Source organism: Streptomyces sp. NPDC055140 (assembly GCF_053607285.1).
Genome location: NZ_JBSGTG010000036.1, coordinates 1 through 57,671 on the forward strand (window position 1 = coordinate 1; position 57,671 = coordinate 57,671).

Consider the following 57,671-nt stretch of genomic DNA (forward strand, 5'->3'; position numbering starts at 1 on the left):
GCCGTGCCGCCCGCCCGGTCGAGCCCCCGCCACGGGGGGCCACCGGCCGTCGGCCGTGCCCCACGGCCCTGGCGCATGCCCCGCCCTGGAGCCCCGCCCCCGGCAAGACTCCCGCCCCCGCCGCTGACCGCCCACGGACGACTCGAGTTGCGGCCGTTGGACCGTGCACGGCCACAGTCCGCCGACCGGCCCCCGGGGCGGTGACCACCGCCCCGGCCGCCACACACGGCCGACGGCCGCGCCCCGCCCCCGCCCCGGCCAACCCCAGGGCGCGGGGCGCACCGTCCCGCCAAGACGCGAACCCCACGCGCCCCACCCACTACCAGCGACAGCACACCGCACACCGGAGGACCCGTTGAGCACTCCCACTCCCATCCCGACCGTGACCGGCATCAAGAACGCGGACGAACTGCTCACCCTGGCGCGCGCCTACGACCTGAACGTCACGGTCGAGACCACGTCCGACACTCAGACCACCCACACCATCCGGATCTCCATCAAGGTCCCCACCCTGTACGCCGGTACCGACCAGGGCCGCACCATCGAGAGCACCTTCCTCACCATGCGGTGGGTCAAGCCCTCCAGGAAGACCGCCCGCGGCAGCCTCGAACTCGCCACCTTCCGCACGGGCAAACACCGCCGCGTAGTGCAATCCCTGCGCGGAGTCCGCGACGACATCGAACAGCTTGGCGAGGACGCCAAGCAGTACGCCCTCGAGACCGCGCCCCTACCCGACGATGCCGTCGACGCCCCGCACACCGTCCACGACAGCCACAACGACCGGCACAACGAAGACGGCGCCATCACCACCGCCCCAATCCGCTTCCTACCGCAGCCAGCCCCGGCCGAGGACCCGTACAAGGCGCTCCTTGAAGCCCTATACGCGGCCGACATGAGCAACGCCATCTACGACGTCACCGCCTCGCAGGACGACGCCACCCGACAGTGCCCGGCACAGGCAGGCAAGCCGCTGAGGCTCGCCGTAGGGATCAAGCACGGCGACGGCGCCCGCGTGGAAGGAAACGCCGAACGGTTCACCGTGGACTGGCGCGGAGTCAAGGGCGGCCCCGGAGACATCGTGTTCACCTACCAGCGCCGCGCCGACAGCGTGAAGGCCATGGCGGAGGGCGCCACGCTCACCGCCGAGGACGGGCACAGCCTCCGCATCCTGCCGCCGGAGCAGCCGGAGCCCACGTCGTCAAAGACCGCCGTCCCTGCCGCGGCACCAGCGGTCGGTGCTGACGAGCTCACCCTCGCCGAGGCCGCGAAGCGGTTCCCGAACGACTGAGCGCCCAGCAAGGCCGGGGCACGGCACACGCTGCGCCCCAGCCGTACGTCGGACACATCAGGCGCGGCACAACCGGCCGTACGTCGGTGGCCGGCACGGTTGCGAGTCTTGCCTGCCCGCTCGAGAACCTCCACACCACTGAGGCGTACCCCTCCGGCCCCGGCCGGGCCTCTGCGCCTCCGCCCCCGCTCCTCCCTCCCGGCCCCGCACCGGCCACCCCAACCTGAAAGCAGGAGAAGCACCATGTCCAACCCCTTCTGGACCGCGATTGCCGCACAGCACAAGGAACTGGAGTCCGCCCGCTCCGCCGACGATGTCCTGCGCATCCTCAGCCACGACCGCAACCCGCACGGCCCCGACTGGGACGGCGCCTCGGAAGACGGCTACTTCGCTGGATCCGGGGGAGACAAGACCGTCGGCGAGGCCCTGCACACAGCAGGCTGGACCGCGATCTGGGCGGAGTCGCCGGTCTACTACACGATGCGCGCCCCGGACGGATCTGTGATCACCTACATCGAGGGCGACATCCGCCGAGGCGACCGCAGCGGCAAGAGTCCCGAGCCCACCGGCGAACCCGCCAACTGACCTCCCGCGCACCACGCTTACGCGCACAAGGCCCACCCCGGCCGACGGGGTGGGCCTTCGCGTTCGGTGCACCCGGAATCAGCACGCCCCGCGCCGCGTCGTGCCGCGCCCCGGCCTGCAACGCCCCCGCCCGCGCCGCGCCGCGCCGCGCGCCGCCCCGCCACCCGGCCGTCCCGCCTGCCCCGGTCCCTGCTGTCGGTTGAGTCCCGCCCCGCCGCCCCGCATGGTTGCGGCCCTTGCCCCACGCCCGGCCACGGTACGAAAAACCGGCCCGGGGGAGCGGTGACCCCGGTCCCGCCCCGTGATCTGCCCCGGCCCCCGTTTGCCCGCCTGACCGTCACCGCCCACCCAGAAGAGGGAGACCAGACCCATGGGCCAGCTCACCTACCCCCGTACCGCCGAGACGATTGCCGCCCGCGCACGCATGGCCCTGGCCGCCTACCGCGCCGTCCCCGGCCCAGAGGCCACTCACCACCTCGAACGCTCCCTCCACGACATGTGGCAGTACGGCTACTTCGCCCTCCGCAACGACGACAAATCCCCGTGGACCCGCACCAGCCAGCAACTCTTCAACGCCCTACAACTGCTCAAGCCAGCCACCTCCGAGCACACCGTCCAGCCCGCCGACGCCGCCCGCGACGCCGCCCGCGCCGCCGCCGACGCGACCCACCGCTTCGAACAGGCCGCCGCCGTCACCCCCGGCCCCGCACCGGAGCCCCTCTACACCCGTGCCGAAGCCGAGCGCGCCGCCGACGCCGCCTTCGACTGCCTCAGCGAATACATCCGGCTCGACCACTGGAACGACCGCCGGTTCGTCACCCGGGCCTTCCTGGCCTTCCTCGACAACCCCGACAGCCCCTACCCCTACAAGAGCCACGACACCGCCGACGACTCGGACGACGAGGACGACGACGGCGACCAGGAGCCGGAGCCGGAGTTGAGCCCCGAGGAGACCGGGGAACGCGAAAACGCGCTGCTGTACTGGCTCGGCCCCCGCACCGACACGCCCCCCACCAACCCCTGAACAACACCCCGCAGCACACGGCCCCGCACCCCGGACACCCCACGCCCCGGGAGCGGGGCCGCACCCATACCCCGCCCCGCTCCCGCCCCCGTGCTCTGCCGCGTCTTGCCGGGTCTTGCCCGGCTAACCGCCCGCGACTTCACGGTGCATCCCGTCAACCAGCCGTGCCCCCGATGGGAGTTCCACTGTGACCACCGCCGTGACCCGCCCCCACACCGTCACCGCCCGCACCGCCGCCCCCTGGCACCCCGCTCTGGCCGTGCCCGCCCACCCGGTGCCCTACGACGGGCCTCGCGCCGCCGCCCTGGCCGTGCCCGCCCCGCCTGCGCCCGCCCACCCGGTGCTGTACGACGGGCCCCGCGCCGCCGACGCCCCCTGGCACCCCGTCCCGGCTGCGCCCGCCCACCCGGCCCTCTACGACGGGCCCCGCGCCGCCGCCGCCGACTTCTTCACCCTGGCGCGACAGGGCCGCACCATGACCACGCTGCCGCCCCTGCGGGACGGAGACTGCGTCAGCTGCCCCCGCGGCACCGAGTGGATGCGCTACGACGGCCAGTGGATCCTCCCCAGCCAGCCCCAAGGCCTCGTCCTCCCGGACCGGATCGTCAACGCCTGGTGGCACACCCGGACCATGCCCGGCAGCCGCTTCGCCCTGGTCCACCGACTCACCCCCGGCGAGACACGCCTGATCACCGGCGACCACTACATCAGCTCCCTCTTCACCGGCGACGCATTCACCGAGACCCCGGTCTCCGGCCCCTGGCTCCGCTCGATCGCCTGGCAGGCCGCCCACACCCGCACCGTGAGCGTCCACCTGGAACTGCCCAGCGGCATCATCACCCTGCACTCCCAGCTGGTCGGCGACGTCTTCTTCCACCCCGCCCCCGCCCGGGCTTCCGCGCTCTGCCCCTGACCACCCCCCAGCCCCCGCCATCGCGGACCACCCCACCCCCCGCCACCCGCACAAGGCCCACCCCGCATCCGGGGTGGGCCTACGCGTGCACCACGCCCCACACCCGCCCCGCCCCCTGACCGCCGCACCAGCAGCGACCCCGCCGTATCCGAGTGCCCGCCCGCGCCGCCGACACTCCGCCCCGGCAGAGGAAACACCTCAGAACTGACCCCACCCGGCCACCCGGCCACCTGTCCCCGGGAGGCCGAGGGCCAGGCCTTGCTCCCCTAGCCGGCCCCGACTTCACGGTGCATCCCATCAACCAGCCCTACCCCCGATGGGAGCTCCACCGTGACGACCGCCGTAACCCGCCCCCACACCGTCACCGCCCACATCGACACCGCCGACACCACCCCCACCCCCGACGTGAGCCCGGCCCAACCATCCGGACCGGCAGGCACCCTCACGCCCCCCAGCATCACGATCCGCCCCGTGCGGGCCAACGAGATCGACACCTACTTCGCCCTCACCCTGCTCGTCGACCTGCACCTCCCCGCCAACGAACTCCCCGCCCTCAAAAACACCATCGCGGCAGCCCTGCACGACGAAAGGGGACCGTTCTCCCACGGCCTGAACCACTTCCTGTTCGCCGAAACCACCGACGGCACCCCCGTCGGCGCCGTCCACGTCGGCCCCGCCCACTGGATGCTCAACCCGCAAATCCCCGCCCGCACACGGCGCACCCTCACCGACCGCGTCAGCAACATCGACACCATCGCCATCCACCCCGAGCATCGTCGCCAAGGACTCGCCACCCGCCTCCTGGCCCACGTCGAAACCGACTTCCGCCACGCCGGATTCCGAGCCCTGACGCTGCGCCACGAGCACGCCAAGAAGCACTTCTTCACCACCCACGGCTACACCAGCCTCCCCCGACTGACCGTGGACCTTCCGCCCACCGGACTGTTCGTCCAGCACGACCCGGGCTGGAAGCACGCCGTCAAGCCGCTTAACCACACCGTCACCTTCACCTCCCAAAGGGGCCTCACGACCGTCACCGGCCTCCTCGACTAGCCCCCTGGCACCGGCCACCACCCGGCCCCGCCCTGCACCCGCAGGGCGGGGCCGTCCGCACGCACACCCCCGCACCGCGCCTTGCGCGCTTAGCCCCCCGGCATCCCACCGTCACCCCTGCCGTGCTCGTCCCCGGCCTCGCGCCACACCGCCCGAGCCCACGCGGCACCCCCGCCACCGACACCCAAGGGACCCCCATGCCGACCGACCCCCACCGAGCCAACTCCAACTCCAGCCACCTCAAGGAGGTTGAGGCACTCCTCGCCCTCGATCCCAAGGACCGCCCCCAATGGCTGCGGGACCTGACCGGCGACACCCCCGAGGCGCCCTCAGGCCCCGAAACCACCACCACCCCCGACGAGACGCGGCGGCTGCTCACCCTTCCCCCCGACCAGCGCCCCGACTGGCTCAACCAGGTCCTCGGCGCCATGACCATCCCGCCGATCTCCGACACCAGCACCAACCCCCTGCTGGACGTCGTCATGGCCAACACCGCCCACGGCGAGAAGAACTGCACCCTCGTCTTCCCCCTCGACCGCGTCCTCGCCGCCGCCGAGCACGCAGCCACCGCCGACAAGCACAAGCTCGGCTACGAAGAAGCCGAAGCCGCGCCCCGCCTGTGGTGGGTCAAGGACAACGGCACCTACCTCATGAGCAACGGCCAAGACCCCACCGACACCCGCGACGACAACGGCCGCCTGCCCACCGTCGTCCACGCCGACGGCTGGGGACCAGGCACCGACGCCCGCTCCATCCTCGGCGGCGACGACTTCCGCGAGTCCCTCGACCTGACCACCCCCGTCACCGAGGACGGCACCACGCTGCTCGCCATCCTCCGCGACGCCGCCGCCGACGGTGCCACCCGCTTCCTGCTGAAGGCCGCCTTCAACGACCACTACATGACCCTGGCCTACATCACCGAATAGCCGAAACCGAACAGTCCCGCCCACGGCCCCGTGCCCGGACACCCGTCCCGGCGCGGGGCCGCTCCGCGTTTCCCGCCACAGGCACCCGCCACCCCAACCCGCATCCCGCCACCCGGCACCCGCGCACCACACCCGCCCCACACCCCTCCCACGCCGCCTAGCGTCCGAACAAAACCATCAGGCCAGGCCACAACCAGAAAGGGGGGAGCGCCGTGAAGCATGAGACCCCCATCAACGAACTCGCCGAGTACCCAGGTCTCTTCAGCGTCGTCGACCACATCACGGTCCCCGAGATCAACCCGGACACCGACATCACCGAGGAGGTCACCCTCCCCCCGCCGTTCATCCGCCGCGCCCAGCGCCGAGACGGCACCACCGTGTGGATACTCATCGCACCCGGCATCCACGAACGCATCTTCGTCGCCGACCAGGCCCCCGTCACCGTCTACCTCAAAGACGTCGACCCCGGCCGCTTCACCGGCCACGTCCCCCCACAGCAGGCCCCCGCCCCACAGCACGCCGCGCCCGCCACCTGGCAACAGCAGCCCGCCGCCTACCCCGCCCAGCAGCAGCCCTCCGCCTATCCCACCCCGCAGCCGGCCGCACCCCAGCGGCCCGCCGCACCCTGGGCCAACCAGTAGAACTGAACCCCGCCCCACGAACCCGGCCCCGGCCACCGCCTTCGCGGTAGCCGGGGCCGCTCCATGCCCGCACCACACCTCACCGCGGCGACTCCGGCCCCCCCGGCCGCGCCCCGGAAGACCCGACCGACGGAGCGGTCAGGGGAACCGCCGGGGGAGCGGCCGGAGCAGTCACCGGGGGAGCAGCGACCGGCACCGCACCCACGCCGCGCGACACCGCGCCCGCCTGCCCCGCCGCACGCATACCACCCCGGGCCTGCTCCCCGCCCGCCGCCGCCCTCTCAGCCTCCCTCGCCTTCTCCGGCGCCGCCGCCTTCTCCGCGACCGTCGTCTCCTCCCGGGCGTCCACCTTCACCTTCTCCGAGCCCTCTCCGACCAAGTCCTCACGCCCCAGCCGCCGCAGCTCCTTGACCCGCTCCGCCCCCACCCCCAACCGGCGCCCGCACCCGACCACCGTCTCCCCGGCCTTCCCCATCGCCAGCACCACCCGCGCCGCCGCCACCCGCGCCTCGTCGATCCGCACCTGACCGCGCTCACGCACGAGGCGCACCTCCGCCTCCACGTCGGCGGCTACCGACGCCTCCTCCTCCACCGCCAACTCGAAGTCAGCCACCAGCTCGTCGAACTCCGCCTCCTGACGCAGCCGCTCCGCCTCCGCCTCCTGTGCCACCAGTCGCTGCTCCGCCATCCGCTCCGCAGCACGCTCCAGCGCCGCCCGCCGCCGCGCGAGCATCTCGCTGTTCTTCCCCTTGCCCTTGGTCCGGCTTCCCGCCACCGCAGCCACCTCCCGGCCATCCGGGCCCACCCGTCGCGGGCCACGTCGCGCCAGTCTCAGCCGCCCGCACCCCCGCCAACCCGCTTGAGTCATCGGCGTCCCAGGCCGTAGCACGCCCGTTGCTGCGCCCGGTCCCGCTCACGGGACAACGCCCGAACCCGGCCGGGGGAGAGGGCCCCGGGCTGAGGCAGCCCCTGGTGAGGGCAATGCCTGGACCGGGGTGCCGGTGGTGTGTGGGTGCTACAGGTGCCAGGTCGGTGGTGAGGACCGATGAGGGTGAGGATGTGTGGATGCCGGCCGATGGCGGGTCGGTCCCTGTACACCTCTGGCACTTTTGACGCGCCAGAGTGCTCGAGAGCCGATTTCCCTTACGGCGGGACGCGTTCGAAGGTTGTTTTCCGAGCCCTGGGAGGCTCGAGGTCCCACGCCGGTCATGGCCTGCACCGACCTGTTACGCGGTGCTCTTGTGGCGTCGTGGGGATGACAGCGAACGCGTTCACCGCAGGGCGGGAGCGCTATTACCGGCGCAACATCGCCCTCGGTGACGGTGCCCAGGGCACCGAGCTGACGGTGTCCTCCGACGTGCCGGGGGTGCCGCCCGGCGTGTGGCACGGGCAGGCCGCCCGCTTGCTGGGGCTGTCCGGCATCGTGAGCGACGTACAGATGAGGGCCCTGTTCGGGCTGGGCATGCATCCTGACGCCGAGGCGATCGCGGCCCGCGAACTGAGCGAAGGGGCCTCGCTCAAGCGGGCCATGAAGGCGGCCAAGCTCGGGCCGGCCGTACCGCGCCTGGCGGAACTCTCCCCGCTCGACAAGGAGATCGAGGAGGTCCTGGAGCGCGTCGGTGAGCAGCTGTGCCGTCCGCTGACGAAGGCCGAGACGAAAAGCCTGCGGATGCGGTGTGCGGCGCGCGCCTTCGAGGCCGAGTACCACCGGGCCCCGTCCGGCGGCGCCGAGCTCGGCCGGTTCCTGGCCGCGCGCAGTGGCCCGCAACGCCGCGCCCTGACCGGCTACGACCTCACCTTCTCCTCCGAGGAACTGTCGCTGCTGTTCGCGCTCGGCGGCCCCGAGGTGCGGCGGATCGTCCTCGAGGTCCTGGCCCAGGCCCGCTCGGAGGCCGTGGCCTGGTTGGAGAACCATGCGCTCGCGGTCCGCACCGGCCCGGGCGGGGTGGCCCAGCAGCGGGCCGAGCCGGGGCTGCTGGCCACCGTCTACCTCCACTACGAATCCCGTGCGGGCGACCCGATGGTGCACGAACACGCGGTCATATCACCGCGCGTGAAAGGGCCGGACGGCCGCTGGCGCAACCTGGACTCCCGCCTCCTGCTGCGCGATGTCGTGGTCGCCAGCGAGCTGTTCAACCAGCGATCCCTCGAGCTTGTTTGCTCCCGCCTGGGCCTTGCCACCGAGGAGGTCGAGGTCACCCCCGGCCAGCGGCCGGTGATGCACATCGTCGGCATCGACCGGCGTCTGCGGGCCGCGTTCGCGCAGCGCTCCCACGCGGTGCGCACCATGGCGGACACTTTGTTCGACGACTACCGGCGCCGCCACGGCCGCCAGCCGGGGCGGCCGGCCCGCACCCGGCTGCAGTGGCAGGCGACCGTGAAGACCCGCCCGCCCAAGCGCCAGGCCCGCTCCCTGAACGAACTGCTCGCCGACTGGCGGCGCCGGGCGATCGCGGCCACCGACCGCACAGTCGTCGACAACCTGCTCGCCACCGCCCGCGCCGCCGCCCAAGCCAGACCCGCTCCCGCCGCGTTCGACCTCGCCGCGGCGGTGGAAGTGGTCCTGGCGGCGGTCTGCGAGCGCCGTACGACCTTCCGCCGCCGCCACGTCCTGGCCGAGGCGCGCCGCTACCTGATGCGGACCCTGGCCGGGGCCACCGCCGAGCCTGAGGCGGCCGAGGAGATCACCGACCGGGTGCTCGCCCACGGCGACTGTCTGGACATCACCCCGCCCGAGATCAACCCGCCGCACCCCGAGCTGCAGCGCGCGGACGGCACATCCGTCTACCGGCCCATCGGGTCGCAGACCTACACCACCCATTCCCTGCTGGCGGCTGAGAACCGGCTCCTGGCCGCCGCGCGCCGCAGCGTGATCCCGCCGGTGGGGCGGGGCACCTTCGCCCGCATCGCCGCGCTGAACCGGGGCCCGATGGATTCCGGGCAGCGCGCGCTGGCCTCCTCCTTCGTCCTGTCCGAGAAGCTGCTGCTGGCAGGCCTTGGACCGGCGGGCGCCGGAAAGACCACGGCGATGCGTCTGGTGGCGAGGGCCGTGGACGCGGCAGGCGGCCGGCTGATCCCGCTCGCACCGTCCTCCCGCGCGGCGAAAGTCCTCGGCGGCGACCTGAACGCGCGCGCCCACACCCTGCACTCCTGGCTGCACCAGCGCGGCCGGGCGAGCGAAGGAAAGACGGTCGGCGACGACTTCCAACTACGGCGGGGAGACATCGTCCTGGTCGATGAGGCGGGCATGGCCGGTACCCTCCTGCTCGATCGGATCCTCGCGGATGCGGCCGCCGCCGGAGCGGTGGTGCGCCTGCTCGGCGACCCGCACCAGCTCGCCGCCGTCGAGGCCGGGGGAGCCCTGCGGCTCATATCCCGGGCGGGCGCCGCCGTCGAACTCGACCAGCTGCACCGCTTCAAGGCGGCCGGGGAAGGCGACGCCTCCCTCGTCCTTCGCGACGGTGAGGACCCGCGGGCCGCCTTCAACTGGTACCGGGACAAGGGCCGGATCACCGCCGGAAACTACGAGGCGATGTGCGACATGGTCTTCGCCGCCTGGGCCAAGGACCTGAGCAAGGGGGGCACCTCGCTGATGACGGCCGCCGACACGGCGACCGTGACCGCGCTCAACCTGCGCGCCCAGGCCTGGCACATCGAGGCCGGAAACGTCGACACCAGCCAGGCCACCGCACTGCGGACCGGGCAGCGCGCGCACGTCGGCGACGTCATCGTCACCCGCCTCAACCGCCGCCGCATGACCGTGCGAGGCGGGCGCGATTTCGTGAAGAACGGCGACACCTGGCGCGTCCAGAAGATCCTGCCCGGCGGGGACGTCGTGGTCCGCCACACCCAGCACCATGGCCGCATCCGCCTGCCCGCCGCCTACATGGCCGCCCAGTGCGAGCTCGGCTACGCCTCCACCATTCACCGCTCCCAGGGCATGACGGTCGACACCTCGCACGCGCTGGCTTCCGCCCGCTCCAACCGTGAAGGCGTCTATGTTCAGCTGACCCGTGGGGCGCGCACCAACCGCCTCTACGTCGCGATCGAGGACGGCGACCGCCTGGACGACGTCCTCGCCTCGATCGCCGCGAGGCGCCGCGCCCAGCTGTCGGCGACCGAGTCGATCGCCGCGCTGCAGCAGGAAATCGCCGCGCCCGGACAGCTGTCCGGCGAGTTCGCCGACGTCGCCGAGCGCGCCACCACCGCCCGGCTGACCGGCCTGCTCGAGCACGCCCTCGGCACCGACCGGGCCGCGATGTTCATGGCCGCCGACGCCTACCCGGCCCTGATCCGGGCGCTCCACGACGCCGAGCGGGCCGGATTCGACCTGCCCCGCCTGCTGGGAAGCACCGTGCCCCGGCGCGGCTTCGCCGACGCGGACGACCCGTCCGCGGTGCTGACCTGGCGGCTGCGCGAGCGCCTGCAGGACGCCGTCGAAGCCCAGCAGGACAACCGGCCCCGCCCCCTGGCCGCGCTCACGCTGACCCAACTGCACACCCTGAACCGGCTGGCCGCCTCCCACCGGGCCACCGCCCGCGAGGCGCTCAAGGCCGCCGACGCCGCCTTCACCCACCTGCCCACCGACGTCACCACCCGCGCCGGCCGGCCCCATCCCGCCTGGGACCAGCGGCCGATGGGAGAGCTGACCCGCCGCGAGCTCGCCGCCCAACTGGCCCTCGTACGCACCCAGATCCGCCGCGCCCAGACGAACCGAACCCCGCTCTCCGACACGGCCCGGCACGTCATCGCCGACCTCACCCGCGAGTCCCAGCTGCGCCGCGCCCTGACCTGGCGCGACGTCGCCCGCGAGGACTTCCAGCGCGAGCGGGCCACCAGCAGCGCCGCCCCCGGCGCCACCTCACTGGCCGCGATCCGCCGGAACCTGTCGACCCGCCGTGCCACCACGGCCCAGCGCCGGCACTTTGCGCGCGCCGCCCTGGCCCGCGCCGACGCCGTCTCCGACAAGATCTACGCCGAACTGCGGTGGCGCGAGCGTCTGCCCGACCACGCCCCGCACCGCCCCAACTACCGCGGTGAAATACCCGACTGGGTCGCCGACCGGCACGCCCTGGTCCACCCCGACACCCCTGAGCACTGGGTCACCCACCTCGCCGAGCGCCACCGCATCCTGGCCCGCTCGCTGGCCGACCGCGGCCACACCCTGGCCGGGTCCCCGCCCGCATGGGCCCGCCCGCTCGGCTCGCCGCCGCCCGCCAGCGCCCCCCGCCGCCGCCACGCCTGGGCCACCACCTGCGCGCTGGTGGAACTGTGGCGCACCCGCCACGCCGTCACCGGGGCGCCCGGTCTGGGCCCGCGCCCCGCCGACCCCGGCGATGCCGCGGCCTGGGACGACCTGGACGCCCGCGTGCGCGCCCTGACCGGACGCCGCCGTCCGCTGCACCTCCCGCCCCCGGACGCCCCCGCCTCGGTCATGATCGAAGCGGCCCTCAGCCACCTCGATACGCCGCCGCCCACCGGCCCCCTGCCCGACCACCCGGCCCTGCGCGACCCCTTCGGCGTCGCACCCCTTTCCTATGGAGCGCTCGACGCGCGCCTCGCGCGGCGCGCCCTGGCCGCCGTACTCGCCGGCGAGGCCCTGCCCGAATCCTGGATGGAGGAAATCACCGCCCCCGGCGAGGACGACGAGGACGAGCAGCGCACCTACACCAAGCTGCTGACCGCCATCGGCGACTACCGGCGCCGCCACCACCGCGCAGGCCCCGACGTGCTCGGCCCGCGCCCCGCAGGCCTCGACGGCGACGACTGGGACCACCTCACCGACGCCATCGACCTGTACACCCACGCCCGCGTCGAGCGCCGCCTGGAGCACATGCGGGCCCGCACAGACGCCGAACGCGCCGCCCTTCTGCCGCCGACCTCACCCCTGCGTCAGGCCCCGCCCGACACGCACCACCCCGGCCATCGGCCGCCCACCCGCTGAACACCGCCCGGACAAGCACGACACCGACACCCCCGCGCTCGAAGACCAGACCACGGTGCGGGCTCCCTTCTCGGCTGAAGGCAGACGCATATGGCACCCACAACCGGCCCCGGACGTATCCAATTGGCGGGCCGCACCGTACAACTTGCCTGGCTGCGCGAGCACTCCACGGCGGCAGCCCCGCTGTTCGCCCGTGCCCGGGCCGAGGTCGGCCACGCCTGGTGCCTGTGCCGCCGCCCCGCCCTGCGCTTGGTGATCCGCTGCACCCGCGCGGGCCGCTACCACGTCGCGGGCTGGCCCGGCGAGGGCGAACAACACGATGCCAACTGCCCCTTCCACAAACTCGGGCCCGGCCTGTCCGGCCGCGACCGCTACAGCACGCAGGCCATCCGGGAGGCCGACGACGGCGTGCGCATCCGCCTGGCCACCCCCCTCACCAGCCTCCTGGGGCAGCCCGAAACCCACGATGCCGCGCCGGATGAGACCGGCGACGAACCAGGCTCGCGGCGCTCCGTCGGCCTGCTCGGACTGCTGCACTGGCTGTGGGAACAGGCCCAACTCAACGTCTCGCACCCGCAGACAGGGCGCCTCACCTGGCGCACGTGCCACGCCCGGCTGCACCAACAACTGCGTGAGACCACCGTCAACGGCCGGGACATGGACGAGGCGCTCTACGTCGTGCCGCCCTTCACCCTCGCTGCGGCCGACGCCAACGTCGCCGCCCTGGATACCTTCCGTGCACGCCTGGGGCGCCACGGCATGACCGAACGGCGCGCCCTGATCCTCGGACAGATCAAAGAGGTGGCACCCACCCCGTACGGCGTCGCCTACCGCCTGGCCCACCAGCGCACCCCGCTCTATGCCCGCGCGGCCCTGCACGCGCGGGCCACCCGCTCCTACCGGCATGCCTTCGGCAAGACGGCCGCCGAGCATGACGCCACACGGATCGCCCTGTTCGTCGTCGAGCGCAGTCCCAAGGGGCACCTCGCCGTCGTCGACCTGGCCGTAATGCTCACCACCGGCACCTACATTCCCGCCGACTCCTCCTACGAGGTGGTCATGGCCGACGCCCTCGCGGCCTGTCGCCGTGCCTTCATCAAGCCCCTGCGCTACGACACCGCTGATGCTGTCCTGCCCGACTTCGTCCTCACCGACGTGGCACCCGCGGCGTACGTCGAGGTCTACGGCATCCACGGTCGCGAGAGCTACGACCTGCGCAAGGCTGAGAAGCGAGAGTTCTATCAACGCCAGGGGCGCCTGCTCATCGAGTGGGACATCGACCACCCGCTGCCCGTACTCACGCACCCGGGCCGGAGCTAGCCCGGCCATCGACTCCGACCCCACTCCCGGCCGTAACCCGGGCTTCCGGCTGCCCGTGATACTCCCATGCAGGGAGTGCAGTACCTCGAGATCCGCTCATCGTTGCACGCGTCGTTGACGAGGCGCGCGGCTCTGCGCTGTGTGGCGCTTGCCCGCCTCAGCCGCCGCTCCCTCGATCTGCGTCAGCAGTCTGACGGCTTCCATCCAGGCAAGCTCCGGGTCGTTGCCCCCGGTACATGGCCTCACCCAGCCCTCCCGCAGGTCCCCAGTTGCCCGGCATCAGCGGGCCCTGTCTACTCGTTCGACGGAGGCTGCGGTCTGATGGGACATCGGCCCGGGCGGCCGACCCACCGCCTGGACCCGTGATGCCGGGAGCCGAAGCGTGCTGCCCAACACGCCATCGGGTAGCACATAGTGGAGCAACATCACTGAGCATCTGAGCAACGAGAAACGGACGGCCGTGACGACCGCGTACAGCGAATCCTCCACCGAGCGCATCCCCGGGCGGGCCTGGACGGTCCGGCTAATCGGCCGCGGCGGCCGCAGTGCCGCGGTCACCTGCAGCACCGCGGCGTGCCGGATGCCGCCCCGTTCCGAGGACCTCACCGAGCTGCGCGCCTTCGCTGCCCAGCACGCGGCCGCGCACGCGAAGGTGGCCACCATCCGCCCCAACGCCTGGTGCCACTGCGGCTCCCAGCGCTGCGGCGCCCACCCCGACGCCAAGGCGTACTGCGCGGGCGCCGTGGTGATGATCCTGCGGCACGACCCTGTCGTGCGCCGGGTCTGGAGCGTCGAAGAGGTCTGCGAAACCTGCGCCCCGCTCATCCCGAACGCCACCGTCCTGGCCCGGGCCGCGCGGCCGGGCCGCCCCACCCGTCCTGTCGCGAAGACCGAGCAGGTCCCGGCGCCCGCCCGGCCGAGCGTCGCGGGCGGCTTCTCCTCGGCCGCGATCCCCTCCCCGGAGGGCGACGACCCGGCCTCCGTACCGGGCTCTCGGCGCGCACCGCAGCGGCCCCGCCGGCGGCGGTCCGGGCAGGGGCGCTGAGCGGAGCACTGCTGGGCTCTCGTGCCTACCGGTGGCGGGCGCTGACCGCCGCAGGGACGGCCGAGGAAGGGTGGGGCTGCGCAAGGGCGGCCGCCCGGGAGCTCACCCGCGGGTGAGCCTGCTCTCGATGAGTGCGGGATTGGGTGATGCGGGCGGCGAGCTCGACGGCTTGGTCGGTCCCGGTGACGGACAGGGAGACGACACCGCTCAGGACCGCCAGCGCACGGTGCGTCGGAGCGCTACTGGAGCGCAGTGCGTCACAGCGGGTCCGGGCCTGATCGGCCTGGGCTCGGGCTGTCTCGACGTCGGAAGGTGTCACCCTGCGTTTGATGCCGCGCACTTCCCCTCTTTTCTGGGCGAGCTGTTGCATCTGCGTCCGGTCGAATTCCTGCGCCCTTCGAGCCTGCTCTGCCCAGGCATTGTCGTAGGAGGGCTGATCCAGTCCGGCCCGCAGGAGGACCGATCCACGGAGACTGTCCAGGCCCCGTCGGCTCTTGGTGAGCGGAGACAGACGGTGCAGAGCATCGCGCGTCAGCTGGCGCTGTTGCAGCAGCACCTGGCCGATCTCATCCTCGACCGCGCGCAGCCTGGCCATGTAGCTGTCCTGGCGCTGGGGGTTCCAGCCGCCGAGTTGATGCTCGAACTCCTCGTGCAGGGAGACGATGGCGTTCCTTCTGGCCTGCTCAGCAGCAGCTTCGGCGTCGGCGAGCAGGCTGGCGTGCAGGAGTAGGGCGTGGTGGGCGTTGAGTTCCTGGATGTCCTGTTCGGCGTGCTGCTCCTGGCTGCGCAGGCCTTCGTGGTCCGGCATGCCGGCGACGACGGTGACTTCCAGGCGGTTCATCGCCTCGGCTGCCTGTCGGTGTGCGGCGGGAGACAGCAGCCGCCATTGGGCGGCCGCCTGTGCGTCGTTGTCCACGGTGCGCGGGAAGCCGGGGACCACGGCGGGTTGTTCGCTGCCAGGCACGGGAGACGTTGGCGGGTGGGGCATGTCGTGCTGTTGAAGGGCTGTGTCGAGCGCCTTGTAGTAGTCGTCGCTGGCTTGGACGCGGTACTTCATTCCCGGTGTGTCGTGCAGCAGTGCCAGCTGTCCCACGTACGCACGCGCTGCACGGTGGGCGGGATGGTCCGGCTCAGGAAAGGCGGCGGCAGCGCGGGACGCTTCGGGGAAGCGGTGGACCAGCTGGTCCACGAGGGCGTCGTGGACCCTCCGGGCGTGGTCGTGCAATTGGGTCGTCCCGTCCGCGAGGAGCTGGGGGTGCAGGTGCCCTGCTGCGTGCAGCAGCGTGGCGGTGTCCTGGCTGTCCGGATCTGCTGCTGCATGCAGGGCGGCGAGGGTCCGTCGGGCCTCCTCGCGCAGGAGGGCGGGTCCGTTGCCGGGCGCGGTGCCGTAGCGAGTTGCCAAGAGTGACAGCGCCGTCTCGTCGGGGACGGTTCCTGTGGCCAGCGCCCACGCCTGGCCGCCGCGCCGCCACCCTCGCTCGCTTGCGACGGAGTCGGCGTCCGGGGCCGGGTCGGCGGGCTGGGTGAAGGAGATCCGTGCCTCGGCCCACTCCTGCACCGCGAGGGCCATGGCCCACTCAAGTGCGCCTGCCCGCCCCCTTGTTACGGAGACCTCGTCGTCGGATGTCGGTCGCCGTAGGTCTGCCAGATCCCGATGTGCGGCGTCGAACAGTTCATGAGGCAGCAGATCGTGCCAGGTGGCCCCGCCGTCGGAGCTGACCGTCGCGGTCACCCGGCACCGTTCCTCACGCTCGTGCTGCAGGTACCAGCGGGCGGCGAGGGCGGGGGCGGCAACCAAGCACTGCGCCCCGGCGTACTGCCCGCCGAAGGGCAGCAGCACGGTGCTGGTCAATGCGTACAGCCGGGCGGTGTTCTCCACGAGGGTGTGCCCTTTCGCCGATGTCCGCCGGACCGTCGCCGATACGGCCGGCGGCTGCCCCTTGTGCTCCAGCCTGATCTTCAGGGCCCACGCGCCGAGTTCCGCGCCGACAGGCAGCGCCCAGCCCGCTGGCTGTCCACGCTCCCCGCGGGCCCCTCGCGCAGGCGGGCATCGGGGTCTCTCGTTCCGCTGGGCGGGACGAGAACGCCGACGCCTTCGTGCCGTCTCCCACCCGGCGGAATCGGGCCGATGGTCGGCCACCGGGCAGCCCTGGTGGGGGCAAGCTGCCGCCAGCCGCCGCCCACGGGCCGCGCGGCGTCCCTCCGCCGAGCAGAAGGTCCCCTGGATGAGCGAGCAGCACCCCCTCCCTGACGATTTCCGTACCTGGCTGACCGAGCGGGGAGAGGACGCGTACGCCCTGGCGTGGGTGGCCGAGGGGAGCGAGCCGACCGCTGGGACAGAGGCCGAGGTGCCCCGGGTGGGGGAGAGCGGGATCGCCCGCATGGGCGCCGACCTCACGCGCATCGCGCGGCAGGAGGTCACCCACGGCCGGCAGGAGACCGTGCGCCGCTGGCTCAAACTGGACGACGGAGTACAGCAACTGGCCATCATCACCGCCGATCCCGGCGGCTTGCGCGAGCACACTCCCGGTGAACTGGCCGCCGAGCTGATGCAGGACCCAGCCACCGACGCGGCCCGGCTCACCGACCTGCTGGCCAGCTGGTTGTACCGGCGTAACGCCGAAGCGCCGCAGGGCCTGGAGCTCGGGTGGATCGCCGCGGCCGCCGCCTGGACCTGCCACATGCGCGCCCTGGCCGGCTACCCGCCGCGCTCCGTACTCGCCCAGAGCCTGGAGCGCGCCGGCGAACAGGACGAGGCGACCGCGGACTTGGTGGAAAGCACCGGGCAGAAGGTCGTCAACCTCCTCGACCGGCTGGAGCGCCCCTACCGTCCCCGCGCCGAGCTGATCGAGGACTGGCACGCTGTGGCATCCCTGTCCGCCGACGTTCCGGCGCTCACGGAAATGGCCGACTGGCTGCTCGACCAGATCTCCCTGCGGGATGCGCCCGCCCAGCAGTTGCGAGCTGTCCTCGAGCCGGACATCACCGACTACCTGCGCGACCTGCGAGCCGACGGCGCCCTGTCGGGGGGCACCGTCCGCGCCCTCGACGCACCGCGCGCCGCGCACCTGGCCCAGGCCCGCGAGGCCGTCCGCGCCTACACCGCCGCCGCGTACTCGGGGCGCGAGCAGGAGGCGCAGCAGCTCCACGACGCCTTCCCGATCCCGGCCCGCCCCCTGGACACCAGCGGCCCGGCCGCCGCCTGGCGGCAGAACTCAGCCGCCGCGCAGGACGCTGTCGAGGACCTGAGCGCGCAGCGCGCCGCGACCACGGCCGAGGACAGCACCGACTACTTCGCCGATCCCGAACTGCTGAACGCCCAGACCTCCTACCTGGCCGCACGCGAGGGTCAACTGCACCTCATGCACGACGCGCTCGGCCGCCTGGCCTTTCCCGCCCCGGCCCCTCCCGACCTGCCCGAGGCGCTCGCCCCGGTCGCGGCCGCGCAGAGCCAGCGTCGCGTCATCGAGGCCTTCGGCACCCTGGAACGCGCGGCTCAGGTGCTGGACGGCCAGATCCACTACCAGCTCCAGCAGCCGGTGCCCGCCCACCGGCGTTCCGCCACCGGTGCCGAGAGCGACCTGCTGACCCGCACTCGCGACGCACTGAAGCACACCGCGCCCGCCGGAGTTCCCCTCGACGAGGAGTACATCCGCGCCCGTCTGCAGGCCATGGCGCGCCCCGCCGCCGCCCCGGACGCTCCCGACCCGGCGGCGCCCACCGCCCACGACGAGGCCCACGCCCAGGCGCTGGGCGCCGGTTCCACCACCCCTGGAGTGAACCGGTGACCTGGGCCCTGAGCACCGTGATCTCCCTGCTGCTGCGCGCGGTTGACCCGCTCATCCGGCGCGGCCTGCCCCACCTCGCCATGGCGGCCATGGCCACGCTCCTGTGCGGCACCGCCCTCGCTGCCGGGCACAGCCTCCTCTACCTGGCCCTGTGTTTGCCGGCCGTGGGGTGGCCGCTGGTGACCGTTGTGGTCGGGCTGCTGGGGGCGGTGGTGCGGCTGGCCGCGCTCGTGGGTCTGGTGGCGGTGGTCCTGCTCATGCCGCTGGCTATTACGGCCGACTGTCTGAGCTGGCGGCCGGGCGCCGAAGGTGACGAGCGCTCCACGACGATCCGGTAGATGCGCAGGGCGGTGGCTGGCCGGATCCGGGCAATGGGAAGAAGCCCTGCGCGCCCTGGGGTTCGACGCAGGCGACGAGCACACCCGGTAGACGCTCGCGGCCTGCACTAAAAGTCTCAGGCGCTGTCTTCCGGCGACGCTTTCCTGCGGGCCGGGGTGAGCCCGTTGAGTGTCTCGGCGAGCTTCGCGGTTGTCTCCTGCAACCGCTCGATCGCCAACTGCCGGCGGACCTGCCGCACGACCTCATCGGCCATGCTCGTGATGTCCACCCCGTACGTGCCGCCGGGCAGGTTCTGTTCGATGGCACGCTCGACGACTGTAGTCAGCCGGTCGCGCCCTGGCCTCACCGTCATGCGACCAGACCCCCTTCGCACAGACCAGCCTGGCGGGCCCGGAACAACGTCGTGATGGTCACCGCGTCGGTGATCTGACCGGCGAAGGCCATCTGCTCCGCCTCGGCGAAGGCGACGGTGCGCACCTGACGGATGCCGGTGCTGGGCGCGGGGTCGCCCACCGCGTCGATGCGCGCGGCGTACAGCAGTACCGCCTCGGCCAGGATCGCCGGGTCGAGGTGGACCTGGCCCAGGCCGATCACCTGCGAGGCGGTCGCACCGAGCTGGTCCTGCAGCTGCCCGGCCGCGTTCTCGGCGTCGCAGGCGCCCTCAACTCCGGCGCCCCTGAGGATCTCCCACTGCCAGGCGCGGGCTGCGTGCCGGAACCGGTCGACGAGCACGACCTGGTCGTCCAGCAGGGGGAGTACGGCCACCGGCGGCTCCGGCCGTGCGGCGAGCACCCGCAGACGGCGGGCCCGCTGCCCGTCGGGCAGGACCACCGGGTCCTCGAGCACCACCCGCTCCTGGTCACGGTGCAGAACCTGCCCTTCGGTCATCGGCCAGCGCATGATGCCGATCGCGCCGTCGCCGGGCGGGCTGGAAAACCACGTGGGGTGGGTGTCGCGCAGATGCGCGTACGCGGACTCGGGGGTGTGGTCCATCAGATCGCCGACGATGGCGGGCAGGGAGAGCAGGGAGCGGGGCAGCGGCACAGCGGGGGTCACGCGGCAACTCCTGGGTGGGCGGCGGACAGGTCGGCGGTGAGCTCATCGACGGCGGTGTGCGTCATGGGGCCGGTGGTGGTGATCCGCGCCCGGTCCCCGGTGTATTGCAGGTGCCACTTGTCGACCACCCAGTTCGGGGGCCGGTCGAAGGTGACGGTCAGGGAGCCGGGGAACCGCTGCGGCGATGCCCCCGCGGCCTCGAACTGCTCGCGTGCGTAGGCGGCGACGTCCTGGCATCGGGCGACCATGGCGGCCACACCGGCCCGTCCGAGGGAGCGCAGCCGCGTCCACAGCAGCAGTGCACTCAGCCCGCTGCGGGAGCCGACCACCAGGCGGTCGGGCACCTGGATCCCCAGGGTCGTAGGCGGGTCCGGCTCGCGGCGTATCAGGGAGATGCCCGCCGGGACGGGCAGGCCCAGAAGCCGGTGCCCGGACAGGGTGATGGAGTGCGCCCCGTGCGCGAGGGACCACGGCGGCACCTGGTTGCTGTGGGCGGCCGTCAACCCGCCCGCGCTCGCATCGACATGGACACGGACCGGTCCGAACGCGGCGGCCGCGGCGCGCAGCTCGGCCACGTTGTCGATGGCGCCGCGCAGGGGAGTGCCGCAGGTGGCCACTACCAGTGCCCCCGCCCCGCGCCGCATCCGTGTCTGCAGACACAGGTCGTCGGGATCCATCGTGCCGTCGGGCAGCGCCTTCACAAGCACCTTGTTCATCCCCAGCAGGTAGCAAGCCCGCACGACGTCGAGGTGAGCCTGCTCGCTGACGTACACCGACGGCTGAGGCAGCCCGCGGCGGGCCATGACCAGACCGTGCAGGAGCGCTTCGCGCGGTGAGGCCGCCACGTAGCCGTGCGCCTGCTCGGGTGAGGCTCCGGCGAGCGCGGCGAAGTAGGTGAGCACCGCCTCCTCGTACTCCCGGGTGCCGTCGTCGAACACGGAGGGGGCGTACGGGTCGCTGCGCTGATCAACGAACATGCCCAGCAGCGGGGTGAGTTCGGCCATCGCCTGGCCCAGGTGACCCGGAAAGCCGAGGAACGGCCGCTCGTCCCGGTCCAGGGCGCGGTACAGCTTGCGGATGTCGGCCGCGGCCGCAGACGGCTGGAAGCCAATGGTCAGGTCCCCCTCGGGCAGGTTCGGGGCGGTGCGGGGGCTCACGTCATCGGCTCCATACGGGTCGCTCGGGCAACAGGCGCCACCCATCTACGCCCGCCCGCAGCCGCCTCAGGCCGCCCGGGCGCCGAGCACGCCGTGGGGCGGGAGGATGCGGCGCACAACCGGGCTGCGTCTCCCGCCCCACGGACTTGACGGCCGCGGGCACTGGCTGCCTGTCGGCGGCGTCTGCCCGTGCGCCAACTCGTACAACTCCCGGCCCGTGCCCACCTTGCCGATCCCGAAGCAGCCCCCCGGCCCGGCGGTAGCCGAAGCGGGGCACCTCCTCGCGGCCGGCGGCGCAGCTCTCCCGCCCTGCGCAACGGCGCCCCAAGTTGCCGTTGCAGGCCGTGGGAGCCGGGCGGGGGAGCCGGTCACCGGCCGCCCAGAAGTGCGCAGCATCGTCGCTGCCAGGCCACTTCCACAGCACGTTCCTCGAAAGGGCTCCTTGATGATCCGCCGTATCGCGACCCGCGCCGCCGCCCTCCCCGCCGTCATGGCGTTGGCTGCTGCCGCCGTCCTGACGGTGAGCGCCGCCCCGGCCGCGCAGGCCGTCGGCGAGAACTCCAAGTGCACCGTGAACTGGTCGAACTTCGGCGCCACGGTGGGCAAGAACGGCTGGAACCTGCGCACCGGCCCGGCCACCGGCTACGCCAGCCTCGGCTACCTGTACCGCGGCGACAAGCTGACGGTGCTGTGCAGCCGCGGCAACTGGGACTACAGCCAGCTCACCCAGCGCTCCAAGTCCGGCATCCGCAAGGACACCCGGGGCTGGGTGCGTGACGACGGTCTGGTGGGCCTGGCGGGCTGAGCTCGCAGGTCGTGCGGGATCCCGTTTCCCCTGTCGGCCGCTGTGCCGAGATGCCGGACCGGTGCCGCAGGACACGTCAACGGGACGCACACCGTCCTGCCCCGCCAGCTACCCGCCCAAAGTGCCGGCTTCGCCGGGCGCCATCAGCGTGGCCTCGGCCAGGACCGCCTCAACGCTCGCCCCCTGCGGGCGAGTCACTGCAGTGAGCCCGGACCGCCCGGCTCATGAACACCTGTATCGGAGGACCCCATGAAGAAGCGCATCCGCGCCGCCACCACGCTGATAGCCGCAGCGCTCGCCGTCGGCGCCCTGGCGGCGTCCCCTGCCTCGGCGTACACCGTGCACAACGTCCGCGACTACGACACCACCATCGAAGGCGGCACCGGAATCCGCTTCCATACGGCGCCGGGCACCAAGACGACAGTCAAGGGGCTGCTGGCCACCGGCGACAAGATCAGGGTGACCGCGACGAACCCCGGCGGGTTCGGGAACTGCACCTGGTACAAGGCCACGCTGAGGGCCAAGTCGCGCAACGGCCTCCGCGCGGGCACCACGGGGTGGGTCAACTGGGCCTACGTGCACAAGGACGTCCCCAAGGGCACCCAGGGCTGCTGATCTGAGGGATCGGGTGTACCCGCTCGGCTCGCCTGCGCGACATTGTGGCGGCGGCCAGCGGGAGCGCGGCCTCCGAGGAGCCTGTAGTGAGGAGAACGCCGGGGCGTGTGCCGTGTCGGGCCGCCCGGTCGCCCCGGCGTGGGCACGCTGACGGTGCGCCGTCTTCCGGCCCGCCGACCGCCGGCCGAATCGGTTGGCGAGGCGACGCCACTGCAGCTTGCCGCCCCCACCGGCCTGGCCGGGACCCCGTGAGGCGGACCGGTGAGGGCAAACGCCGCGCCAGACGCTGGGACTTGCCCCTCGGCGCCGACCGCTGCCGGGGAAGCGGCGTTGAAGCGGACTGGGTGCCCTGTTGGGCTGTGCCACCAGCGGCTCGTCCCCGTGCCGCTGGCCCCGCCATCACGGCTTGCGCCCCTGACGAGCCAGCTGTGTGGGCAGCGCCGCGAGACAACCCGACTTTTCTTGCAGAGGCAGGCAGGCAATGGCCCACGCACAGGTCCGTGACGTCCCCCGCACCACCGCGGCGCCGGGCCCCGCTCCGCAGACATCCCCGCTGCCCACCCCGGCCGAACGGGCGCCCTCGCGCACCCCGCCGACCTTCCAAGACGTGCTGCGCCACCGATATTGCGGCCGCCTGCTGATCGCGTCGGTGACCGGACGGCTCTCGCTGGGCATGGTGCCCGTCGCGCTGATCCTGGCGGCGCAGGCCGACGGCCATTCCCTGGCCAGGGCCAGCCTGCTGGCCGCGCTCTACGGCATCGCCCCGGCACTCGGCCTGCCGCTGCTGGGACGGCTGGCCGACCTGCGCGGCCTGCCCCTGCCCTGCCACTTCGGTGCCGTCCTGGTCGCCACGGCGCTGGGCACTCTGGCTCTGGTGGGTACCTCGAACCTGCTGTTCACCGCCGTGTGCGTCGCTCTGGCCGGAGCCGGATGCCCGCCGCTGGAGGGCGGTCTCCGATCGCTGTGGCCCGCCCTACTGCCCGACGCCGCGCACATACGTACCGCCTACACCCTGGACTCCTCCGCCCAGGAGATCGTCTACGTCACCGGCCCCGCTCTGGCCATTGCGATGGCCACCTGGCTCTCTCCGGCCGCGGCCCTCTTCCTGGCGGCGGTCGTCACCCTGGCCGGTTCCCTCGCCTTCGCCACCGCCCGCCCCGCCCGCACCTGGCGGGCCGAGCCCCGCCGCCGTGACCCGCTCGGCGTGCTGCGTCCGCCCGCGATGCGCCCCCTGCTGGTCTCCCTGGTCTTTCTCGGCGCCACAGTTGGCTCCCTCGACGTCGCCGGGATCGCTGTGGCCGCACGGCAGGACGCGTCCTGGCTCGCGGGCGCGCTGCCCGCGACGTTCTCCGCGGCGGGGCTGCTCGGCGGCATCCTGTTCGCCCGTTTCCAGCCTGCGACCGCCCCGAGACCGCGTCATCTGATGCTGCTGGGCGCCGCGTTCGCGGCCTGCTGGCTCCCTCTGCTCGCCCCGCTGCCGGCCCCCGCGATCCTCCTCCTGTCGATGCTGCCGGGCGCCTTGTTCGTCCCCCTGCTGACCGTGGCCAGCCTGACCGTCACCTCGATCACCCCGCCGGGCACATCGACCGAGGCGGTCGGCTGGATGTCCAGCGCGATCCGCCTCGGCCTGGCAGGCGGCACAGCCCTGGCCGGCCCGCTCGGCGGACACTTCGCCGTCCCGCTGATGGCCGCTGCCCTGTGCGCGCTGCTGCTCTCGGCCCGTGTGGAACCCGTCCCGGCAGCTACTGCGGTGTGAGCCGCAGCAGCCCACAGGCGCCCGCCCCTACCTCCCGGCACGCCGGCCAGATCGCCGTGCCGGGCTTTGGCACATCCAGGCGCCCCGCCGGACCACACCGGGCGCGACGGCCTCGCTCTGCGGCCGCGCCGGGGGCAGCCCGCCGGACGGACCGGGGCTGCGGCGCAGGCGTGGATTTGTCCCGCACCCCAGACCACCGCACCAACTCGTTTCCCATCCAGGGGAATTAGTGGATTTCGTCAGCTTTTGTCTCTGGCGGTGGCGGGCCGCTCCTGTTGAGATCACCCTTGTCCGACCGACGCTTCACCATCTTCTCCGAGGAGCCTTCGATGAATCTGCGCCCGCTCATGTCCCGCCCGTCCACCGCTGTCCGCCCGGGTGAGGACCTCGCCACGCGCCCCTTCGCGCGGCCGTAGCCGCGGCACCGTCCCAACTCGGCGCCCGCCCCGGCCCCTTCACACGGCTCGGGCGGGCGCAGCCGTGACCGGGTACGCCGACGCAGTGACCGGCCTTGCCGCCCGGCTCCTTGGCGGCTCCTCCACTTCCCGGGTCCAGCACGGTGGCTCACAGCCCTCATCGCCGCACGCGCCACCAGGGCCAGGCAGACGCTCCGTGCCCACTGATCGACTCCAGCACCTACGGCCATCCGTAGCTGTAGGACACCGCCGGGCCGGGCCTGTCTGATGATCGGCTGCGTCTCACACGGGGCAACCAGGGCAGTCATTGGTGGGGTGTGGCGAGTAGGCCCGCGCGCAAGTCGCACACTTCGCGGCGCGCCCACGCTGCATATAGGCGTGCAGCTGCCGCTACGGCTAGGCCCCGACTGCGGCCTTGTCATCCACCTCCGCGGCGGACGCCTGCTCCACGTTGCCACCAGCGCCAGAGGCGGTGGCGTCGGCCTCGGTGGGGGCGGCATTCGTTTTGATGCCGGCGGAGTACATCACCGTGTTCCCCTGCTTGGTGCGCTCGCCGCGGGACGTCGCGATCAACCGATCGAGGCTGTTGCGTACGGTCTGCATGGTCGTCGCCCGGTCGGGATGTTCCTCAGCAAGCTGGGTGTGCAGTTCTTTGGTTGTGCGCGGTTCGCCGGGCATCTTGAGCAGCATGGCCAGCATGAGCTCGTGCAGTGGAGGTTTTGCCGGCTCGTTCGCCTTCTCGGGCATTGCCTGGCCCACCGGGTCCTTGGGTGCGGCCTTGACTGCAGGCTTCCTGGCCGTCGTTTTCTTCGCGGCTGCCTTCTTCGACGCAGCCTTGGCTGTCTTCTTGGCGGCGGCCTTGGCTGTCTTCTTGGCGGCGGCCTTGGCCGGGGCGTCCTGTCGGGGCTGCGGAACGGTCGCGGTCGAGTCGCCGCTCTCGTCCTTTGCGGGCGCATCTTCGGCCACCGCGGCGTTGGTTGCACTGGTTGCAGTTGTGGGAACGTCCTTCAGGTGCTGAAGCAACCAAGCTTCGTCGGTCTTGAGTTGCTCCAGCTCCTGTGTGAGTTCGCCCTGCCGAGTGCGGTTGGCCTGGAGGTCGTCGGCCCATTGCTGGGCGTACTTGGTCTGGATGGTGTTCGCGGGCGCGTTGGCCACGGCGGTAACTCCTTGTCCTGGTGTGTTGCTGCGCATGCTACGCACCGCAGTCGGGGGGTAGTTGCTCTCCTGCACGGCGCCCTGCCTGCAGGCACGCTCTGCAGGGGCTCGTTGCGCCCCGTGCGACAGCTGCGCAATAGGCTTGGTGCTGTCGCCGGGGGTGACGGGGGAGGAATGACATGTCCAGCCTGACCAGGGACCACTGGAGCGAGGATGCGGCCTGCCGCAGCAGCGATGAGCCGGACATGCTGTTCGCTGACAGCGCTGGTCAGAACCGGGCCAAGTCGGTCTGCTCGGGGTGCTCTGTGCGGATCGAGTGCCTGGCCGACGCCCTCGACAACCGCGTCGAGTGGGGCGTGTGGGGCGGTATGACCGAGCGGGAGCGCCGGGCCCTGCTCAAGCGACGGCCCAACGTGGTTTCCTGGCAGCGGGTGTTGGTGGAGGGGCTCAGCCTCGATGCCCGGGCCAGGGGCTGAGAGGTCGGGGAGTTGCGAATGATGCCCGGCCCCTCCTGGGATTCTTAAAGAAACTGCAGGTCAGCATGCCCCCGTTCCCAAGCGAGGGGCTGAAGGGGCCGAACCCTCAGAATCTTTGTTTCAGCCTTCGCCCCCGTATGAGGGGCTGAAGGGGCCCAACCTCAACAATCCTCGGACCCGGCCACTGGCGGCCTGCTCAGGGGCTCAAGGGGCCATGATCTGCAAAAAGTGCGGCACGTCAGAACAGTGTGCCGTCCGGTGGGTCGATTGCGGTGGTGTCGCTTGCGGGGCGTCGCCCGCGGGCTCGGTCGGTGAGACGGCCGTATACGCCGGGCAGCACGGTGCGGGGGTCAACCGCCTCGTGAGGGGTGGCGTCCTGGTACTGGCCGTCCGGCTCGCTGCGGTCGTTGTCCTTGACGTAGAAGACGCGCCGCCGGTAGCGGCGTGAGGGTTCGGTGGGCTCGGCGTTCCCGCTGAGTTCTGCGTATCCCACGATCCGGCCGGCCCGCATGGCTCCGCTGGGGCGCCCGGTCCTGTTCCTGGTCTTCTCGAACATCCACCGCACGTAGTCGTACGTGGCCTCGACTACCTCCTGCCCCTCAACCCAGACGATCCCTACCTCCTGGGAGAGGCTCGCCGTCGCGGGGTCGGACATCGGCGTCACTCCTGGGTACGTCGGTTCGTGGCGGGGCGAGGGAACGGGGGCCGAACGAGGGGCTGCCCCGGACCCTGCGTTCTCACCGCCCATGTGAAAGGAAAGCAGCAGGTCAGGGAGGTTCTCAGAAGACATGGAGAGGCTCACAGGGGCTGAAAGGGGCTGGAATCTTAGGTTGTTGAGCTGCGTCTCGGGGATCCCCTCTGGGGGGAGATTCCCTAAAGTCGGCCCCTTTCAGCCCCTGCCGAGGGCGTGTGGGGTGGCCTGACCTGCTGTTTCGTGGTGAGGGGCTGGGCTGGGGCGTCAGCCCCTGCGTGAGTCCCTGGCTGAGCCCCTGTGTCATGAGGTGGTCCTCTCGGTTGTTTCGGAAGCCTCTGTGAGGAGTCCGAGGCCGGGGAAGAACCGGTTGCCGTTGGACTTGGGGAGGGCTTGCCCGGTGCGGATGCTGAGCCGCTGGCGGACGGACTGGGCGAAGGTGCGGGGATTGACCGGCGCGACTTCCTCGGCGCGGCACCAGTCCCGGTAGGCCTCGCCGAGCTGCTTCTGGAAGGCGCGGTGCCCGCTGTCCAGCACGCAGCACTCTTTGAGGAAGCGGCCGACCGAGTCCTCGGTCTCCTCGTAGTCCTGGGTGGCCAGGCGCACGCCCTGCGGGCCGTCCAGGCGCAGGTCGTTGCCGTTGAAGTACTGCACCGCCCCGTCGATCAGCCACTGCAGGATGCCCGGGCCTTCCCCGGCGACGAGGCGCGCCCCGAGGTTGTCCACCACGCGTTCGCTGGGCACGATCCGGTCGAACTCGATGATCCGCATCCGGCGCCAGAAGCCGTAGCCGCCGGCCTGAACCGTGGGGCGGTGGTTGCCGACCAGCCACAGCTTGTGCGTGGGCTCGAACGAGTAGAAGTTTTCGTACATGCGACGGGCCTTGATTCTGTCGCCACCGGTGAGGAGCTTGAACTTGGCCTCGTCGAAGCGGGACTCCTGGTTGATCTCCGAGCACACCACCAGGCGCCGCCCCTGCAGGTCGGCCAGCTCGGTGGGGTGGTCAGCGTAGGGGGAGGCCATCAGGAAGTTCGGGGGCGCCGAGTCCGCGTACTCACCCAGCAGGGACAGCAGGACATCCACGAGGACGGACTTGCCGTTCTGCCCCTGGCCGTGCAGGAAGGCGAGTACCTGGGCTCCCTGGTCGCCGGAGACGGAATAGCCGCACAGCAGCTTCAGATAGGCCTTCATCTCCTGCCCGGCCGCATCGTCACCGAAGGTGTCGGAGAGGAACCGGTCCCACATCGGCGTCGGCATGACCCGGGGCGTGACGGACGTGGCGTGGGTGTGCCCCTGCTCCGGCGTAGCCGGGACCATCCCGCCCGTGCGCAGGTTGACCACGCCTCCGGGCGTGCACAGGGCGTACGGATCGGAGTCCAGATCCTCGGGCTGCAGCGTCAGTTCCGGCAGAGTCTCGGCCACCTTGACCAGCGAAGCGGCTCCTCCGTTGAGGATCCGCCGGCGGTACTTCGCCAGGTCGCTGTCGGAGTGGCGCAGGTTCTCATCGGTGCGCGGGTCCCTGCGCGGCATGCTGGATGCCAACTGCAACGCGGAGTAGCGGATCGCGGTGGTGTTGGCATCCGGCACCCACCGGTACTCCGCCCACCGGTACCAGCCCATCGAGTGAACGTACCGGTAGTGCTCGCCGTACACCCGCTGGAACAGGTGAGCCATGTCCCAGTCGTTCAGTTCGTCCGGCAGCAGCACCACAGGCCGCGCGGGACCCGTCGCCGCCTCACCTGCACGCGGCGCGCCCAGGAGCGGATCGTTGGGCGCTCGGCTGGTCGGAACGGCCGAGCTGGCGCTTGTGTAGCTCATAACTCAGCGGTCTTTCGTCGGGTTCAGGGGGCGACGCTGCCCAGCGACCAGTCCTTGCCGGATGATCCTGTGCGCCTCGCGTTCTCGCTGCGGGCGAGCCAGCACGGCCGCGTCCACCAACGCGCGGTGCGCGTCGGCGTCGCTTGCCACCAGACCGGCAGCGACAAGACCTCCCATGGTGAAGGCGGCCCTGTTCAACTTGGTGCTCCAGCCGCTGCCGTCCGGCACCTGCGCGCAGTCGGTGACCTGCGCCAGGGCGGTGGCAGCAACAGCGCTGGCCCACGCGGAGTCTGCCTGCGGCGCGGCGATCTGCCGGGCCAGGTTGGGCACCGAGGCCGGCCGCGGCCGGGGAGCCGCACGCAGCAGATGACCGGTGCGCTCCAGCGCACCGGCAAGCCACGGCGGCAGCAGCGCCGCACTGCGTACCTCTCCTACGGCCCGGTACAGGCCGGACTGGGTCCGCGTCCCCGGCGCCACGATGTAGCCGCCCTGAGCCCGCACATCCAGCTGCCAGCCCAAAGACCGCCCAGTGTGATCACCGCCCGCCGAGCTCGCCCAGCAGGTCCCCCGCGGGGCGGTGAACCACAGATGCCGACCGCCGCTGGGCGTGGCAACCGTCAGCGTGGGCACATCGCCAGTGCTCGGGCCGCCGGCCAGCCGGGCAAGGAGCTGCCAGGTGTCCAGGCCGGTGCGAACCGACTGCGCGTCCTGCTCCGACACCACGAGCCCAGGAAGCACCCGCTCGGCCGGGCCCGGCTGCGTGGAGTGACAGTCGACATCGATCACCACGAGCCCGGCCGAGCCCGTGGCGACGCCGACGCCCGGAACGGGCCGCTCGCTCCACCACTGATCGACCCGCTCCGGGTTGCAGGTCGCTGCGTAAAAGCCGTGACACCAACGGCCGCGCGCGATGCACGGACAGGTCGAGGCCGCATGGTCGACGTACTGCCCACTGCTGCGGCGGCACCGTGCACATCCAGGACGGGGGGTCTTGTGGCCGGGCTGCAACGGGAACACGGGCCAGCCGCGCCGCGCGAACCAGGAGGCCACCGAGGCAGAGTTACTCTCCACCGGACCCTGCCTCCCCCCGGTGTGAAACCGCCGGAGACAGAACCGCCGAGCGACGGGCCCGGTCCTCGGGAGCAAGACGGTCAGCTGGCCAGCGCGGGGAAGTCGTCAACACCCACACCGCCTTCCTCTACCACGACCTTCTGCATCGTCGTGGCCCACCGGCCCAGCGGCATCAACACCAGCGGCTCAGGAGCATCCACGTCCTGGTGCAGCCAGTCGGCCACGGCCTCCAGAGCATGCTGCACCTCCACACGGCTGCCATCGACCACCAGCGTCGTCCGTGCCTCGACACTGCCGCATTCCAGCAACTCGCGCGCCAGCGCCATCGCCTGCCGGTCACGGGCCAGCGCCTCCTGCGTGCGCACCCCAGACTTCGCCCGGCGGTTCGTCGACCGCGTCGCGCTGAGCGCGTTCGCGCACAGCGCCAACACGGCATCCACCGCACGCAGTTCATCGGCGGGCGGCATCAGCCCGATCCGATTCAGATTGCGCAGCGTCTGGGTGCCGACGCCAGCCTGCGCCGCGACCCACCGCTGAGACCGCGGGCGCAACAGCACAGTCAAGTCCGGAGTCACAACAGTCCTTGCTAGTCGAGCAGCCGTCCGCACACGAACGGACAGAGTGGAGATCGGGCCGGCGCTTCGAAGGTGAGTGACCCTCTACCGCCTCAAGCTGCGCGCTACTTAACTGCACGAAGGAACGCCAGGTCAAACAACACGCCGCAGATGAACACACAAGTCTGCCACGGGTCAGATCTGCGCAGATCACAGCCCTGCCATGCGATGCGAACAGCCCTGCGACGGGACGCCGGAACTCCCCGTCGCACCCGCCTCATGGCGCGAGAGGCCGGTAGACCCTCACCCGCAGATTGCGGACAACGCGACCACTCTGGGGCAGGCGCTCCTGCTCAGCCCCACCGCTTCGGCAGCCCTGCGGCGGTCAGCGCCCCTCGGCAGACGCGAGAGCCAGGTCAGCCGGATGCCTGGGGAATGCAGCACGCTCATGCCCGGATGTCGTCGATGCTCATGTCGCCGCGAAGGCGCAGATAGCGGACCGGATGGCGGTAACGCCCGCCATCGACGGCCGTGTCTGCCGCGATCTCAGCGACGAGCTCGGGCACCACACTCCGGAAGACGAGCGGCGTCGAGGAACCCCAGCCGGCACTGAAGCTACGCCCGTGCCAAGGGTGTTCGGGACCGGCGGGCCGCAGCACCTCACGCAGCTCGACGGCTGCGGCCCTGGACAAGGGCGTGGTCCGTCCGACCATGCGCAGATGGCCCGCCGCATCGAAGCGGCCGAGCAACAGACTCCTGGGGGAGTCGGGGGTGCCGGTGACAGCGCCGATGACAGCCTCCGTCGTCGTGCGGGTGCGCAGTTTGTCCCAACCGCGCGCTCCGGGCCGGTACCGGGAGGACGGGTCTTTGATCACGACGCCTTCGATCCCGACCGCTCCCCACGCCTCATCCAGCCAGCCCCTGGCAACCTCTGGATCGTCCGTCTGAGGGCACAGCGCCCACGGCGCACTCAAGCGCCGGTCGGCGAACAACTCCTCGAGCACGGCCCGACGCCGATACAGCGGCTCCTGCAGCAGAACCGTCCCCTCCAGCTCCAGCAGATCGAACACGACCAGATGCGCGGGCTGCTGCACGGCCGCGCGACGCGCCGTGGCGCCCCGCCGACGGGCCCGCTGCTGCAGCGCAGCGAAGTCGAGCCGCCCCGCACTGCTGACCACCAGCTCGGCATCGAGGACCGCCTCCACGCCGAGCTCGGCGGCCGCCCGCGCGATCTCCGGGAACGCACCGGCCAGGTCCGCGCCCCGCCGGGACTGCAGGTACGGGACCGGCCGGGCGAAGACGACAACCCGGAAGCCGTCTGCCTTCTGCTCGAACACAGCCCGGCGCCCGCCCGCGGCGGGCAAGGCGGTCACCGAGCGGGCCAGCATCGGCTCCACAGGAGGGGACAGGTGCACCCCTCCACCCCTACGCCATCGCGGCCCGGACCGCCTGGCGGATCATCCGGCCACAAATGCAGACGCTGCCTCCCGCCAGGCGCAACGTCCTGCACCGTTCGACCCGGGGCCGCCCCGCCGTGCCGACACTGACCGGGCAGCCAGCGCTGCTACGCGTCGAAGAGTTCGGCTGGGGGAGGCCGCCGTGGAGGACGTCGAGGCAACCGACATCACGGTCATGCGTGAGCGAGGGGCACTGCCTGCGTTCATGAGGTCGCGGATCATCCGGCCCCGCACGGCATCCACCGCAGCGCAGCGTCGGCGGCCGGCCGGCCCGCACGCCAGCGGCTTCTACAACGACCACTGATCACGGCGAACGGAGGGACCACATGGAGACCAGCGTGCTCAAGTACCCGCGGATCTCGGAGGTCGTCGACTCACTCGTGGCCGCCGGGGGAGGACGCGTCACCTACGACACCGGCTGCGGCGGCCGGGAGATGCTCATCGCAGCCAGCGCGCGACTGGCGGTCGAGACCAACACCCCGCTGACGATCGTGGAGGGCCGCATCCTCCACTCCGAAGTGCGCGCCTTTGTAAGCGAGTTGCAGCCGGACATCCGCTGCGCGGTCATCTCCGCCGAGGAGGCGGCTTGGCAGCCGGCCGGGAGCATCACCGGCGTCCTGGCCGTGCACGCGGACGTCCTGCGCTATGCGGACGTCCGCGAGCCGCTGCTCGCCATGGCGCGCAGCGCCGACCACCTCGTCGTAGCCCGCCACGACTACAGCGACACCACCCTCGACTCCCTCGCCGCCCCCGGGCTCGAACTGCGGTACGGCGACCTGATGCCAACCGTCCCCCAGAACTCCGGGCCGCGGTACGCGCCAACCGTCCCCCAGAACTCCAGCCCGCGCCCTGAGGTGTTCGAACGCCGAGAGACCGCCCTCCGGTCCGGCGCCATCCCCGAGGACGCACCTGCCGACCGCCGCTGGATCTCGCCCTCCGGCGAAGCACGCATGCACAGGGTCACCCGGCAGCTCGACCAGGCGTCCGAACAGGACGGACCGGAACGATCGGATCCGGACGAGGTCAGTCGACGTGCCGAGCAGGTCCGAGCACAGCAGCGACAGCGAGCCGCCGACTACCCCGCACCACCCGAATCAGACCCTGGCCGTCCGGCTCCCCAAGCGCACGAGCAGGCCGTCGTGCACCAGCAAAACCGCCCCCAGGGCCCCGGCCTCTCCTAGCCTCTTGTGCAGAGCCGGAACAGTGCGACGCGTGCCCGCACCGCTAGCCAGCCCACGTCGCGGAGAGAGGCCCACATGAACGATGCACTCAGCGATCCCGAGGCGGCCCAGCTCGTCGACTCACTGGTGGCCTCCGGGGGAGGCGTCCTCTCCTACGGCCTCGGAGCCGGCGGTCGGGAGATCGCTGTAGCTGCGGGAGCGCTACTGGCCACCGACACTGGAACACAGCTGATGGTGGTCGACTCTCGCCTCCTTCGGCACCAGATCCGGGCCACCGTCACCGCGTCGCACCCAGACCTCACCTGGGCGTTCATGTCTATCGGGGAGGCGATTCAGTACCCCGAGCGCAACATCGGCGGCGTGCTGGTCATCACTGCCGACCTCACTGTCGACCGCCTGCGCAATCCCGGCATACTCGAGGCGCTTCGCGCGAGGGCAGACACAGCCGACCGCGTCATCGTGGCCAGCCGTCACGTCGACGAACCCGTACTCAACGCCTTCGCCAGCCAACACGCTCGCTTCGTCCTCAGCCCTGGTGTCCCGGCGTCACCCGTCTCGTATCAGCCCAGGCACCACGCCATGGCACGTGGGGCAGACGAGACCGAGACCGTCCGCCCCAGCGCCGCCCCCTCACACGTTCAATTCCCACCACCCAGCATCGAGATCGACTTGTGGGCTGGCGTCCGGCGCAAGCAGCAGTTCATCCGGCAACTCAGCCCGGCGGAGGCCCCGGCACAGGACCCGGTGAGCTACGAGGACCTGGGCAGCGTGATGGACAGCGTGGACCCCGATGAGCTGCGCGCCAGGGCCGAGCAGGTCCGTGCACGGCAGCGACAGCGAGCCGCCGACTACCCCGCACCACCCGAACCAGACCCTGGCCGTCCGGCTCCCCAAGCGCACGAGCAGGCCGTCGGGTACCAGCAAAACCGCCCCCCGGGCCCCGGCCGTGCTTAGAACACCACTCAGGAGGAACCCGCGATGCTCAACCGGAAGAGAGGGCGTGAGGCCGTACTGCTGGCGGCGCTGCGCGAATCGGCCCTGCGCTCCATCTGGCGCCTCCACCAGGAAAACTCGACGCGCACTGGCGGGTCACACCGGACCACGCCCAGGTACTACTCGTCCTCAAAGGCATGCAGCCGAACAGATTTGACCTGGCTGTGCGCTTCGGCGCCCAGGAGCCGGATGAGAAGAACTTCTTCCTCGGGCTGGCCCGTCATGAGGAGACCACGGGCCCAGTGAGCCTGTCGATCTACCCGGACCAGGAGGACGTCGTCCGAGCAGCCACCGCACTGCAAGCAGGGGACGAGGGGCTGTTTTCGAGCCTGGGGATCGGCGTTGAAGCCGAGATGCTGTGCCGACCGCTCAACCGGCTGGCCCGCCAGCCGAGGTGACACTCGTCTGGTGCGCTGAGAACGCCGCTGACCGAGCAGCGGGCCCAGAAACCGACCTGCGCGCCGAGTTACTCCGCCAGGGGCACACGCGCGACCAGCAGCACACGGCGACGGGGCTACCAGGAGCGCTGCGACTGTCTTGGCGGGCTGACGTGCGGTTGGGTCCGCTGCGCGTCGAGTTCCCGTGTGGCGGGCGGATGGTGCGCAGCGGCCGCACGCTTTTGGCTGGCTGCCCTCAGCCGGCGCGCCAGGGCAGCGACGTCGGCCTCACGGCCCGCGAGCGGGTCGGCCGCCTTGCGAGAGCTCTGACCGGGCCGGAGGTTGCCGACCTCATCGAACCGCGCCGTGTACCGCACACTGGCACCGTGCCAGCGCGCGGGCGCGATTGCCGCGCCCACGGGCTCCGTGAAAGAGGCGCGGTGAGTGGTCCAAGGGGCGGCCGATGACCGCCAGACCATGCCCGTCAACTCGACTTCGATGCCCGGTGAGTCGGTGTATCTCAGCCAGCTCGACTTGACCGTGTGCGCGGGCACCTGCTGCCCGTCGGCCAGCCGAACCTGGAACGAAACGTGCGTCTCCAGCGCGGCACTGCGGTCGATGGCCTGGTCGTGGGCGGCGTCCTCCAGTGCGGCCCGCTGCGTGGTGTTCCACTCTGCGTCGGCTGGAAGGCTGCCGTGCCCGATGTGATCCAGCACGAGCTCTGCTCGCTCGCCGCCGTCACGCTGAGGGTTGTGCACCACGGCGTGCAGCCGCGGCGGCAGGACCAGCCGCAGCCCGCCGTGCAACTCCTGCTGTTCAGGGTCCGGCCCCTGGGCGGGCGCTTCGCGAAAGGAGGCCCTCCACAGCAGGGCCTCCTCCTCCAGCCGTTCCCCGGACCGGTATTCGGCTGCGCTGTGCCCATCCAGGCCGTAGTACCTGTTCTGGTAGGCGTTCTTGGCGCGCTGCGCCGCCACCTGCACGGCGTCAAAGTACTGGGCCCACTCGCCGAAGGGGCGGTTGTGGATATTGCGCTCCGGCGCGGGGTCGGCATACCGGTCCCACCAGGCTGCTCCCTCAGAGGTCCGGCGGCCGTGGTCGACCCAGGCCGAAGGATGCGCCGCATACAAGGCATCCATCATCACCGGGGCGAGATTGCGGCGCTCGAAAGCAGGCTCGACCTCGAGCATCCACACCGACAGAGCCTGCCCGTCGGGATGCACCACGAAGTCGATCCTTCCCGCGTGCTGGCCCCCGGCCGTGGCGAGCAGACGACGGGGCGTCCACGCGCCGCCATGGCTGACCTTCCAGTCGGTCAGCCACAGCCCGACACCCGCCTCGTCGTCGAGCCATGCCTCCGCCCCCGCCATGGTCGACTATCCGCGACCGGCGGGCAGTCCGACCGCCGACACAACGCGGCTGCTCGCACCCCGTACTCCGGGAAGAGCCGATACGGCCGCGCTCACTGCTGCTTCCACCTGCTGTACGGCCTCCGGACTCGGCAGTCCCGGTATGGCATCCGGCCCGACCTCAAGCACGGCCTGGACCGCGACCGAGGCGCTTTGCCCCTTGGCCACCGGTGCGGGGGAGGGGTGGCTCACCAGCTGGGCGGTGCACGAGACCTCACCGCCTCGCGCGGGCTGAACGATGGGGCCGAAGATGACCTCGCACGTCCCGGTCAGCGTTTGCATCAAGCGCGCCACCTCCTCGGCCGGCCCGGTCAACTGCACCTGCGTGAAAGCCGGCCCCGGCGCGGAGTTGCGATCCATGACGTCTCCCTGTGTTCTGGCGGACGGGCATCCGTTTCCGTTCGAGCTTGGCGAAGCTGCTGAAACGGCTCGTTGTGCAGTATCAACCAACCCAGCCCGCCCCTCGGATGCTGACGTGCAGCTGCCGTCCTGAACAGCCGCCGTCAGCGTTGCGCCCGTGTTGCGGGACATGGCGGGTGAAAGCAAGTCTCCACCTCCCGCTGAGCGGAACGATCAAAGGCCAAGCAGCCAGCGATGGTTCTGCTTCGGGTGTCCTGTCGTGCATGACGTCACCGCACCGTGGCCGCCGGACTGCCGGCCTTGGAATCCGCGAGTACGCCGGAGGGCAGGCGCTCGACTTTCTCGCGTGCGAGTGGGCTGGCCTGACCGAGCGGGACGCTGCGGTGACTGCGTACCAAGATCCGGCCTGGCTGCTGGGATGGGCACGACAACTGCCGCACCAGCCGGTGGTCTTGGCCGTCCTGGAGGGGGCACGCCCCATCTCCGCTCTGGCCCTGGTCCGAGAGACCGCCCCCACGGGCCGCACGTGCATCACTCCCTTGTCCTGGCCCGCTTGCGAACAGGTCCGGCCCGTAGGGGAGAGCGAGGAGGCAGCCAGCATCCTCATCCACCGTCTGCCCGAACTCGCGGACAACGTCGTGGTCGCCGACCTACCGGAAGGATCTCCTCTGGACCGGCAGGCGCACAGATGGTGGGGCAGACCGGACACCGAGGCCCTCTACGCCACCATTCCGCTGCCCGTGGACCTGACAGGCCTGTCACGGTCGACGAGGCGTGACCAGGTGAGGCGTCAACGGGCCGTGCGAGCGCTGGGCGGCCGCGTTGCCTACCACCGCACCAGCACCGGACCAGAGCTCCTCGCCGCCTACGAGGTACTGGAAGACCTGCACCGGCGACGCAACGCCCTGCGGCTGCCCACCACCGGCCGGACCGCTGACCTTGGACTGCCCTGGAGGCATGTCCTCGAGGAATGCTCCAGCATGGCGTTCATCGCCACGCTGACCTTGGACGGTCAAGCCGTCGCCGCCCAGCTGTGCCTGCGCCGCGCGGGCCGCGCGTACTCAGTCCTCACAGCGATGGACCCCGCACACCGTGATCTGGCGCCGGGGCATGCGCTATTGCAGCTCCTGTCCGAAGACCTGGCAGAAGAGGGGTACACGGCCCTGGACCTCGGCCGTACGACAGCAGAGGCGGGGCAGCGCTCCTACAAGGCCGCCTACGGCGCCACATGGACCACCCTCCGCACCTACACCGCTCCGGCAGCAGACGGCCCGCACCGCAGCACAGGGCGCGCACCGCAGTTCGCCGACGACCTGGCTCTGCCTGCGGCGGGAGTGCACCTGTCCGATCCAGTGCCGGCCTCCTAGCGGTCCGGCGTTTGAGCGGGACCGCCATCGAACGGCGCCCGGCAGCCTGAAACTTCACCGCCCACCGGGCGGCACCCCGCCGCCGGGACAAGGGGAGAGAGCGCGTGCCCAACACTGACCGCCTGTACGCCCTGTCCAGCACCTACAACAACCCCTGGTGGCCGCACGATCCCGGTCCCGGACTGCTGATCAACGACGCGGTCGTAGCGATGCGATGGTTCCTGACCCACGAGCGGGAGGAAAACCTCGCCGTGGCCGGACACGTCAGCGCTGACGAGGGTGCCACGTGGCAGCCACTGCACCCGCGCGAGCTGCTGGCCGATGCCGAGCGCGCCCTGGTGAGCGCGGTACCGGACCCCGGTGAGGAGACTCGCCGCACAGCTGCCCTGCTACGGGACGCGATGGCAGCCGAAGCTGCCGACTGGCTCGATCACCGGCTGCGCTACGTCGAGCCGGACGACCCCTTCCCGTACCGCACCGAAACACCCGGGCCGTCCTCGTGGCGGCGCGCTGGTCAGATCTGGGCCCTCACCCTGGGCACCGTTCCGCACGACCTGGTCCTTGCCCACCTCACCCCCCAGCACGCCGCCCCGAATCCCGAAGGGCACGGCCTGCTGCGCACGGGCGCTCTCGAGATGCTGGAGGTACTCGCTCTGGCCGACGAACCCGCCAGCGCGGCACCCGCCGAACTTCTGGGCGCCCTGGCCCACCTGAACCGGCTGACCTTCGTCGAGCTCGGCCAGCTCCGCGCCCTCGCCCAGGACGCGGAGGAAAGCATCATCGGCCACCTGATCACCCGCCTCCCGGAGACCGCTTCCGTGGCCGAGGCTCATCCCGACCCGCAGCACCCCGCGCACCAGGCGGCCCGCGCCTACCTGCACCGCCTGTCCCTCATAGGCGCGGACGGGGAGGAGCGTCTGCTCGCCGACGCAGCCCATGCCCTCACCGAGCAACTCGCCGTTGCCGAGGCCGCGCAACCGCCGCCTGCCCCCGACACCGCGACGGAGGAGAGCGTGGCGGCCGCGATTCCCGGCTACCCCAAGCGCCTGCCGGACGACCTGCAGGCCGCCGCCCAGTGGAGGCTCCTGTCACCCGCGGCCCGACGCTCGGCCGAGCGGACTATGGAGCACCTGGTCCAGGCCGCCGCTGCCCTCACGCAGGCCGCAGCAGCAGCCGACCCGCACCGGTTTTCCTCCGCAGGGGAGGAGCAGGCCCTGCGTGCCTACAGCCAGGTCCGCGGAGAACTGGACGAACTCACGGCGCGTCACGCGCTGCTGATGCACGCGAGTGTTCTGGCCGACGCAGAGGAGGCCGCTGTCCCAGCCGGCCGCGCCGCCGTCATCGCCGCCGGGGAGGCCACCGAGGCGCAGCACGCCCGACCCCGCACGGCCGGTGAGTTGATGGCGGAGCAGGAAGCGTTCATGGCGCACGTCAACGCCGAGGAGGGACACATCGCGCAAACCCTCGACACGCAGCGCGCGCTGACCCGAGACGCGTTGCGCCGGAACTTCCCCCAGGCCGTCACCCGCACCGGCCTGCACACGGTGCGCACGCAGCTGATCGAGCACTCCGGTCTCGGTCTTGAGGACTACAACGGAACCTACCGCGCGCTCAGAGCTGCCCAACTCAGGCTGGAGAGCATGGAAGCCAGCTATCGCAGTGGCACCGTGGAGTTCGGCCGCCCATCGGTGACTGCCGAGCAGGTCGACCAGGCCCGCGGGACTGTGCAGAAGGCAGACGCCCGCTTCACCGAGGTGCAGCACAGCCGCCCGCTGACACTGCGCGCGGTCAAAGCACTGAGCAGCGCGGCGGCCCTGGAGCCGGCCCCGTCTGATTCCGCTGCCGTACGCGCCGCCCGGCTCGCGGCTCAGTCCCGCGAGCGGACCCGTCCGGCCGCGCAAACGGCGCCACACAAGGGCTCCACGGCCGACCAGCAGCAGACCCGGGATCTCCAAGCGCCGCAGACCGGGAGCGGCGTCCGCCTGTCCTGAACTGCTGGCGCGCGACGGCCGTCATCCTGTCTCCTCGGCGTCCTCACCGGCGGTTAACGGTGAAGCCGCTCTTGTGGAGTGCTTCCGTCCAGACATCGCGGTCGAACCACTTGGTGGTGACTCTCACGGCAACGTCCGCGCGGCTTCTCATCGTGATGTCGAATGGAGCAGGGGTTGGCCAGCCCTTGTTCGGCAGGTGGATGAGACAGCGTCGGGTCCCTTGTGAGATTGCCCAGTACAACGGAGCGAGAGTCAGCAGCTGACACACTGCGTCACGAATCAGACACTTCACCTTCACGAGTCCCACACAACGGCGCATCATGCCCCCACAGCGCCAACGCCCCGGGGGAACCATGCACTTCAAGAGAAGCCACATCATCCTTGCCGCGCTCGTCATCGCCGCCGGCGTGGCCGTCGCGATCTGGCTGGTGGTCCGGCCCTCGTACGACGACATCGTGAAGGGCTGCCAGCAGGAGATCGATTCGTCCTCGACGAAGACCCATCGGCCCGACGCTTGCGAGGACGTGAACCAGAAGGACTACGACACGCTCCTCACGGCCTGGATCCTTCAGCACACGTTCGACGACATGCCGAAGAAGGATCGCGACATCCTCGACTACTACGACGACGGTTCGATCAACGGCAGCCTCGACTGACGGTTGAACCTGCACGGCCCCGCTCGGAGTTCCGGGCGGGGCCGTCGTCATGCGGTGGGGCTCAGGCGTCGGGCCGGGCCCGGTCCGCCGTACGCGTGGGCAAGCCCGTGGTCTCGCACTCCATGCAGATGAAGCCGAGCGGCGGCGCGCCCTGGCAGTTCCCACACTCCGCAGGCGGCTCGATCAACTGCCCCACCTCCATGCCGAACACCGCGGCGAGGGCCAATAGGTCGTCGACATCGACGCGCCGTTCGCCGGCCTCCAGCCGGCCCAACTCGACGGTGTGGATGTGGCGGCCCTGTCTGGCCAGGCGTTCGGAGAGTTCAGCGTACGAGTAGCGGAGCTCCTCGCGTAGGCGCCGCACGTTGAGCCGCACATTGCGGCCAGCGGGGCCGAGCGGGTACGCCGCTGCCTCGCTCACGTGGTCGGCTCCTCGCTCGGGCGCACCGGGCCCACGTGTGGGACCAGACCCGGGAACGGGCGGCCGATGGGCCGGACTTGCTCCCTCGGCTCCAGTGGTGGCCGCGATTCGGGGGTGAGCGTGAAGTGTTCGGCGTCCAGGTACAGCGCGTCGACGGCGTTCGGCTGTTCGCTCATGCGTCCCTCTCCTCGCTGCTCTTCACCAGGCGTCGAAGGGTACTCGCGAGTCCATCCGGTGATGCGGACCACAGCGGCCTGCGCCCCACGTTCGTCGGTCTGCTGGAGGAAGGTAACGGCCTCGGCTTGTAGGTCGGCGCGCGCTACGTCGAGCGCGCTGCCCGCGTTCATGCGGTCCCGCTGCCGTGCGGGCGAGCGCCGGGTGGCGGCAACTTGGGCCGGTAGGAGGCGTGGACGTCTGCCACGGCATTCCGCCACGTCGCCTGTGCGGCCGGCCCGTCACCTGTCCCGTGCGGATGCCGGTAGTGCGGGTGCGGCGTCCCGCTGTTGGTAGTGACCAGGGCGGCCAGCGGCTGGGCGGAGCGTGACCGGGCAGATGCGGCCTCAAGAGCCAGGCGCTGTTGCTCCTCGCTCAGCTCGTGCAGTCCTTTGACCTGCGCGCACAGCCGGTCCCAGGGGATCGTCGCGCCGAGCCGGGCGGCGTGCTCGAGGACATCGCGCGCCGCGTCCGCGACGGCGTCGATGCCGGTGGGGACAGCGGCCGGGGTGGGCACGCGCCGCGGGACGTCGCGCTTGGGCTGCCCTGGGGATGCAGGGCGTGCGGGGGTGGTCTCCGCTGGGGCTGAAGGAGGCTGGGAGACCTGCACGGCAGGCACCGCCGGCGGTGCAGCAGGTGCCGCAGCCACCGGCTTGGTGCGCGCCTTCCACGCGGTGATCTGTTTCCGCTGTGTGCGGGTCAGCCAGGGCTCGGCCACACGGGCCTTGTCCTGCAGCTGGGTCACCAGACGCTGCTGCTCACCGGGACGCAGGTGAGCGCGACGGCGGTCGAGGGTGTCCAGGAGGTCGGCGACTGCCTCGGCCGCCTGCCCCGCGCGGCTTTTCCCCAGGCGCTGTGTGCGGACGACGCGGCCACGCCGTGATGGGGGAGCAGGCGGGGCGCTGACGCCCACACCACGTTCCCTGCGCAGGAGCAGGTCGGCGGCGCGGCGCAGCAGAGCGTTCTCCTCGGCGCTTGCCCCGCCGCAGGTGGCGGTCTCGGCGCGAGTGAGGCAGTGGCGCAGTTCGCTGCTGGTGTGCTCGCCCTCGACGGCCTTGCACAGGGCGCTGAACGCCTGCTGTCGGTCGTCCGGGGCCTGGGGCGCGGCCACCGGCGGGCCCACGGCGGGCTGGGCCGCTGCAGTGCGCTGGGGGAAGACCCCGAGGGGGCGGCTGCTGCTGCGCAGGCGGCGGACCTCCTCGACTGCGGGCGTGGACAGTCCCCACGGCGTGAGGCGACAGGCGTCCAGGCTGACCCACTCGGTGTGACCGTGCAGTTGGGTGCCGATCATGACGCGGCGCCCGCTGTCGTCGGTGTCGCAGCGGATGCGCAGTACGTAGCCGTAGAGGGTCAGTTGGTGCGGATCGTGCGCGACGTGCGGGCCGAGAATGAGTTGCGTGCCGTCGGCGGGCGCGCTCAGTACGGCGTCCTGGTCCAGAAGCACCCTCAAGCAACCGTGGTGACCGCCCGGCTCGAACACGACCTCGCCGCCCAGCCGTTCGGCGTCCTGGGGCAGGCGCGCGCTGGCGCCGATGCCCTGGTCGCCCAGCCACGCGAGGATCTGGCGCTTGATGTAGAGGTGATCGGCGCCGGAAACGCCCACTGACGCCCTGCGGCATGTCATTCGCCCAGGCCCGGGGACGTGCGCAAAATGCGGGACGCGGGTCGTGTACATCTTGATCGTCAGACGGCCCTTGCACCCGCCCAGCCACTGCCCGCACCAGAACGTGCTCTCCGCGTGGGCTTGCCGGAACAGGCCCGCCTGCTTGGCCTGCATGGGCAGCAGGACGGGTATCTCCGATTCCGCGCTACCCATCACCGCGGTCTGCACCAGGCGCTGGTCGTGGGGCACGCCGCCTCCCGTACCGGTTTGGCTCGTAGCCGTCATTGTCCTTCCCCGTCCTTCCCCAGGCGGTGACCGCGGAAGCCAGGACGCAGACATAACGATCGCGCCCGCCGGATGATCCCGCCGCGCGGGAGCTCCATGCAGGACGCCAACGCAGCAGACGGGACACGGACCGCCACCAGGCGCTCGGTGCCAGGCGGACCTGATTGCCTCACAACGGCCCGCACGGCAGGAACCGGGTCACCCGCCGACGCAGACGCACCTGGATGAAGTCGAGGCGGGCATCCGCACGCACTCCAGGAGGCAGACCTATGAGCGTCGCGAGCGCCACCCCACCCCTGACGGGCAGGGCGCTGTGAGGCGGCCGCGGATCGTCGTCACGGGACTGGGATCCCTCACGCCGCTCGGCGCGGACATGCCCTCCACCTGGGATGCCCTGCTGGCGGGGGCCTCGGGGATCACCAAGCTCGACACACCGTGGGCACCACAGGTTCCTGTCGGGATCGCCGGAGTAGTCCATCACGATGTCGAGGCGGCCATCGGCCACGTCCGCGCGCGCCGCCTCGACCGCTCCCAGCAGCTCGCAGTGCTGGCCGCACGCGAGGCATGGGCAGATGCCGGACTCGGTGACGCGGGTGTCGACCCCGAGCGGGTCGCGGTCGCCGTCGGCTCCGGCATAGGCGGCGCCCAGACCCTCCTGGACCAGCACGATCTTCTGGGCCACACAGGGGCGAGCAAGATCTCGCCCTACACCGTGCCGCGGCTGATGCCCAACGGGGCGGCCGCCGCGGTCAGCCTCGACCTGAAAGCGCGGGCAGGCGCGCACGCCCCGACAAGCGCCTGCGCCTCGGGCGCCGAAGCGCTGTGGCTGGCCGCACTGTTGCTGCAAACGGGCCGGGCCGACGTCGTCATCGCCGGCGGGACGGATGCCTGCATCGCTCCTGTCGCACTCGCCGGTTTCGCCCGGATCGGCGCCCTGTCCCGCAGCGAGGTCCCCGAAGAGGCATGCCGCCCCTTCGACCGGCACCGCGATGGGTTCGTGATGAGCGAAGGGGCCGCCGTGCTGGTCCTGGAGCGCGAAGAGGACGCCCTGGCCCGCCGCGCCCGCTGCTACGCCGTCCTGGCCGGGACCGCGGTCACCTCGGACGCCCATCACATCACCACCCCCGCACCGCAGGGCCAGGTGCGCGCCCTGCGCCAAGTGCTCGCCGACGCCCACCTGGTCCCCTCCGACATCGAGCACGTCAACGCGCACGCCACCGGCACCCCTGCCGGGGACGCCGTCGAGGCCACCGTCCTGGCCGAGGTACTGCCGCACCGGCCGAGCGTCACCGCGACGAAGGCATCCACCGGCCATCTGCTGGGCGCGGTCGGCGCACTCGAGGCCGCGTTCACCGCCCTGACCCTGTACACCGGCACCGTCCCGGCCATCCGCACCCTCACCGAACCCGGCGACGGCATCGACCTCGACCTCGTCCACGGCAGGCCGCGACAGCAGACGCCGGGCGTCGGGCTCTCCACCTCGTTTGGCTTCGGCGGCCACAACGCCCTGATCGTGATGACCCGCCCCTGACCCTGCCCCCCATGTCCCGCTGGGAGTTGACCCATGCATCTGGATGTCGCCCGAGAACTCGAGCCCGCCGTCGCCGCCGCCCTCGACCGCCACTACCGACTCGCTGACATCGACTGGTCCCCGGCCGAGTACGTGCCCTGGGACGAAGGCGTCGACTTCGTCGAGAAGCCGTGGGAGGCGCACCAGTCGTCGTTCAGCCCCGAGGTGCGCGCCGCGCTTCACATGGCCCTGGCCACCGAGGACGACCTGCCCGCCTACCGCTCCAGCATCGACCGGCACTTCGGGCAGGACGGCCCGTGGGGGGAGTGGGTGCGCCGCTGGACCGCGGAAGAGGACCGGCACAGCCGCAGCCTGTGGGCGTTTTTGTGCGCGACCCGGGGCGCCGACCCGGCAGTGATGCAGTCCGACACCATGGCCACTATCCAGGCCGGCTACCGCGACGAGCACAAGAGCGTCCTGGACATGTGCGTGTACGTCACGATCCAGGAGCTGGCCACGCGCGAGTCCCACGCCCGCACCGGCCGCGCCGCCGGGGACTCCGACCAGATGGCGCTGCGGCTGCTCAAGCGGATCGCCCTCGACGAGAACCGGCACATGCTGTTCTACCGCGCCTTGGTCGACGCGGCCCTGGAGATCGACCCCTCCACCGCCATCACCGCGATCAGCCGCGAGATCCGCACCTTCTCGATGCCGGGCGAGCACACCGTGCCCGCCTACAAGCGCCGCGCCGCACTCATCGCCAAAGCCCAGATCTACAACCTCGACGTCCACCACCTACGGGTGATCAAACCGCTGGTGAGCCACTGGCGGGTCTTCGAACACACCGGCCTGGACGCGACCGCCGAGGCCGAGCGCGATCTGCTCGCCGAGTACCTGACCATGCTCGAGCGGGCCGCCGCTCGCGAGCAGGAGGTCATCGAACGCGCCAACGCCCGTCAGATGGCGGCCTCGTGCTGACCATGGCGGCCACCGCCGCCGTGCTCCTCACTGCCGTCGTGGCCCTGCAGATATGGGCGGCCGAGCGCCGCATCCTGCGCACCAACCGCGGCCGCGGCCGCGGCATCATCGCCCGCAGCGGCCGTTTCCAGCCCACCCCACAACCCCAGACCGGGACCGGGATCGGGAGCGGGCCGGAGTCGCTCGTCCTGGGCATCATGGGCGACTCCCTCGCCGCCGGCCTGGGGGCCACCAGCGCCGCCGCCACCCCTTCCAGCCTGCTGGGCCAGGCCCTCGCCGACTCCTCCTCGCGCCCGGTCCGTGTCATCAACGTCTCCCGCGTCGGCAGCGGAGCGCGCGACCTGGCGAGCCAGAGCCAGCGGCTGATGAAGGCCATGGAGCCAACCGGCCACGCCCCGGAACTGGTTGTGGTGGTCACCGGCGCCAACGACATACCGGCGCCTATCGGCCTCGCGACCTCAGCCCGGACCCTGAGCGAGACCGTGGCCGCCCTGACACGCTGCGGCGCACACGTCGTCGTCGCCACCTGCCCCGCACTCGGAACGGTCACCGCGCTACCCCGCCCGGCACGGACCCTCCTGCACGCAGCCAGCCTGCGCCTGGCCCGTCTCCAGCACGAGCACGCCCTGCGCTCCGGCGCCAGCGTGGTCGTCCTGCACCGCGAGGTCAGTCCCGCCGTCGCCGCAGACCCCACCTTGCTGGCTGCCGACGGCTTCCACCCGGGAGACCGCGGCTACGCGCTGGCCTGCAGCAAGATCCTGACCGCCCTCGCCGCCCACGCCCCCGAACCGTCACACAACCCCGACAGCGACCTGCGCCCTGTCTCCGCCAGCCAACCAAGCTGACTGCGCTCGGTGCCGACCACCCCGTGCGTGACGGCGTGGTCTCCCAGTAGCCCGACCGCTCTCACTCACGCACGCTGCCCGGCAGCCAACTGAGGTTCAGTAGCCCTCCGCCCAACCCCCCTCGGTGGCCGTCACGGTGTCGGTACGTTGGGCGGGCTCACAAGGGAGGCCAGGTATGACGGAGGGCGACACCGAGGCGGCTCGCGTAGCGGCGGCCGTACAGCGAAGTGTCCGGGCGCGGCGACAGTGGGAGGTCGAGACAGCCATCGACGCGCTGCTGTCAAACCCCGAGATACGCCGACTGCGGTCGGAGATCGAGCACGAGGAACGACAAGCCGGCCACGAACTGGCGCCCTCGTTCCAGGGCTTGCGGGACCAGTACGACACGGCCGTGCAAACCGGTGACGTCGACGTCCTCAGCCGGATCTGTCCCGGCAAACACGGACGGTGGGGGCGAGTTTGCCTGTTGCCGTCCGGACATGAGGCGACGGAGCTGCACTGGGGGATCACCGCCGAGGGCTGGCCAATCGCGTGGTTGGGCAGCGCCCCGGACGACGTCTGACCCCTGCACCTCCTGAGTGCCGTGAATGGGCGTCGCCCCACCGCGGCACACGGTGGGGCGACGCAGAGAGTCCCGAGCCTGCCGCGGGGGAGGCCGACATGCGGTGGGCGTAACACCGTACGCTCGCCGTCCCGTGAGACGGCCCCCTGGCACTGCACGCTTCCCGCACGCGGAGACCGCGGCGCACGACCTGCAGCCCGCCCCCGTACAGCCGCCTACGATCTGCGTAGCTCCGGTTCGCGTCGGTCAGGCGTCCAAGGCCGGTGACAGGAGGCCCCGTTGTGCTCAACCCAGCCGAGCTTGAACAGAGCACCGTGAAGGCATGCGCCGACGCGCTCGTCGACAGCCGGGGAGGTCTGCTCCTGTACGGCCACGGCCTCGCGGGCCGCGAGGCGCTCATCGCGGCAGGCGCCCAGCTCGCCGCCACGGCCGGCCTGCCGCTGACCCTCGTGGACGCCGAGGCACTGCGGGACGACACCGCCGCCCTCCTGGACCAGCTCGACGTGCAACACCACGTCTTCCTTTCCCCAACAGAAGCCGCCCACTGGCCGACCGGCTTCACCCCGAACGGGGTGCTGGCCATCCACGCCGACGTCCTCCTCGACCCAGCCGTGAAGGAACCGCTGATCGCCGCAGCCCGCGAGGCGAACCGCGCAGGGCACCTGCTCGTCGCACGGCGCCCCGACAGTCCCACCCTCCTCGACGCGCACACGGCACAGACCCACCAACTCATCGCCGACCCGATGACCACCACCCCGACACAAGCCGCCACAGCCACCCCAGCCCGGTACGAACCACGCCCCCCGAACGGCACGCCAGCCCGGGACGACCACAGCGTTGACTCCCCGCTGCTCCGAGAACCTGCCGGGGACACCGCTCCTGTAGCGGCCGCGACCGAGCGTTGGACGGTGCCTCTCCGCTGGATCCCGCCCAATCCTTTCCCCGAGCGGGCCGCCGACTGGGACGAATGGGCCCAGCATTTCCCGGCCGCAGCCACACGAACGAACCCGATGGGCGAGGAAACCATCCAGCGCTTCCGACGGTTCTACGCGGACCTGCCGGCGCTCCTAGCCGCAGAGAGCACAACGTCCCTCCACGAACAACCGGATGTCACCAGCGCCCCGTCCGAGCCCCTCGCGGACACCTCTCGCCCGTCGGCAGAAAGCCCACCCTCGGCCGAGAGCCACGAGAGCCCCCAGCAGCGCCTGCCAGCCAGCAGCAGCCCTTCGACGCCACCGGCCCGGGAACACGGCCCGATCGAGATACACCAGCAGACGCACGCCGACAGCTACCGGCAGTTCCGGCATCGGATGAAGGACCAGAAGCGGAAATTGATCCGCGAGATCACCTCACAGGCAACGCCGGACACCGGCAGTACGGAAGCCGACCTCATCCCCTACGAGGAACTGTGCGCAGCGCTCGAAGACCCCGACCTTCTCCAGAGAGTGCAGCAGCAGGCAGAGCGCATGCAGGCGCAAGCTCAGGAACGTCTGGAACAGGCAGCCGCCGCCGTTGAACACCGCTGGCAAGCCAGCAGACCGTCAGCAGCCGGAGCGGAACACGCCCCCGGATCTCAGCCGCCTCAACACGGCACCGCACAGCGACACGCGTACGGCCAGGACCAGGCCACGGCCCAACAGCCGCCCCGGCACCACCCCGGCCGCTAGATCCTCGCCCCTGGGGACTCGGAGCGCCCCTCGAAGATTTCCCCGGCCCGATCCGGTAACGCTGTGATCAGTGTTCACCTCAGACCTCCAGGGCGGCCCGGCGCTGACGGTAGTAGGCGCACGGCGGCGGCGTGAACCGGCCCGGCCTGGGCAGTGACCGGCGCCGCGGTCGCGGCGCTGACGAGGAGCTGGAACGGCGCCCCGCGCACGCGTAGCGGCCCGCCGCGCTCGTTCGTCAGCGGCGGGCTTCCGCGGCCGCCTTGCGCTTTGCTTCGACCTCGGGCGGGAGCGGGAGGACCGGCGCGGCGCCCGGGTTGGTCGGCCCCTCGTCACGGACGCCGTTGGGCCCGGCGACGGCCGACCAGCGGCTGACCTCACGGACTTGGTGCGCGGAGACCTCCCACAGCGAGTGACCCACCGCCATCGAGTCCGCGCCGCCCATGTCGAACCAGTTGATCCGCATCCAGCCGCCGTACAGGGCCAGCGCCGTCGACACCCACTGCACCGACACCGGGTCGACGTCGCAGGCCCACCCGCCGTGGTGCGGATGCGTCCGGTACTCGAAGTACCCGAAGCCGTCGCGCCGGGCGAACGCGGGCAGCGGGCCGGACGCCGGCACGCTGCCGCTGCCGTCACTCGTCAAGTACATCTCGCGCGCCGCGCACCCGGGATCGTCACAGGACACCTCGGTGTCGGACAACCGCAGCCACAACGCCACCTGTACGTCGTTCCCGTTCTGGGTGGGCAACGACCACACCCGCTCACGGCACTGCGAGGCCTCATGATCGCGCAACTGCCACTGTTCGGGGAGCTCATGCGACAGCCGGTGCAGGTAGTGGCCGACCAGGCGCCATGCATCCTCGGCCGACGGCGTGATGATGTGGGCGGTCTCGGCGGTCATGCCCGGAGTCTAGATCCCGCCGAGGGGGCCTCTGTGCGACGTACGTCGAAATAGGGCAGACCCCTGCACTGCGGGTTCGGTGAAGCCCTGCGTGGCGGGAGACCGGCTCTGCCAGCATGAAAGGGTGACACGAACGAGGCCCCGCCAGCTGCTCGACGGCGTACAGATCGGACTACGGTTCGAGGAAGGGCGAACAGCACAGTGGATGCCCGTGACAGACGTAGACGTCCATGAGCTGGCCCGCGCACAAGCATGGCGACGGCAGCTCACCCACCGCGGCGAGCAGCTCCACCTCGGGCAGTACGCCGCGATCAGCACCCGCCAGGCGCCGGCGGCCACGGACGGCATCTGGCAACGCATGGACCTGGCGGACATTGACCCCACCGTGCGGTCCCTGATCGGCCAGCCGTTCAAACTCCGCGCCGAAGAAGGCCCCGGGAAAGCCGGCTACATCCCCGACCTGATGCTGATCAGCAACGACGGCAAGATCACCATCGTCGACAGCTCCCCGACAGCAGGCGATCTGCGCCCTTCCGAGCGAGTGCTGGACTGGGCCGAGGAAGTCATCCGCGCCCGGGGCTGGACCTACGAATGGTGGACAGGCCCCAAGGACGCACAGCACTACACCAACATCGAGGCCCTGCGCGGCTTCTGCCGCCCCATGCACCCGGTCAAGCAAGCGCTGATCGAACCCATCCTCGCCCTGTGCGCCGACACCCCGCTGCCCATCGCCGCAGTGGAGGAGAACCTCACGGGCGAGCAGATGCCCAAAACTTGGGTGCGGGCAGTGATCCAGCACCTGCTGTGGTGGGGCGACCTGACCACCGACCTGTACCGCCCGATCACCACCGGCACCCGAGTACGCACCGACGCGGCCGCCCGCAGGCCCGCCCCGGACCAATGGGATGTCGGGACCCGCCTGATCCTCGGGCACGAGCGCGGCACCGTTGTGAGCTGCGAGAGCGACCAGCTCGTCGTCGACCTCGGCCCCTCCCTGTTCGGGCAAGGCGAACGCACCTTCAGCCGCCGGGACCTCGCCGAAAAGGCCACCGCCCTTCCTGCCGCCTACCAGCGCCCGCTCTTCCCGACCCAGCCCTTCACCGTGCCCCGCTGACCGACATCCACGCCACGCGCACTGTTGATCTTTCCCTGAATACGCTCCACCAGCGAGAGGCACATGAGCCCGATGCCCGAAGGCGACATCTCCCCGTTGGCCACGGCGATCCACCAGCTCGTCCAATGGGTCGGCACCGGACGCACCCTGACCACCATTGGCGAACTCCGCGTCGCCGACGGCCTCGAACTCGTCCACCTCCTCGGCACCGACGACCACCCACGCGGGGGTGCCGGCCTGCGTCGCCTGTCCTCCACCCGAAACCTCCCTGTCCTCCAGAGCCTGCTGCGCCTGGCCGTGGAAGCCGGACTGCTGCGCACCCAGCGAGGCCGCCTGATTCAGGTCCAAAAGCACGCCCAGCAAGCAGCAACAGCGGAAGGAGTCCGCCAGCTCCTCGTGCAGAACGCGCACCGCACCGCTCCAGCGCTGCTGACCCCTGATTCCGCACGCCCCGGCCTCGGCGACGTTGTCCTCGCCGCCCTTTGGACCGAGTTGTCCCGGAACCGAGAGACCTCCCTCGTCGTTTCCGAACTGGCCAGCACGCTCTGGAACGCGGCCGCACCCGACACCGGCATCATCGAGCCGGCCCCGATCAGCAGCACGCCTGCCGATACACGAGCCCAATTCGCCGAGATGGTCACGCTGGTTCTGCTGGACTACGCCGAACTGGGGCTTGTGGCAATGGATCCAGAACAGACTCTCGCGCAGCTCACCCCGACCGGTAGTCATGAAGCCGACGAACGACCCGTCCCCGCCGGCAGCCCTGACAACCTCTGACCGCGGCACGCATACCGCCGGATGACAACCAGCCGACCGGAGCCCCACGGCGTGAGGCCACGTCCACACCCGCGGTGCTTCGCCTCTGTCTTGACCACTGCACCGGACACAACACCCCGTGGACAGGCCCGGACCTGCGCTTGTGCTGCAGCGACGCGCTCCCGCCGTGCTGGGAAGCCGCGTCCACATCAAAGGACTGGCCAGACAGAAGCTCGGGGCCGAGCTGAAGAATGCATACAGCAGGGGGCCTCGACCCGGACCTCGCGAACGGCTGCGGGCGCTCGTACGGGTTCGTGCACCGCGTGTTCACCGAGGCTGGCACCGCCATGCGCTCGCGCGGCGGCTCGAACGGCCGCTCCCGATCCGTATGCGCCCGCGAAGGTACACGGCGGCACCGAGGACTCGGCCTCGTGAGGATCTGCCTTCAGTTCGTTTCGCGTCCCTCCACGCAGGAGGCCACTCATGCACGCTGCCCGGGAAGCTGAGGCATCCCGGGCACTCCTGCTCCGTGCCTGCCCGTAGTTGCGGTCAGTCCGTCCCGTCTTCGCGTTGGCGTCCGTGGAACAACATCGAGGTTCCACCTTTGGGCAGGTGCCATCCGTCCGCGATCATGTACGGCGGAATGTAGGTCGGGTTGGTGTCGGTGTTCAGGTTCGATTCGGCGTCGGTGACGTCCCGGATCATTCGACGCTGGACCTCCCGGAAGTCGTAGCCGTCGGGTCCGTCGACCTCCCAGGTGATGTCGCGCAGCGCGACCTGGTGATCGTGCGGATCGTCCGTCGCGGTGGCGGTCTCGATCATGGGGTGGACCTCGATCAGTCCGCCGTACAGGCACAGGACGATGAGGAGCTGGCAGACGCGGTCGGAGAACTCGCCGAAGCCGTACTCCTGGCCGCAGCCGCAGGACGGGTCATGGGCGTGGACGGTGAACTCCACCTCGTAGGGCTTGCCGGTCAGGGCGTACGCGGGCAAGGCCTCGTTCCGTCCGCTCGGGCAGGAGTGGGCGGTGTCGAACAGGTTGATCCACACCTTGACCGTCGTGGCCAGGAACCCTGTGTATTCGGCTTCCAGAGCCTTCTCAAGGCGCTGGTGAGCGGCGTATGCCTTCTCGTCGACGCTCTTCCAGCCCTCGCCGAGCCGGTGTCCTGCCAGATGCAGGAACTGGTTGGTCAGCAGGGACAGTTCATCGAGTGTGGGTAGCGGCCCGCCTGTCGTACCGGGATGCGTCTCGTTCACCGTTGCCTCGGCCTCACGGTCGGAGGAGCGCTCGGAGGGCCAGACCTGGGTGAGTTCGCTTCGGGGGTCGGCCCGGCGGATCAGTGCGATGTCGGACAGCGTCAGCCCGAACACGGAGTGGCCGTCCGATACCTGCAGCCACGGCACATCCTGGGGGCCGGTGCTGTGCGGGTTCACGCTGGTGGTGTCGACGCAGATCTGCACGGGTTCAGGGAGCTGGGCGCCGGGCCCGAACCACAGGGCGTTGACCCGGGTCTTCTTCTCACCGAAAAACTGCTGTGCCTGACGTACTGCGTGGGCGGCGTCGTCCGAGGGGATCCACCAGCCGTTGCGGGTCCATGCCTGTTCGGCGTCGACCGCGTCGCACCCATCGAGGTCGTAGAGGGCTTCGGCCGCCTGTTGGCGGGCCTCGTCCCGCACCGCCCGGCACAGGTCGTTCGCCGGCGCGGTGCTGCCCAGGCCCTGGGCATCGGCTCCGGTTACTGCTGGTCCGTCCCAGACCGGGACACCGGGCGGAGTGAACGGGATCTTGCCCAGGACGACAGCGACCTGGTTCGCGCGGTCGATGCTGTGGGTGAGGTGAGCGTCGGCTCGGCTCCGGGCGGGGCGGTCGTCTTCGGGCTGCGCCCCGTACCGGCGGCGGGGATCGGCGGGTTCTTCGTCAGGGCTGTACTCAAGGAGCATCGGGAACAACTGGTGCGTGAGGAGCGCTTCGAGCCCGTACTCGACGTTGGAGGCGTCCCCGGTGACGGCGAACGGCCGCATGGTCTGCTCGAGCCCGTCGCTGAAGGAGTGGACGACGTGGAAGGGGGTGCGGTGGCGGTCACGCTCATAGCCCTGGGCCGTGAAGGCCACTGCGTAGGCGATGGCGGCGGGCCACAGGGCGTCCCTCCAGCGCACCTCAGATGCCCGGGACAGGGCCTTCGCCGCGGCGCGGGCCGTGGGGTCGTGGCGGTCGACGGCGTCGACGAGCGCGGCCAGAGATGCGCCGGCACCCAGGTGCTTGAACGCCTCGTGCCGGTGACCGGGGCCCGGGAGCCAGATCCAGGAGCGCTCCAGCGGCTCACCCCAGCGTTCCATGACGAACGGCCAGCCGCCGCGCTCCTTCAGCTCGCGGTCGAGCCGGGTGCCCAGGTTGGGTCCGCAGGTCAGGGCGAGGACGGCCGCAACAGCATCCCACCCCGCCGGAGCGGACAGGTCGTCGTGGAGAAGCCGGTCGAGTCTCACTGCGAGGTACGGGAGGTCGGTGCGGTAGGCCTGGTCGCCGTCGAAGATGCAGGCGGGGCACACGGGTTCGGCGCTGTGCGCGTTCTTCAGCAGATGGTGCTCGGGGTACCGGTCTCCGCAGATCGGACACGGCGTGGTGGATCGCTCTTCCATGCCCCGGACTCGGCGGAGCCGGGTCTTTCCGAGTGTGGAGTTCATGCGGCGCGCGGTGACGCGGACGGCTTCGGTGGAGCAGTCCGCGAGGCCATCCTCGAAGTCCTCGACGGTGGCGTTGCCCGACGGGCACATCGCCATCAGGTACAGCGGCTTGGTCAGGTCAGATTGCTCCGGGTCGTCCGGATCGAGTTCATCGCCGTTGGCGTCGTGGTCTGCACGTCCCACGGACAAGCTCAGTCCTGCGACGGGCCCTGCATAAGCCGTGAGACCGAAGCAGTCGACTTCTGGCTCATGGTGACCGGCGCCCCATCCCAGGAGACGGAACTCCGCCACCAGGGCCTTGAGATAGTCCTTCGCGAGCATGGGGCCCGGGGCGGGGGCGGCCGCAGTCGGGGCAGTGAGGATGCGGACGGCTTCCGCACGACCGACCGCGTCCAGGACCGGGGGCAGCAGGTTGCGCTCGGCGGCGTCGACGACGCGCTCCAGAGCCCGCTGATAACCGCAGTCCGTCGCCTTGTTGAGTGCCCTGGCGATCTGCTGGCGGTTGGTGGTGTTCTTCGATGACAAGACAGCTCCTGCACGCTCCGCGCCATGCCGTCCCACCACGACAAACGCCAGAGTGCGCAAGGGCGGTCAAAGGACGACAAAAGTGCCGGGCGTCACCGCTGCGTCACCTCCCAGCGGCAGCTGGATTCACCAGAGCCTGGAGGTGGGTCCGGGCACGGCACGCTTCACGGTGAAGTGCGTTCGCCCCGATGATATCCGGAACGCCTCCCTGCAGAGGGCTGTGTCCGCTGACTTCGTTCACCTTTCCGAACACCGCCCTGTGCATGATGATCGACGAGAGCGGCGGGGGTACCCGACACCGTCGTCACTGTCCCGCTCAACGCCCTGCTGACCAGCGCCGCGGTCGCGGTGGACGCCGTACGAACGAAGCCGTGCCACCACGGGCAACGGGGGATCAGGCGGTGGGCGACGCTTCTTCGGGGGAGCTCCGGTAGGCCGCCAGTCTGGCTGCGTCCCGCTCTGGTGTCAGCCGCCTGACGGGGTCGACGAGCGGGTACCGGCGGCGCCGCAGGGCCTGGCCCAGCAGGTCGGCCGCGCGCTCGGCGGCAGCGCAGGCCAGGAGCTGATGGGCGGGATCACTGAGTTCGGGCAATGGCCCGGCCCCCGTCGGCTCGGTCGACGGTGCGGGCAGGCGCGGCAGGGGCGGGTCGGCGTCCCACTGGCGCCGGTCGTAGAGGTTGCGGGCGTCCCTGGTGGGGGACAGGAGGCTCTCGGGCCGGTAGTAGGGATGTGCACTGGAGTGGTCGGGATCGTCCACGAGGGCGAAGAAGTCGGTGGGGGCGCACCCGCCCAGCAAGAGCAGGGTCAGGGGCTCGTGTTCCAGAGTCCGCGCGTAGCACTCGATGAGGGCGGTGATGTGGTCACAGACGCTCTTGCGGCTGCGGCAGGGGCAGTCGGAGTTGCTGATCTCCCTGAGCGTGGGGAGCAGGTTCACGTCGAGGGCGTAGGCGAGGTCGAGGATGCAGAGCATCGCGTCGTGGCTGGTGGCGGTGGCGAGGTGGTGGGCGCGGGGGCGGGCGGCGGCGGCGACCAAGAGCCACTGCTCGTCGGACAGGCGGGGCCAGAACACGTCGATGGTGCGCGGGTAGTTGTGCTCGGCGCCGGGGTACGCAGGTTTCGCGTCCTCGACGGGAATGCGGCCGCCGAGACGGCCGGGCCACACCGTCAGGCCGGTGATCTTCTCGACGTACGGTGCCCCGGCATTCATGCGCTGCTCGTCGCGGCGCTGCTGCATCAGTTCTCCGTACCAGGCCTCGCGGACACGACCGATACGGCGATCGTCACCGGCGGTGGTCGCACGGTGCACGTAGACGGTGCCGTAGAGGTCGCCGTAGGAGCAGAAGAAGACCATCAGCGCCTCCGCAGCGCGACGAGATCGGCGAGCTGGTCGTCGCCCAGCTCGGTCAGGCCCAGCTGTTCTGCTCCCAGGACCATGTCGGCGGTCTCGCGTTTGGTGGCCAGGAGTTGGAGGACCTTCTCCTCCACGGTGCCCTCAGCAACGAAGCGGTGGATCTGGACCGGGCGCGTCTGTCCGATCCGGTAGGCGCGGTCAGCGGCCTGGTCCATCACGGCTGGGTTCCACCACTGGTCGATCTGGAGGACGTGCTCCGCGCGGGTCAGTGTCAGGCCGCTGCCGGCGGCACGCAGCGAGAGCAGGAAGACGGGGAACTCGCCGTCCTGGAATCGCTGAACGAGCTGATCGCGCTGGGCGGTTGGGGTCTTTCCGGTCAGGACCTGGTGGGAGATGCCGCGCCGGTTCAGGTGGGTGGCCAGCAAGTCGAGCATCTGGGTGTACTGGCTGAACACCAGCCCGGATTGTCCCTCGGCGAGAATCTGATCGAGGAGGGTGTCCAGGAGGTCGATCTTCCCGGAGCGGCCGGCGACGGTCGGATCGGATTCCTTGAGGTAGTGCGCCGGGTGGTTGCAGATCTGCCGCAGCGAGGTGAGCAGCTTCAGGACCAGGCCGCGGCGGTTGATGCCGTCGGCCGCCCGGATCTGCTGAAGGGCCTCGCGGGTGACGGCCTCATACAGGGAGGCCTGCTCCCGGCTGAGCGGTACGAACGCGTCCGTGTCCGTCTTGGGCGGAAGCTCAGGGGCGATGCCCGGGTCGGTCTTCTTGCGGCGCAGCACCAGCGGGGAGATCAGCGCGGCGAGGCGGGCGGCGGCCGCCGTGTCGCGGCCGGCCTCGATCGGCCGGGCGAACCGCTTCCGGAACGCGGGCCAGGAGCCGAGCAGGCCGCTGGTAGCCCAGTCCAGCAGCGCCCACAGGTCCGCGAGCGAGTTCTCCATGGGGGTGCCGGTCAGCGCGACCCGGCTGCGGCTGGGGATCTTGCGCAGCGCCGCGGCGGTGCCCGACAGGGCGTTCTTGACCGCCTGGGCCTCGTCTGCGGCCAGGAGCGACCAGCCGGGTGCGGTGAGGCGGTCGGTGGAGCGACGCAGGGTGGCGTACGTGGTCAGGACGACCGCGTCCGCGGGCAAGAGATCGAGGGTACGGGCGGGGCCGTGGAAGCGGCGGACGGGAACGGTGGGAGCGAAGCGCGCGATCTCCCGCTCCCACGCGCCGAGCATGGTGGCCGGGCAGACCACCAGTGTCGGCCCGGCAGTGGCCGCATTCTCCTGGTTCAGCAGGTGCAGGGCGATCAGCGTGATCGTCTTGCCCAGGCCCATGTCGTCGGCCAGGATCCCCCCGCCGACCGGACCGGTGGTCAGATGCTGGAGCCAGGCGAGCCCGTGGCGCTGGTAGTGGCGCAGCTCCGCCTTCAGAGCGGTCGGCACCGCCACGTCGGTGTGCGCGGCGCGGGTCAAGCCGGTGCGCAGGTCGGCCAGCCAGCCGGTGGGATGGACCTCGACACGTTCCCCGCCGATCTGCGCGCTGCCGGTCAGCGCGCAGACCAGGGCCTCGCCGACGGTGACCTGTCCAAGGTGGCGGGCGCGGACACGGCGTAGCAGGGCCGCATCGACCCGCATCCAGCGGTCCCGCAGCCGCACGAACGGCCGGTGGGCCTCGGCAAGGACGTTCATCTCGGCGTCCGTCAGGTCCTCGTCGTCGACGGCGGCACGCCACTGGAAGTCGAGCAGTTGCTCCGCGTCCAACAGGCGGGTGGGGGCGACGGTTGCGGGCCGTGGCGCGATGACGGTGCGCCCGGTCAGGGCGCGGACCAGGTCGCGGGGCCAGTGGACGGCGCAGTCGACCCGGGCCAGGCGTGCGACCGCATCGCCGAGCAGCTCGTCGAGCTCGGTCTCGTCCAGGTCCAGCGCTCCGGGACGGCTCGGGTCCTTGAGCAGGCGGGCGAGCGGTGGCCAGACCCCGGCGGCGCGGCGCAGGGCGAGCAGGGATTCCATCTGCCGGGCGGCGTCCGGTGTTCCGGGCGCGGGCACGGCGCGC

Annotated in this window: 51 protein-coding genes (1 of these 51 running past the window's edge); 31 read left to right on the forward strand and 20 right to left on the reverse strand. The window is 71.2% G+C overall.

Features of this window, described 5'->3' with window-relative positions:
• Positions 1-355 precede the first annotated feature (355 nt).
• The 7 genes from ACWFR4_RS40935 to ACWFR4_RS40965 all read left to right on the forward strand — a co-directional run bounded on the left by ACWFR4_RS40935 (position 356) and on the right by ACWFR4_RS40965 (position 6,430).
• A complete protein-coding gene (locus ACWFR4_RS40935) occupies positions 356-1,288 on the forward strand; it encodes a hypothetical protein (RefSeq protein WP_453656648.1) in 933 nt (310 codons plus the stop codon).
• A gap of 243 nt (positions 1,289-1,531) precedes the next feature.
• Positions 1,532-1,873, forward strand: coding sequence for a hypothetical protein (locus ACWFR4_RS40940; protein WP_453656649.1), 342 nt, complete (start codon positions 1,532-1,534; stop codon positions 1,871-1,873).
• Between the two features lie 370 nt (positions 1,874-2,243).
• The gene (locus tag ACWFR4_RS40945; RefSeq protein ID WP_453656650.1) at positions 2,244-2,897 is read left to right on the forward strand and encodes a hypothetical protein; all 654 of its coding nucleotides are present in this window, start codon (positions 2,244-2,246) and stop codon (positions 2,895-2,897) included.
• A 187-nt stretch (positions 2,898-3,084) separates the two neighbouring features.
• A complete protein-coding gene (locus tag ACWFR4_RS40950; RefSeq protein ID WP_453656651.1) occupies positions 3,085-3,810 on the forward strand; it encodes a hypothetical protein in 726 nt (241 codons plus the stop codon).
• A 330-nt stretch (positions 3,811-4,140) separates the two neighbouring features.
• Positions 4,141-4,863, forward strand: coding sequence for a GNAT family N-acetyltransferase (locus ACWFR4_RS40955; protein WP_453656652.1), 723 nt, complete (start codon positions 4,141-4,143; stop codon positions 4,861-4,863).
• Between the two features lie 197 nt (positions 4,864-5,060).
• Complete coding sequence (locus ACWFR4_RS40960; RefSeq protein WP_453656653.1) at positions 5,061-5,789, forward strand: DUF3085 domain-containing protein; 729 nt, start codon at positions 5,061-5,063, stop codon at positions 5,787-5,789.
• Positions 5,790-6,001: 212 nt separating this feature from the next.
• Positions 6,002-6,430: a hypothetical protein gene (locus ACWFR4_RS40965; RefSeq protein ID WP_453656654.1), complete on the forward strand. Its 429-nt coding sequence runs from the start codon at positions 6,002-6,004 to the stop codon at positions 6,428-6,430.
• A 79-nt stretch (positions 6,431-6,509) separates the two neighbouring features.
• Here ACWFR4_RS40965 and ACWFR4_RS40970 read toward each other — a convergent pair whose 3' ends face one another.
• Positions 6,510-7,205, reverse strand: a complete 696-nt coding sequence (locus tag ACWFR4_RS40970) for a hypothetical protein (protein ID WP_453656655.1) — start codon at positions 7,203-7,205, stop codon at positions 6,510-6,512.
• 480 nt (positions 7,206-7,685) lie between these two features.
• On the opposite strand from ACWFR4_RS40970, the gene mobF reads away from it, so the two are divergent.
• From mobF to ACWFR4_RS40985, 3 genes are all read left to right on the forward strand, one after another.
• Positions 7,686-12,374 carry a MobF family relaxase gene (gene mobF / locus ACWFR4_RS40975; RefSeq protein ID WP_453656656.1) on the forward strand — a complete coding sequence of 1,563 codons (4,689 nt, stop codon included), beginning with the start codon at positions 7,686-7,688 and terminating at the stop codon, positions 12,372-12,374.
• 90 nt (positions 12,375-12,464) lie between these two features.
• Entirely contained in the window at positions 12,465-13,694 is a 1,230-nt protein-coding gene (locus ACWFR4_RS40980) for a DUF1173 family protein (RefSeq protein WP_453656657.1), read from the forward strand.
• A 460-nt stretch (positions 13,695-14,154) separates the two neighbouring features.
• A complete protein-coding gene (locus ACWFR4_RS40985; protein ID WP_453656658.1) occupies positions 14,155-14,739 on the forward strand; it encodes a hypothetical protein in 585 nt (194 codons plus the stop codon).
• A gap of 25 nt (positions 14,740-14,764) precedes the next feature.
• On the opposite strand, the gene ACWFR4_RS40990 is transcribed toward ACWFR4_RS40985, so the two are convergent.
• A complete protein-coding gene (locus tag ACWFR4_RS40990) occupies positions 14,765-16,618 on the reverse strand; it encodes a hypothetical protein (RefSeq protein WP_453656659.1) in 1,854 nt (617 codons plus the stop codon).
• 346 nt (positions 16,619-16,964) lie between these two features.
• Between ACWFR4_RS40990 and ACWFR4_RS40995 the strand changes: the two genes are divergently transcribed.
• Positions 16,965-18,527, forward strand: a complete 1,563-nt coding sequence (locus tag ACWFR4_RS40995) for a hypothetical protein (RefSeq protein ID WP_453656660.1) — start codon at positions 16,965-16,967, stop codon at positions 18,525-18,527.
• On the forward strand, positions 18,524-18,865 hold the full coding sequence (locus tag ACWFR4_RS41000) for a hypothetical protein (RefSeq protein ID WP_453656661.1): 342 nt from the start codon (positions 18,524-18,526) through the stop codon (positions 18,863-18,865). Before ACWFR4_RS40995 ends, ACWFR4_RS41000 begins: the two co-directional genes overlap by 4 nt.
• A gap of 116 nt (positions 18,866-18,981) precedes the next feature.
• On the opposite strand, the gene ACWFR4_RS41005 is transcribed toward ACWFR4_RS41000, so the two are convergent.
• The 3 genes from ACWFR4_RS41005 to ACWFR4_RS41015 are packed head-to-tail and all read right to left on the reverse strand — an operon-like array spanning position 18,982 to position 21,079.
• Entirely contained in the window at positions 18,982-19,218 is a 237-nt protein-coding gene (locus ACWFR4_RS41005; protein ID WP_453656662.1) for a hypothetical protein, read from the reverse strand.
• Complete coding sequence (locus ACWFR4_RS41010; protein WP_453656663.1) at positions 19,215-19,922, reverse strand: hypothetical protein; 708 nt, start codon at positions 19,920-19,922, stop codon at positions 19,215-19,217. The genes ACWFR4_RS41005 and ACWFR4_RS41010 overlap by 4 nt, the downstream gene beginning before the upstream one ends.
• Positions 19,919-21,079 carry a pyridoxal-dependent decarboxylase gene (locus ACWFR4_RS41015; protein WP_453656664.1) on the reverse strand — a complete coding sequence of 387 codons (1,161 nt, stop codon included), beginning with the start codon at positions 21,077-21,079 and terminating at the stop codon, positions 19,919-19,921. Before ACWFR4_RS41015 ends, ACWFR4_RS41010 begins: the two co-directional genes overlap by 4 nt.
• 445 nt (positions 21,080-21,524) lie before the next feature.
• Here ACWFR4_RS41015 and ACWFR4_RS41020 point away from each other — a divergent pair, with 445 nt between their 5' ends.
• The 3 genes from ACWFR4_RS41020 to ACWFR4_RS41030 all read left to right on the forward strand — a co-directional run bounded on the left by ACWFR4_RS41020 (position 21,525) and on the right by ACWFR4_RS41030 (position 24,255).
• Positions 21,525-21,884, forward strand: a complete 360-nt coding sequence (locus tag ACWFR4_RS41020; RefSeq protein WP_453656665.1) for an SH3 domain-containing protein — start codon at positions 21,525-21,527, stop codon at positions 21,882-21,884.
• Between the two features lie 249 nt (positions 21,885-22,133).
• A complete protein-coding gene (locus ACWFR4_RS41025; protein ID WP_453656666.1) occupies positions 22,134-22,499 on the forward strand; it encodes an SH3 domain-containing protein in 366 nt (121 codons plus the stop codon).
• 481 nt (positions 22,500-22,980) lie between these two features.
• On the forward strand, positions 22,981-24,255 hold the full coding sequence (locus ACWFR4_RS41030) for an MFS transporter (protein ID WP_453656667.1): 1,275 nt from the start codon (positions 22,981-22,983) through the stop codon (positions 24,253-24,255).
• An 812-nt stretch (positions 24,256-25,067) separates the two neighbouring features.
• Here ACWFR4_RS41030 and ACWFR4_RS41035 read toward each other — a convergent pair.
• Positions 25,068-25,826 carry a hypothetical protein gene (locus ACWFR4_RS41035; protein ID WP_453656668.1) on the reverse strand — a complete coding sequence of 253 codons (759 nt, stop codon included), beginning with the start codon at positions 25,824-25,826 and terminating at the stop codon, positions 25,068-25,070.
• Positions 25,827-26,005: 179 nt separating this feature from the next.
• On the opposite strand from ACWFR4_RS41035, the gene ACWFR4_RS41040 reads away from it, so the two are divergent.
• Positions 26,006-26,302, forward strand: coding sequence for a WhiB family transcriptional regulator (locus ACWFR4_RS41040; RefSeq protein WP_453656669.1), 297 nt, complete (start codon positions 26,006-26,008; stop codon positions 26,300-26,302).
• 238 nt (positions 26,303-26,540) lie between these two features.
• On the opposite strand, the gene ACWFR4_RS41045 is transcribed toward ACWFR4_RS41040, so the two are convergent.
• The 5 genes from ACWFR4_RS41045 to ACWFR4_RS41065 form a co-directional block, all read right to left on the reverse strand.
• A complete protein-coding gene (locus ACWFR4_RS41045; RefSeq protein ID WP_453656670.1) occupies positions 26,541-26,957 on the reverse strand; it encodes a DUF6009 family protein in 417 nt (138 codons plus the stop codon).
• A 339-nt stretch (positions 26,958-27,296) separates the two neighbouring features.
• Entirely contained in the window at positions 27,297-28,811 is a 1,515-nt protein-coding gene (locus ACWFR4_RS41050) for a DNA primase family protein (RefSeq protein WP_453656671.1), read from the reverse strand.
• A gap of 3 nt (positions 28,812-28,814) precedes the next feature.
• The gene (locus ACWFR4_RS41055; RefSeq protein WP_453656672.1) at positions 28,815-29,861 is read right to left on the reverse strand and encodes a bifunctional DNA primase/polymerase; all 1,047 of its coding nucleotides are present in this window, start codon (positions 29,859-29,861) and stop codon (positions 28,815-28,817) included.
• A gap of 101 nt (positions 29,862-29,962) precedes the next feature.
• The gene (locus tag ACWFR4_RS41060) at positions 29,963-30,445 is read right to left on the reverse strand and encodes a hypothetical protein (protein WP_453656673.1); all 483 of its coding nucleotides are present in this window, start codon (positions 30,443-30,445) and stop codon (positions 29,963-29,965) included.
• Between the two features lie 437 nt (positions 30,446-30,882).
• Positions 30,883-31,824, reverse strand: a complete 942-nt coding sequence (locus ACWFR4_RS41065) for an ATP-dependent DNA ligase (RefSeq protein WP_453656674.1) — start codon at positions 31,822-31,824, stop codon at positions 30,883-30,885.
• 211 nt (positions 31,825-32,035) lie between these two features.
• Here ACWFR4_RS41065 and ACWFR4_RS41070 point away from each other — a divergent pair, with 211 nt between their 5' ends.
• The 4 genes from ACWFR4_RS41070 to ACWFR4_RS41085 all read left to right on the forward strand — a co-directional run bounded on the left by ACWFR4_RS41070 (position 32,036) and on the right by ACWFR4_RS41085 (position 34,465).
• Entirely contained in the window at positions 32,036-32,197 is a 162-nt protein-coding gene (locus tag ACWFR4_RS41070; protein WP_453656675.1) for a hypothetical protein, read from the forward strand.
• A gap of 22 nt (positions 32,198-32,219) precedes the next feature.
• Positions 32,220-33,074 carry a hypothetical protein gene (locus ACWFR4_RS41075; RefSeq protein WP_453656676.1) on the forward strand — a complete coding sequence of 285 codons (855 nt, stop codon included), beginning with the start codon at positions 32,220-32,222 and terminating at the stop codon, positions 33,072-33,074.
• Between the two features lie 75 nt (positions 33,075-33,149).
• Positions 33,150-34,028 carry a hypothetical protein gene (locus tag ACWFR4_RS41080; RefSeq protein ID WP_453656677.1) on the forward strand — a complete coding sequence of 293 codons (879 nt, stop codon included), beginning with the start codon at positions 33,150-33,152 and terminating at the stop codon, positions 34,026-34,028.
• A gap of 176 nt (positions 34,029-34,204) precedes the next feature.
• Positions 34,205-34,465: a hypothetical protein gene (locus ACWFR4_RS41085; protein ID WP_453656678.1), complete on the forward strand. Its 261-nt coding sequence runs from the start codon at positions 34,205-34,207 to the stop codon at positions 34,463-34,465.
• 116 nt (positions 34,466-34,581) lie between these two features.
• Here ACWFR4_RS41085 and ACWFR4_RS41090 read toward each other — a convergent pair whose 3' ends face one another.
• On the reverse strand, positions 34,582-35,811 hold the full coding sequence (locus ACWFR4_RS41090; protein ID WP_453656679.1) for a hypothetical protein: 1,230 nt from the start codon (positions 35,809-35,811) through the stop codon (positions 34,582-34,584).
• 6 nt (positions 35,812-35,817) lie between these two features.
• Positions 35,818-36,210 (reverse strand): hypothetical protein, encoded by a 393-nt coding sequence (locus ACWFR4_RS41095; protein WP_453656680.1) that lies wholly within the window; start codon positions 36,208-36,210, stop codon positions 35,818-35,820.
• Between the two features lie 263 nt (positions 36,211-36,473).
• Between ACWFR4_RS41095 and ACWFR4_RS41100 the strand changes: the two genes are divergently transcribed.
• From ACWFR4_RS41100 to ACWFR4_RS41110, 3 genes are all read left to right on the forward strand, one after another.
• Positions 36,474-37,577: a GNAT family N-acetyltransferase gene (locus ACWFR4_RS41100; RefSeq protein ID WP_453656681.1), complete on the forward strand. Its 1,104-nt coding sequence runs from the start codon at positions 36,474-36,476 to the stop codon at positions 37,575-37,577.
• A gap of 104 nt (positions 37,578-37,681) precedes the next feature.
• Entirely contained in the window at positions 37,682-39,568 is a 1,887-nt protein-coding gene (locus ACWFR4_RS41105; RefSeq protein WP_453656682.1) for a hypothetical protein, read from the forward strand.
• A 353-nt stretch (positions 39,569-39,921) separates the two neighbouring features.
• Positions 39,922-40,224 carry a hypothetical protein gene (locus ACWFR4_RS41110; RefSeq protein WP_453656683.1) on the forward strand — a complete coding sequence of 101 codons (303 nt, stop codon included), beginning with the start codon at positions 39,922-39,924 and terminating at the stop codon, positions 40,222-40,224.
• A gap of 61 nt (positions 40,225-40,285) precedes the next feature.
• Here the strand turns inward: ACWFR4_RS41110 and ACWFR4_RS41115 are convergent, their stop codons facing one another.
• The 3 genes from ACWFR4_RS41115 to ACWFR4_RS41125 form a co-directional block, all read right to left on the reverse strand.
• Complete coding sequence (locus tag ACWFR4_RS41115) at positions 40,286-40,645, reverse strand: helix-turn-helix domain-containing protein (protein WP_453656684.1); 360 nt, start codon at positions 40,643-40,645, stop codon at positions 40,286-40,288.
• The gene (locus ACWFR4_RS41120; RefSeq protein ID WP_453656685.1) at positions 40,642-40,821 is read right to left on the reverse strand and encodes a hypothetical protein; all 180 of its coding nucleotides are present in this window, start codon (positions 40,819-40,821) and stop codon (positions 40,642-40,644) included. Before ACWFR4_RS41120 ends, ACWFR4_RS41115 begins: the two co-directional genes overlap by 4 nt.
• 167 nt (positions 40,822-40,988) lie before the next feature.
• Positions 40,989-42,710 carry a hypothetical protein gene (locus ACWFR4_RS41125; RefSeq protein WP_453656686.1) on the reverse strand — a complete coding sequence of 574 codons (1,722 nt, stop codon included), beginning with the start codon at positions 42,708-42,710 and terminating at the stop codon, positions 40,989-40,991.
• Between the two features lie 349 nt (positions 42,711-43,059).
• Here ACWFR4_RS41125 and ACWFR4_RS41130 point away from each other — a divergent pair, with 349 nt between their 5' ends.
• The 5 genes from ACWFR4_RS41130 (at position 43,060) to ACWFR4_RS41150 (ending at position 48,308) form a co-directional block, all read left to right on the forward strand.
• Positions 43,060-44,277, forward strand: coding sequence for a beta-ketoacyl-[acyl-carrier-protein] synthase family protein (locus ACWFR4_RS41130; RefSeq protein ID WP_453656687.1), 1,218 nt, complete (start codon positions 43,060-43,062; stop codon positions 44,275-44,277).
• A 33-nt stretch (positions 44,278-44,310) separates the two neighbouring features.
• A complete protein-coding gene (locus tag ACWFR4_RS41135; RefSeq protein WP_453656688.1) occupies positions 44,311-45,234 on the forward strand; it encodes an acyl-ACP desaturase in 924 nt (307 codons plus the stop codon).
• Positions 45,235-45,236: 2 nt separating this feature from the next.
• A complete protein-coding gene (locus tag ACWFR4_RS41140; RefSeq protein ID WP_453656701.1) occupies positions 45,237-46,079 on the forward strand; it encodes an SGNH/GDSL hydrolase family protein in 843 nt (280 codons plus the stop codon).
• Between the two features lie 175 nt (positions 46,080-46,254).
• Positions 46,255-46,641, forward strand: coding sequence for a hypothetical protein (locus tag ACWFR4_RS41145; RefSeq protein ID WP_453656689.1), 387 nt, complete (start codon positions 46,255-46,257; stop codon positions 46,639-46,641).
• A 281-nt stretch (positions 46,642-46,922) separates the two neighbouring features.
• Positions 46,923-48,308 carry a hypothetical protein gene (locus ACWFR4_RS41150; protein WP_453656690.1) on the forward strand — a complete coding sequence of 462 codons (1,386 nt, stop codon included), beginning with the start codon at positions 46,923-46,925 and terminating at the stop codon, positions 48,306-48,308.
• 235 nt (positions 48,309-48,543) lie between these two features.
• Here the strand turns inward: ACWFR4_RS41150 and ACWFR4_RS41155 are convergent, their stop codons facing one another.
• Entirely contained in the window at positions 48,544-49,209 is a 666-nt protein-coding gene (locus ACWFR4_RS41155; RefSeq protein ID WP_453656691.1) for a hypothetical protein, read from the reverse strand.
• A 205-nt stretch (positions 49,210-49,414) separates the two neighbouring features.
• Here ACWFR4_RS41155 and ACWFR4_RS41160 point away from each other — a divergent pair, with 205 nt between their 5' ends.
• The 3 genes from ACWFR4_RS41160 (at position 49,415) to ACWFR4_RS41170 (ending at position 51,585) form a co-directional block, all read left to right on the forward strand.
• Positions 49,415-50,323, forward strand: a complete 909-nt coding sequence (locus tag ACWFR4_RS41160) for a TnsA-like heteromeric transposase endonuclease subunit (RefSeq protein WP_453656702.1) — start codon at positions 49,415-49,417, stop codon at positions 50,321-50,323.
• A gap of 63 nt (positions 50,324-50,386) precedes the next feature.
• Positions 50,387-51,100 (forward strand): hypothetical protein, encoded by a 714-nt coding sequence (locus ACWFR4_RS41165; protein ID WP_453656692.1) that lies wholly within the window; start codon positions 50,387-50,389, stop codon positions 51,098-51,100.
• Positions 51,101-51,330: 230 nt separating this feature from the next.
• Positions 51,331-51,585 carry a helix-turn-helix domain-containing protein gene (locus ACWFR4_RS41170; RefSeq protein ID WP_453656693.1) on the forward strand — a complete coding sequence of 85 codons (255 nt, stop codon included), beginning with the start codon at positions 51,331-51,333 and terminating at the stop codon, positions 51,583-51,585.
• Positions 51,586-51,628: 43 nt separating this feature from the next.
• Here ACWFR4_RS41170 and ACWFR4_RS41175 read toward each other — a convergent pair whose 3' ends face one another.
• From ACWFR4_RS41175 to ACWFR4_RS41185, 3 genes are all read right to left on the reverse strand, one after another.
• The gene (locus ACWFR4_RS41175) at positions 51,629-54,286 is read right to left on the reverse strand and encodes a hypothetical protein (RefSeq protein WP_453656694.1); all 2,658 of its coding nucleotides are present in this window, start codon (positions 54,284-54,286) and stop codon (positions 51,629-51,631) included.
• 394 nt (positions 54,287-54,680) lie between these two features.
• Positions 54,681-55,637 carry a hypothetical protein gene (locus ACWFR4_RS41180; protein ID WP_453656695.1) on the reverse strand — a complete coding sequence of 319 codons (957 nt, stop codon included), beginning with the start codon at positions 55,635-55,637 and terminating at the stop codon, positions 54,681-54,683.
• Positions 55,637-57,671 carry the 3' portion of a DEAD/DEAH box helicase gene (locus ACWFR4_RS41185; RefSeq protein ID WP_453656696.1) on the reverse strand. It continues 713 nt past the right edge of the window, so only the last 2,035 of its 2,748 coding nucleotides appear in the window; the start codon falls outside the window, past its right edge — the gene reads right to left on this strand; it ends in the stop codon at positions 55,637-55,639. The genes ACWFR4_RS41180 and ACWFR4_RS41185 overlap by 1 nt, the downstream gene beginning before the upstream one ends.

Excerpts from the sequence above, each read along its gene's own strand:
- ACWFR4_RS41120 (WP_453656685.1), bottom strand. The coding sequence starts at position 40,821 with ATGAGCGAACAGCCGAACGCCGTCGACGCGCTGTACCTGGACGCCGAA.
- mobF (WP_453656656.1), top strand. The coding sequence starts at position 7,686 with ATGACAGCGAACGCGTTCACCGCAGGGCGGGAGCGCTATTACCGGCGC.
- ACWFR4_RS40960 (WP_453656653.1), top strand. The coding sequence starts at position 5,061 with ATGCCGACCGACCCCCACCGAGCCAACTCCAACTCCAGCCACCTCAAG.
- ACWFR4_RS41065 (WP_453656674.1), bottom strand. The coding sequence starts at position 31,824 with ATGCTGGCCCGCTCGGTGACCGCCTTGCCCGCCGCGGGCGGGCGCCGG.
- ACWFR4_RS41110 (WP_453656683.1), top strand. The coding sequence starts at position 39,922 with ATGCACTTCAAGAGAAGCCACATCATCCTTGCCGCGCTCGTCATCGCC.
- ACWFR4_RS41050 (WP_453656671.1), bottom strand. The coding sequence starts at position 28,811 with ATGAGCTACACAAGCGCCAGCTCGGCCGTTCCGACCAGCCGAGCGCCC.
- ACWFR4_RS41075 (WP_453656676.1), top strand. The coding sequence starts at position 32,220 with ATGGAGACCAGCGTGCTCAAGTACCCGCGGATCTCGGAGGTCGTCGAC.
- ACWFR4_RS40940 (WP_453656649.1), top strand. The coding sequence starts at position 1,532 with ATGTCCAACCCCTTCTGGACCGCGATTGCCGCACAGCACAAGGAACTG.
- ACWFR4_RS41085 (WP_453656678.1), top strand. The coding sequence starts at position 34,205 with ATGCAGCCGAACAGATTTGACCTGGCTGTGCGCTTCGGCGCCCAGGAG.
- ACWFR4_RS41170 (WP_453656693.1), top strand. The coding sequence starts at position 51,331 with ATGCATACAGCAGGGGGCCTCGACCCGGACCTCGCGAACGGCTGCGGG.
- ACWFR4_RS41145 (WP_453656689.1), top strand. The coding sequence starts at position 46,255 with ATGACGGAGGGCGACACCGAGGCGGCTCGCGTAGCGGCGGCCGTACAG.
- ACWFR4_RS40995 (WP_453656660.1), top strand. The coding sequence starts at position 16,965 with ATGAGCGAGCAGCACCCCCTCCCTGACGATTTCCGTACCTGGCTGACC.
- ACWFR4_RS41135 (WP_453656688.1), top strand. The coding sequence starts at position 44,311 with ATGCATCTGGATGTCGCCCGAGAACTCGAGCCCGCCGTCGCCGCCGCC.
- ACWFR4_RS41100 (WP_453656681.1), top strand. The coding sequence starts at position 36,474 with ATGACGTCACCGCACCGTGGCCGCCGGACTGCCGGCCTTGGAATCCGC.
- ACWFR4_RS41090 (WP_453656679.1), bottom strand. The coding sequence starts at position 35,811 with ATGGCGGGGGCGGAGGCATGGCTCGACGACGAGGCGGGTGTCGGGCTG.
- ACWFR4_RS41095 (WP_453656680.1), bottom strand. The coding sequence starts at position 36,210 with ATGGATCGCAACTCCGCGCCGGGGCCGGCTTTCACGCAGGTGCAGTTG.
- ACWFR4_RS41045 (WP_453656670.1), bottom strand. The coding sequence starts at position 26,957 with ATGTCCGACCCCGCGACGGCGAGCCTCTCCCAGGAGGTAGGGATCGTC.
- ACWFR4_RS40980 (WP_453656657.1), top strand. The coding sequence starts at position 12,465 with ATGGCACCCACAACCGGCCCCGGACGTATCCAATTGGCGGGCCGCACC.
- ACWFR4_RS41180 (WP_453656695.1), bottom strand. The coding sequence starts at position 55,637 with ATGGTCTTCTTCTGCTCCTACGGCGACCTCTACGGCACCGTCTACGTG.
- ACWFR4_RS41025 (WP_453656666.1), top strand. The coding sequence starts at position 22,134 with ATGAAGAAGCGCATCCGCGCCGCCACCACGCTGATAGCCGCAGCGCTC.
- ACWFR4_RS41080 (WP_453656677.1), top strand. The coding sequence starts at position 33,150 with ATGAACGATGCACTCAGCGATCCCGAGGCGGCCCAGCTCGTCGACTCA.
- ACWFR4_RS41020 (WP_453656665.1), top strand. The coding sequence starts at position 21,525 with ATGATCCGCCGTATCGCGACCCGCGCCGCCGCCCTCCCCGCCGTCATG.
- ACWFR4_RS40945 (WP_453656650.1), top strand. The coding sequence starts at position 2,244 with ATGGGCCAGCTCACCTACCCCCGTACCGCCGAGACGATTGCCGCCCGC.
- ACWFR4_RS41140 (WP_453656701.1), top strand. The coding sequence starts at position 45,237 with ATGGCGGCCACCGCCGCCGTGCTCCTCACTGCCGTCGTGGCCCTGCAG.
- ACWFR4_RS41005 (WP_453656662.1), bottom strand. The coding sequence starts at position 19,218 with ATGACGGTGAGGCCAGGGCGCGACCGGCTGACTACAGTCGTCGAGCGT.
- ACWFR4_RS41165 (WP_453656692.1), top strand. The coding sequence starts at position 50,387 with ATGAGCCCGATGCCCGAAGGCGACATCTCCCCGTTGGCCACGGCGATC.
- ACWFR4_RS41030 (WP_453656667.1), top strand. The coding sequence starts at position 22,981 with ATGGCCCACGCACAGGTCCGTGACGTCCCCCGCACCACCGCGGCGCCG.
- ACWFR4_RS41160 (WP_453656702.1), top strand. The coding sequence starts at position 49,415 with ATGCCCGTGACAGACGTAGACGTCCATGAGCTGGCCCGCGCACAAGCA.
- ACWFR4_RS41155 (WP_453656691.1), bottom strand. The coding sequence starts at position 49,209 with ATGACCGCCGAGACCGCCCACATCATCACGCCGTCGGCCGAGGATGCA.
- ACWFR4_RS41040 (WP_453656669.1), top strand. The coding sequence starts at position 26,006 with ATGTCCAGCCTGACCAGGGACCACTGGAGCGAGGATGCGGCCTGCCGC.